This window comes from Staphylococcus sp. GDX8P114P-2, assembly GCF_017892945.1.
Taxonomy (GTDB): domain Bacteria; phylum Bacillota; class Bacilli; order Staphylococcales; family Staphylococcaceae; genus Staphylococcus; species Staphylococcus arlettae.
The window spans coordinates 230,687-288,357 of the sequence record NZ_JAESMB010000008.1 but is presented as its reverse complement, the minus strand read 5'-3'; the positions used below and the strand labels follow the sequence as shown (position 1 = coordinate 288,357).

The 57,671-nt window shown below is 33.2% G+C and carries 59 protein-coding genes (2 of these 59 running past the window's edge); 41 read left to right on the top strand and 18 right to left on the bottom strand.

Annotated features, from left to right (window positions below; all coding sequences use genetic code 11):
• A protein-coding gene (locus tag KA845_RS04495; protein ID WP_002508947.1) for a YebC/PmpR family DNA-binding transcriptional regulator crosses the window boundary here: on the top strand, positions 1 to 190 show its end. The gene continues 524 nt to the left of window position 1, outside the view; 190 of the gene's 714 nt are visible here — the last part of the coding sequence; its start codon lies off the left edge, out of view; its stop codon occupies positions 188 to 190.
• A 3-nt stretch (positions 191 to 193) separates the two neighbouring features.
• Positions 194 to 688: a cupin domain-containing protein gene (locus tag KA845_RS04490; RefSeq protein WP_103388046.1), complete on the top strand. Its 495-nt coding sequence runs from the start codon at positions 194 to 196 to the stop codon at positions 686 to 688.
• A gap of 257 nt (positions 689 to 945) precedes the next feature.
• On the opposite strand, the gene KA845_RS04485 is transcribed toward KA845_RS04490, so the two are convergent.
• Positions 946 to 2,055: a 5-methyltetrahydropteroyltriglutamate--homocysteine S-methyltransferase gene (locus tag KA845_RS04485; RefSeq protein ID WP_107380524.1), complete on the bottom strand. Its 1,110-nt coding sequence runs from the start codon at positions 2,053 to 2,055 to the stop codon at positions 946 to 948.
• Between the two features lie 194 nt (positions 2,056 to 2,249).
• On the opposite strand from KA845_RS04485, the gene KA845_RS04480 reads away from it, so the two are divergent.
• The 5 genes from KA845_RS04480 (at position 2,250) to KA845_RS04460 (ending at position 7,040) form a co-directional block, all read left to right on the top strand.
• Positions 2,250 to 2,900, top strand: a complete 651-nt coding sequence (locus KA845_RS04480) for a ribonuclease FAU-1 family protein (protein WP_021459167.1) — start codon at positions 2,250 to 2,252, stop codon at positions 2,898 to 2,900.
• Between the two features lie 119 nt (positions 2,901 to 3,019).
• Complete coding sequence (locus tag KA845_RS04475; protein WP_002508942.1) at positions 3,020 to 3,874, top strand: LysR family transcriptional regulator; 855 nt, start codon at positions 3,020 to 3,022, stop codon at positions 3,872 to 3,874.
• A gap of 26 nt (positions 3,875 to 3,900) precedes the next feature.
• The gene (locus KA845_RS04470) at positions 3,901 to 5,109 is read left to right on the top strand and encodes a sugar efflux transporter (protein WP_002508941.1); all 1,209 of its coding nucleotides are present in this window, start codon (positions 3,901 to 3,903) and stop codon (positions 5,107 to 5,109) included.
• 5 nt (positions 5,110 to 5,114) lie between these two features.
• On the top strand, positions 5,115 to 5,603 hold the full coding sequence (locus tag KA845_RS04465; protein WP_002508940.1) for a DUF456 domain-containing protein: 489 nt from the start codon (positions 5,115 to 5,117) through the stop codon (positions 5,601 to 5,603).
• Positions 5,604 to 5,879: 276 nt separating this feature from the next.
• On the top strand, positions 5,880 to 7,040 hold the full coding sequence (locus tag KA845_RS04460) for an MFS transporter (RefSeq protein ID WP_021459166.1): 1,161 nt from the start codon (positions 5,880 to 5,882) through the stop codon (positions 7,038 to 7,040).
• Positions 7,041 to 7,111: 71 nt separating this feature from the next.
• On the opposite strand, the gene KA845_RS04455 is transcribed toward KA845_RS04460, so the two are convergent.
• Complete coding sequence (locus tag KA845_RS04455) at positions 7,112 to 7,795, bottom strand: DUF1129 family protein (protein ID WP_210127804.1); 684 nt, start codon at positions 7,793 to 7,795, stop codon at positions 7,112 to 7,114.
• Between the two features lie 96 nt (positions 7,796 to 7,891).
• Here KA845_RS04455 and KA845_RS04450 point away from each other — a divergent pair, with 96 nt between their 5' ends.
• The 4 genes from KA845_RS04450 to KA845_RS04435 all read left to right on the top strand — a co-directional run bounded on the left by KA845_RS04450 (position 7,892) and on the right by KA845_RS04435 (position 9,917).
• Entirely contained in the window at positions 7,892 to 8,359 is a 468-nt protein-coding gene (locus KA845_RS04450; protein WP_002508938.1) for a GNAT family N-acetyltransferase, read from the top strand.
• A 40-nt stretch (positions 8,360 to 8,399) separates the two neighbouring features.
• The gene (locus tag KA845_RS04445; RefSeq protein ID WP_225975808.1) at positions 8,400 to 8,633 is read left to right on the top strand and encodes an SA0632 family lipoprotein; all 234 of its coding nucleotides are present in this window, start codon (positions 8,400 to 8,402) and stop codon (positions 8,631 to 8,633) included.
• 325 nt (positions 8,634 to 8,958) lie between these two features.
• Complete coding sequence (locus KA845_RS04440; RefSeq protein WP_002508936.1) at positions 8,959 to 9,255, top strand: hypothetical protein; 297 nt, start codon at positions 8,959 to 8,961, stop codon at positions 9,253 to 9,255.
• Between the two features lie 107 nt (positions 9,256 to 9,362).
• Positions 9,363 to 9,917: a GNAT family N-acetyltransferase gene (locus tag KA845_RS04435; RefSeq protein WP_002508935.1), complete on the top strand. Its 555-nt coding sequence runs from the start codon at positions 9,363 to 9,365 to the stop codon at positions 9,915 to 9,917.
• A gap of 54 nt (positions 9,918 to 9,971) precedes the next feature.
• Here the strand turns inward: KA845_RS04435 and KA845_RS04430 are convergent, their stop codons facing one another.
• From KA845_RS04430 to KA845_RS04415, 4 genes are all read right to left on the bottom strand, one after another.
• A complete protein-coding gene (locus tag KA845_RS04430; protein ID WP_002508934.1) occupies positions 9,972 to 10,538 on the bottom strand; it encodes an LOG family protein in 567 nt (188 codons plus the stop codon).
• 14 nt (positions 10,539 to 10,552) lie between these two features.
• Positions 10,553 to 11,002, bottom strand: a complete 450-nt coding sequence (locus KA845_RS04425; RefSeq protein WP_002508933.1) for a YaiI/YqxD family protein — start codon at positions 11,000 to 11,002, stop codon at positions 10,553 to 10,555.
• A 3-nt stretch (positions 11,003 to 11,005) separates the two neighbouring features.
• Positions 11,006 to 11,707 (bottom strand): hypothetical protein, encoded by a 702-nt coding sequence (locus KA845_RS04420; protein ID WP_210127803.1) that lies wholly within the window; start codon positions 11,705 to 11,707, stop codon positions 11,006 to 11,008.
• Positions 11,708 to 11,989: 282 nt separating this feature from the next.
• Positions 11,990 to 12,865, bottom strand: a complete 876-nt coding sequence (locus KA845_RS04415; protein WP_107373899.1) for an undecaprenyl-diphosphate phosphatase — start codon at positions 12,863 to 12,865, stop codon at positions 11,990 to 11,992.
• 312 nt (positions 12,866 to 13,177) lie between these two features.
• Here KA845_RS04415 and KA845_RS04410 point away from each other — a divergent pair, with 312 nt between their 5' ends.
• Both KA845_RS04410 and KA845_RS04405 read left to right on the top strand, forming a co-directional pair.
• Positions 13,178 to 14,815 carry an ABC transporter ATP-binding protein/permease gene (locus KA845_RS04410; protein WP_103388049.1) on the top strand — a complete coding sequence of 546 codons (1,638 nt, stop codon included), beginning with the start codon at positions 13,178 to 13,180 and terminating at the stop codon, positions 14,813 to 14,815.
• Positions 14,812 to 16,488, top strand: coding sequence for an amino acid ABC transporter ATP-binding/permease protein (locus tag KA845_RS04405; RefSeq protein WP_210127802.1), 1,677 nt, complete (start codon positions 14,812 to 14,814; stop codon positions 16,486 to 16,488). Before KA845_RS04410 ends, KA845_RS04405 begins: the two co-directional genes overlap by 4 nt.
• A 106-nt stretch (positions 16,489 to 16,594) precedes the next feature.
• Here the strand turns inward: KA845_RS04405 and mgrA are convergent, their stop codons facing one another.
• Positions 16,595 to 17,038 carry a global transcriptional regulator MgrA gene (gene mgrA, locus KA845_RS04400; protein ID WP_002508928.1) on the bottom strand — a complete coding sequence of 148 codons (444 nt, stop codon included), beginning with the start codon at positions 17,036 to 17,038 and terminating at the stop codon, positions 16,595 to 16,597.
• 227 nt (positions 17,039 to 17,265) lie between these two features.
• Between mgrA and KA845_RS04395 the strand changes: the two genes are divergently transcribed.
• The 5 genes from KA845_RS04395 (at position 17,266) to mdh (ending at position 21,254) form a co-directional block, all read left to right on the top strand.
• Positions 17,266 to 18,192, top strand: coding sequence for a CobW family GTP-binding protein (locus KA845_RS04395; RefSeq protein WP_210127801.1), 927 nt, complete (start codon positions 17,266 to 17,268; stop codon positions 18,190 to 18,192).
• Positions 18,193 to 18,225: 33 nt separating this feature from the next.
• Positions 18,226 to 19,134 carry an aldo/keto reductase gene (locus tag KA845_RS04390; RefSeq protein ID WP_210127800.1) on the top strand — a complete coding sequence of 303 codons (909 nt, stop codon included), beginning with the start codon at positions 18,226 to 18,228 and terminating at the stop codon, positions 19,132 to 19,134.
• Between the two features lie 16 nt (positions 19,135 to 19,150).
• Positions 19,151 to 19,453 (top strand): hypothetical protein, encoded by a 303-nt coding sequence (locus KA845_RS04385; protein WP_021459159.1) that lies wholly within the window; start codon positions 19,151 to 19,153, stop codon positions 19,451 to 19,453.
• 126 nt (positions 19,454 to 19,579) lie between these two features.
• Positions 19,580 to 20,197, top strand: a complete 618-nt coding sequence (locus tag KA845_RS04380; RefSeq protein WP_021459158.1) for a DedA family protein — start codon at positions 19,580 to 19,582, stop codon at positions 20,195 to 20,197.
• A gap of 118 nt (positions 20,198 to 20,315) precedes the next feature.
• Complete coding sequence (gene mdh, locus KA845_RS04375) at positions 20,316 to 21,254, top strand: malate dehydrogenase (RefSeq protein WP_103388052.1); 939 nt, start codon at positions 20,316 to 20,318, stop codon at positions 21,252 to 21,254.
• Positions 21,255 to 21,397: 143 nt separating this feature from the next.
• Here mdh and KA845_RS04370 read toward each other — a convergent pair whose 3' ends face one another.
• From KA845_RS04370 to KA845_RS04360, 3 genes are all read right to left on the bottom strand, one after another.
• Positions 21,398 to 21,676: a hypothetical protein gene (locus KA845_RS04370; protein ID WP_002508922.1), complete on the bottom strand. Its 279-nt coding sequence runs from the start codon at positions 21,674 to 21,676 to the stop codon at positions 21,398 to 21,400.
• Positions 21,673 to 22,290 (bottom strand): DUF1361 domain-containing protein, encoded by a 618-nt coding sequence (locus tag KA845_RS04365; protein ID WP_002508921.1) that lies wholly within the window; start codon positions 22,288 to 22,290, stop codon positions 21,673 to 21,675. Before KA845_RS04365 ends, KA845_RS04370 begins: the two co-directional genes overlap by 4 nt.
• A gap of 257 nt (positions 22,291 to 22,547) precedes the next feature.
• Entirely contained in the window at positions 22,548 to 22,967 is a 420-nt protein-coding gene (locus tag KA845_RS04360; protein ID WP_002508920.1) for a PPC domain-containing DNA-binding protein, read from the bottom strand.
• Positions 22,968 to 23,169: 202 nt separating this feature from the next.
• Between KA845_RS04360 and norA the strand changes: the two genes are divergently transcribed.
• The 10 genes from norA to KA845_RS04310 all read left to right on the top strand — a co-directional run bounded on the left by norA (position 23,170) and on the right by KA845_RS04310 (position 35,627).
• On the top strand, positions 23,170 to 24,336 hold the full coding sequence (norA, locus tag KA845_RS04355) for a multidrug efflux MFS transporter NorA (protein WP_107377706.1): 1,167 nt from the start codon (positions 23,170 to 23,172) through the stop codon (positions 24,334 to 24,336).
• Between the two features lie 304 nt (positions 24,337 to 24,640).
• Complete coding sequence (locus KA845_RS04350) at positions 24,641 to 25,384, top strand: hypothetical protein (protein ID WP_107377707.1); 744 nt, start codon at positions 24,641 to 24,643, stop codon at positions 25,382 to 25,384.
• Between the two features lie 148 nt (positions 25,385 to 25,532).
• The gene (galU, locus tag KA845_RS04345) at positions 25,533 to 26,405 is read left to right on the top strand and encodes a UTP--glucose-1-phosphate uridylyltransferase GalU (protein ID WP_002508917.1); all 873 of its coding nucleotides are present in this window, start codon (positions 25,533 to 25,535) and stop codon (positions 26,403 to 26,405) included.
• A 255-nt stretch (positions 26,406 to 26,660) separates the two neighbouring features.
• Complete coding sequence (locus KA845_RS04340; RefSeq protein WP_107377708.1) at positions 26,661 to 27,419, top strand: DeoR/GlpR family DNA-binding transcription regulator; 759 nt, start codon at positions 26,661 to 26,663, stop codon at positions 27,417 to 27,419.
• Positions 27,416 to 28,345 carry a 1-phosphofructokinase gene (pfkB, locus tag KA845_RS04335; RefSeq protein ID WP_210127799.1) on the top strand — a complete coding sequence of 310 codons (930 nt, stop codon included), beginning with the start codon at positions 27,416 to 27,418 and terminating at the stop codon, positions 28,343 to 28,345. The genes KA845_RS04340 and pfkB overlap by 4 nt, the downstream gene beginning before the upstream one ends.
• Positions 28,342 to 30,291, top strand: a complete 1,950-nt coding sequence (locus KA845_RS04330) for a PTS fructose transporter subunit IIABC (protein WP_002508914.1) — start codon at positions 28,342 to 28,344, stop codon at positions 30,289 to 30,291. Before pfkB ends, KA845_RS04330 begins: the two co-directional genes overlap by 4 nt.
• Before the next feature lie 228 nt (positions 30,292 to 30,519).
• Positions 30,520 to 31,680 carry an N-acetylglucosamine-6-phosphate deacetylase gene (nagA, locus tag KA845_RS04325; RefSeq protein WP_210127816.1) on the top strand — a complete coding sequence of 387 codons (1,161 nt, stop codon included), beginning with the start codon at positions 30,520 to 30,522 and terminating at the stop codon, positions 31,678 to 31,680.
• Between the two features lie 242 nt (positions 31,681 to 31,922).
• Positions 31,923 to 33,269, top strand: a complete 1,347-nt coding sequence (locus tag KA845_RS04320; protein ID WP_193325096.1) for a hemolysin family protein — start codon at positions 31,923 to 31,925, stop codon at positions 33,267 to 33,269.
• Between the two features lie 152 nt (positions 33,270 to 33,421).
• Positions 33,422 to 34,261: an aldo/keto reductase gene (locus tag KA845_RS04315; protein ID WP_002508911.1), complete on the top strand. Its 840-nt coding sequence runs from the start codon at positions 33,422 to 33,424 to the stop codon at positions 34,259 to 34,261.
• A gap of 319 nt (positions 34,262 to 34,580) precedes the next feature.
• Positions 34,581 to 35,627 (top strand): glycosyltransferase family 2 protein, encoded by a 1,047-nt coding sequence (locus KA845_RS04310; protein ID WP_021459152.1) that lies wholly within the window; start codon positions 34,581 to 34,583, stop codon positions 35,625 to 35,627.
• Between the two features lie 141 nt (positions 35,628 to 35,768).
• On the opposite strand, the gene KA845_RS04305 is transcribed toward KA845_RS04310, so the two are convergent.
• The 5 genes from KA845_RS04305 to queC form a co-directional block, all read right to left on the bottom strand.
• Positions 35,769 to 36,020 carry a GlsB/YeaQ/YmgE family stress response membrane protein gene (locus KA845_RS04305; protein WP_002508909.1) on the bottom strand — a complete coding sequence of 84 codons (252 nt, stop codon included), beginning with the start codon at positions 36,018 to 36,020 and terminating at the stop codon, positions 35,769 to 35,771.
• A gap of 60 nt (positions 36,021 to 36,080) precedes the next feature.
• On the bottom strand, positions 36,081 to 36,677 hold the full coding sequence (locus KA845_RS04300) for a hypothetical protein (protein ID WP_002508908.1): 597 nt from the start codon (positions 36,675 to 36,677) through the stop codon (positions 36,081 to 36,083).
• A 465-nt stretch (positions 36,678 to 37,142) separates the two neighbouring features.
• Positions 37,143 to 37,859, bottom strand: coding sequence for a 7-carboxy-7-deazaguanine synthase QueE (gene queE / locus KA845_RS04295; RefSeq protein ID WP_021459151.1), 717 nt, complete (start codon positions 37,857 to 37,859; stop codon positions 37,143 to 37,145).
• Positions 37,852 to 38,277: a 6-carboxytetrahydropterin synthase QueD gene (gene queD, locus KA845_RS04290; RefSeq protein WP_021459150.1), complete on the bottom strand. Its 426-nt coding sequence runs from the start codon at positions 38,275 to 38,277 to the stop codon at positions 37,852 to 37,854. Before queD ends, queE begins: the two co-directional genes overlap by 8 nt.
• Positions 38,277 to 38,951 carry a 7-cyano-7-deazaguanine synthase QueC gene (gene queC, locus KA845_RS04285; protein WP_193325097.1) on the bottom strand — a complete coding sequence of 225 codons (675 nt, stop codon included), beginning with the start codon at positions 38,949 to 38,951 and terminating at the stop codon, positions 38,277 to 38,279. The genes queD and queC overlap by 1 nt, the downstream gene beginning before the upstream one ends.
• 254 nt (positions 38,952 to 39,205) lie before the next feature.
• Between queC and KA845_RS04280 the strand changes: the two genes are divergently transcribed.
• The 7 genes from KA845_RS04280 (at position 39,206) to ltaS (ending at position 46,215) form a co-directional block, all read left to right on the top strand.
• Positions 39,206 to 39,799, top strand: coding sequence for an anthranilate synthase component II (locus KA845_RS04280; protein WP_021459148.1), 594 nt, complete (start codon positions 39,206 to 39,208; stop codon positions 39,797 to 39,799).
• On the top strand, positions 39,783 to 40,925 hold the full coding sequence (locus KA845_RS04275; protein WP_193325098.1) for a chorismate-binding protein: 1,143 nt from the start codon (positions 39,783 to 39,785) through the stop codon (positions 40,923 to 40,925). Before KA845_RS04280 ends, KA845_RS04275 begins: the two co-directional genes overlap by 17 nt.
• Positions 40,925 to 41,533: an aminotransferase class IV gene (locus KA845_RS04270; protein ID WP_021459146.1), complete on the top strand. Its 609-nt coding sequence runs from the start codon at positions 40,925 to 40,927 to the stop codon at positions 41,531 to 41,533. The genes KA845_RS04275 and KA845_RS04270 overlap by 1 nt, the downstream gene beginning before the upstream one ends.
• A gap of 125 nt (positions 41,534 to 41,658) precedes the next feature.
• A complete protein-coding gene (locus tag KA845_RS04265; protein ID WP_002508901.1) occupies positions 41,659 to 41,862 on the top strand; it encodes a hypothetical protein in 204 nt (67 codons plus the stop codon).
• Positions 41,863 to 41,884: 22 nt separating this feature from the next.
• The gene (locus KA845_RS04260; protein WP_002508900.1) at positions 41,885 to 42,592 is read left to right on the top strand and encodes a 5-oxoprolinase subunit B family protein; all 708 of its coding nucleotides are present in this window, start codon (positions 41,885 to 41,887) and stop codon (positions 42,590 to 42,592) included.
• Positions 42,580 to 43,584 carry a 5-oxoprolinase subunit C family protein gene (locus tag KA845_RS04255; RefSeq protein ID WP_002508899.1) on the top strand — a complete coding sequence of 335 codons (1,005 nt, stop codon included), beginning with the start codon at positions 42,580 to 42,582 and terminating at the stop codon, positions 43,582 to 43,584. Before KA845_RS04260 ends, KA845_RS04255 begins: the two co-directional genes overlap by 13 nt.
• Before the next feature lie 690 nt (positions 43,585 to 44,274).
• Positions 44,275 to 46,215 carry a polyglycerol-phosphate lipoteichoic acid synthase LtaS gene (gene ltaS / locus KA845_RS04250; protein WP_002508898.1) on the top strand — a complete coding sequence of 647 codons (1,941 nt, stop codon included), beginning with the start codon at positions 44,275 to 44,277 and terminating at the stop codon, positions 46,213 to 46,215.
• 209 nt (positions 46,216 to 46,424) lie between these two features.
• On the opposite strand, the gene KA845_RS04245 is transcribed toward ltaS, so the two are convergent.
• A complete protein-coding gene (locus KA845_RS04245; RefSeq protein WP_002508897.1) occupies positions 46,425 to 47,243 on the bottom strand; it encodes a ZIP family metal transporter in 819 nt (272 codons plus the stop codon).
• Between the two features lie 104 nt (positions 47,244 to 47,347).
• Between KA845_RS04245 and KA845_RS04240 the strand changes: the two genes are divergently transcribed.
• The 6 genes from KA845_RS04240 to KA845_RS04215 all read left to right on the top strand — a co-directional run bounded on the left by KA845_RS04240 (position 47,348) and on the right by KA845_RS04215 (position 55,590).
• Positions 47,348 to 49,237, top strand: a complete 1,890-nt coding sequence (locus KA845_RS04240) for an ABC-F family ATP-binding cassette domain-containing protein (RefSeq protein WP_210127815.1) — start codon at positions 47,348 to 47,350, stop codon at positions 49,235 to 49,237.
• A gap of 13 nt (positions 49,238 to 49,250) precedes the next feature.
• Positions 49,251 to 51,029, top strand: coding sequence for a DNA helicase RecQ (gene recQ, locus KA845_RS04235; protein WP_002508895.1), 1,779 nt, complete (start codon positions 49,251 to 49,253; stop codon positions 51,027 to 51,029).
• Between the two features lie 232 nt (positions 51,030 to 51,261).
• A complete protein-coding gene (locus KA845_RS04230) occupies positions 51,262 to 52,218 on the top strand; it encodes an ABC transporter ATP-binding protein (protein ID WP_021459145.1) in 957 nt (318 codons plus the stop codon).
• Complete coding sequence (locus KA845_RS04225; RefSeq protein WP_002508893.1) at positions 52,215 to 53,729, top strand: ABC transporter permease/substrate-binding protein; 1,515 nt, start codon at positions 52,215 to 52,217, stop codon at positions 53,727 to 53,729. Before KA845_RS04230 ends, KA845_RS04225 begins: the two co-directional genes overlap by 4 nt.
• A gap of 188 nt (positions 53,730 to 53,917) precedes the next feature.
• The gene (gene hisC, locus KA845_RS04220; protein WP_002508892.1) at positions 53,918 to 54,973 is read left to right on the top strand and encodes a histidinol-phosphate transaminase; all 1,056 of its coding nucleotides are present in this window, start codon (positions 53,918 to 53,920) and stop codon (positions 54,971 to 54,973) included.
• A gap of 80 nt (positions 54,974 to 55,053) precedes the next feature.
• The gene (locus tag KA845_RS04215; RefSeq protein WP_002508891.1) at positions 55,054 to 55,590 is read left to right on the top strand and encodes a 5' nucleotidase, NT5C type; all 537 of its coding nucleotides are present in this window, start codon (positions 55,054 to 55,056) and stop codon (positions 55,588 to 55,590) included.
• 49 nt (positions 55,591 to 55,639) lie between these two features.
• Here the strand turns inward: KA845_RS04215 and KA845_RS04210 are convergent, their stop codons facing one another.
• The gene (locus tag KA845_RS04210; RefSeq protein ID WP_002508890.1) at positions 55,640 to 56,578 is read right to left on the bottom strand and encodes a diacylglycerol/lipid kinase family protein; all 939 of its coding nucleotides are present in this window, start codon (positions 56,576 to 56,578) and stop codon (positions 55,640 to 55,642) included.
• A gap of 138 nt (positions 56,579 to 56,716) precedes the next feature.
• A protein-coding gene (locus KA845_RS04205) for a peptide MFS transporter (protein ID WP_002508889.1) crosses the window boundary here: on the bottom strand, positions 56,717 to 57,671 show its 3' portion. 548 nt of this gene lie beyond the right edge of the window; 955 of the gene's 1,503 nt are visible here — the last part of the coding sequence; its start codon lies off the right edge, out of view — the gene reads right to left on this strand; it ends in the stop codon at positions 56,717 to 56,719.

The following is a 57,671-nucleotide window of genomic DNA, read 5'->3' as shown; positions in this document are numbered from 1 at the left end:
TCAATTTGCACAAGTGCAAGATGCATTAAAGGCTTTAGGTGTAACAACTTTTACTATTGCTGAGTTTGAAATGTTACCACAAAGTGATATTGCGTTATCTTCAGATGATCAAGTTGAGTTTGAAAAATTAGTAGAAGCACTTGAAGATTTAGAAGATGTTCAGAATGTGTTTCACAATGTGGATTTGTAATAAATGAACAATATTATTAAACAATGGATTGAACAATTACAGTTGCAACCACATCCTGAAGGTGGATTTTATAAGGAAATTATTACAGGTCAGCAAGAGTCAGCAGATTCACGAAATGCTTACTCCAGTATCTATTTCTTATTAACACATGACAATATTTCACATTTTCATCGTATTGATGCTGACGAAATATGGTATCACCATGCTGGACAAACATTGTTAATTCATATGATTTATCCTAGTGGTACATACGAGTGCATACGATTAGGCAAAGATGTTGCAAAGGGAGAAGTATTACAATATGTAGTACCCAAAGGGACAATATTTGCTTCATCGTTAGCAGAAGATACAGGTTATGCATTAGTAGGTTGTATGTGTCAGCCAGGATTTGATTTTAATCATTTCGAGTTGTTTTCAACACAACAATTAAATCAATTATATCCGCACTTACAACAAATAAATGAACGTTATGCTTTATCAGTAAACGACAAAAACTAATTACTAGTGCCAACATAAGGTGAAAAGTTTGATAATATGATATACCTATCACTTTTATAATTGAAGAGTAGAAAATCAGCTACAGTAGACATATCACTATGTCATTGTAGCTGATTTTTTACGTAGCTATATTAATGTGGAAAATGAAGCGGTTGTTTATGTTGCGAACTAAAAATACACCCCGCTAGCAATATGTACATTATTAAAGTGCATACTGCTAAATGGAGTGTATTAGTAATTAATTTATGTTTTATTTATTATTTTGCAGTGTCGAAAACTTCATTTGCAACTTCAACGACAAATGCCAGTTTTTGCCATTGTTCTTCTTCAGTTAATTTGTTGCCTTCTTCTGTTGATGCAAAACCACATTGAGGACTCAAACAAATTTGGTCTTCATTAATATATTGCTTTGCTTCTTCAATACGTTGTTTAATAGAAGCTTTATCTTCAAGTTCACCAGTTTTAGAAGTGAAAATACCAAGTACTGCTGAACTATTTTCTGGGAAATAACGTAAAGGCTCGAAATCACCTGAACGATGATCGTCATATTCTAAGAAAAAGCCGCCTAGGTTTTCTTTGAATAAATAAGGAGCGATTGGTTCATAGCCACCAGAAATTGCCCATGTTGATTGATAATTACCACGGCAAATGTGCGTTGTAATTAGTAAATCATCTGGTAAGCCTTGTATAGCTTCATTCACAACAACATATGCTAATTGACGAGCACGTTCTTTTTCCTCTTCGGAACGATCACGACCACGTGTTTTTTGCGTTCCGGAAGTTAAGTTAGCCCAATACACATCATCCAATTGGATGTAGCGTGCTCCTAAGTCATAAAAATGTTGTAACGTGTCATGATATGCTTTGGATACATCTTTTGCAAAGTCATTAATATCTGGATAAAGTGTTTCGTTTAAAATATTAGGATGGAACAATTGGTTTGGACTTGGAATTGACACTTTAGCAATTGCTCTATCGTCTACTTTATCGACTAAGAATTTGAAATGATCAAAATGTGGGTGGTTAGGATTAAATGCTACCTTATCACTTATCCGTACATTGTGACTACGTGTTTCAACGCCTTCAAAAGTTAAGCCATGCTCTGGCGTATAGCCTTCAACACCTTCTAAATTTTCTAAGAAGTCAAAATGCCACCAACTTCTGCGGAATTCGCCATCTGTAATACTATGTAAGCCTAATTCAAGTTGCTTTTCGATAATACGTTCAATCTCTGCATCTTCTACTTTTTTAAGTTCATCTGCATCAATTTCATTTTGTTCAAAAGCAGCTCTGGCTTCTTTTAGCTTTTGAGGGCGTAATAAACTCCCTACATGATCTGCTCTAAATGGTCTTGTTAATTTTGCCATTTTGCTACCTCCGTTATGTTTAGAATTTTCAGAAAATATATCTAAATATAACAAATTAAGTCGGAATTGTCAAAAAAGGCTTAAAAGTAAAAAATATAGTACAATGGGAATAAATTAAACTGGAATTATTACAAATTGGATAGATGACATTAAGCCACCATTTTTATATAATAAAAAGCAAGGAGTTGGTGACAGTGAAAGTAAAATATATCGATAAACGTCACTGGCGTCGAATCGTAGAAAGAGAATATGCTGAAGTAAAAGTAAACAATAACAAATTTAAAGGCATAATTGGCTTAGTTACTATGAAAAAAGTAAAAGAGCCATTAGAAGTTACGGTAGTTGGCAAAAATATAATAGTTGCAGACGATAATTACCAATGGCTACAAATATTACCTGAAAAGAAACGCTATAGTATTACGGTTATGATAGATGATAAAGGTAATCCATTGGAATATTATTTTGACGTCAATATTAAAAACATTACACAAAAAGGTAATGCACGCACGCTAGATTTGTGTTTGGATGTTCTAGTATTGCCAAATGGTGAATATGAATTGGTAGATGAAGATGATTTAAAGCGTGCATTAGATCAAAAGCAGATTTCTCGTAAACAATATCATGAGGCATATGTTATTGCACATCAACTTATGTTGAAAATTGATGCAGATTTTCCCAAAATGCAGGAAAAAATTATGTATTGTTACCACAAAATCAAAAATAAGCCTAAATATAATAAAGGGCATAAGCAAGGGAAGCATCATGTTAAACAGCAACATACTAAGCAAAAAGTGCAGCGTGTATCACAGCAAAAGTCTGAATCTAATCACGACTTAAAAAAATGATTCAATAATATCCAGTTCGAATATAATAAATTGCGTGTAAACTAATGCATGATAAGTAGTAATGGCGTACAATTACACCTGTAGTTAAAAGTAATTGCATATATCAATAGGGGGATAAAATGAAGATCGAAGATTATCGCTTAATAACAACGTTAGACGAAACCAAAACGTTACGCAAAGCTGCAGAAATGTTATACATTTCACAACCAGCAGTGACACAACGACTAAAAGCGATAGAAAATGCTTTTGGTGTAGATATTTTTATACGGACAAAAAAGCAACTTATTACGACAACTGAAGGATCAATGATTATCGAACATGCCAAAGACATGTTAAATAGGGAACGATTGTTTTTAGATAAAATGCAAGCGCACATTGGCGAAGTAAACGGTACAATTTCAATCGGATGTTCTTCACTCATTGGTCAAACATTATTACCGGAAGTGTTGAATTTATATACTAGACAATTTCCTAATGTTGAAATACAAGTTCAAGTAGGATCAAGTGAACAAATTAAAGCAAATCATAGAGACTATCATGTCATGATTATTCGTGGCAATAAAATTATGAATTTAAGCAATACTCATTTATTCAACGATGAACATTATTTTATTCAGCCTCAAAATCGACGTGAGGAATCTAGTAAATTACCTTTTATCGAATTTCAAGCAGACCCAATTTATATTAATCAAATTAAAGAATGGTACAGTAATCAACTCGGTGAAGATTATCATGCAATGATTACCGTCGATCAAGTAGCGACGTGTAAAGAAATGTTGATGAACGGTGTTGGTGTAACTATTTTACCTGAGATAATGATGAGACACATTGATCGAGATCAGTTTGACTTTACACGAGTGAATATTGAAGACCAACCTTTAATTAGGTCTACTTATTTGAGTTACGATTCAAGTATGGTACAACTACCTCAAGTAGAGTCATTTATACAATTAGTGATGGAATATGTAAAATAGATTTTAAATAGGATAGAGGGATTTTCATGTTTGCAGAATTGTTGCATATTAAAAATTATAAATTATTTGTCACTAATATGATGCTACTTGGTATGGGTATATCTATCACAGTACCGTTTTTAGTGCTATTTGCTACAAATGAATTAGGAATGTCAACTGTGCAATTTGGCCTTTTGTTAGCACTAGCAGCTATTAGTCAATTTACAGTTAATACAATTGTGGCGAGGTTTTCAGACACACGTAATATAAATAGAAAATTTCTAATTATCACCGCCTTATTCATGGGTGCTATTAGTTTTTCTATTTATTTTTTTGTTAAGGAAATATGGATCTTTATGGCTATGTATGCCATATTCCAAGGTTTATTTGCTCCGGCAATGCCTCAAATGTATGCTTCAGCTAGAGAATCAATCAATGCTTCCACGTCACGTGATAGAGCTAAATTTGCCAATGCAGTGTTAAGGTCGATGTTTTCTTTTGGTTTTTTATTCGGCCCATTAATAGGTACAGGATTGTTAGCGCTAAACGGATATGCTGGGTTATTTGGAGGAACGATAGCAGTTATTTTATTTACTCTAACGTTACAGCTCGTATTCTTCAAAGATATTAAGACTGCTCCTAAAGCGTCAGATGTTACCCATGTCGAAAAATCGGCACCTAATATGTTAAAAGATTTAACGTTATTTATTCCGTTTATTGCATTTATTTTATTACATATCGGGCAATGGATGTACACATTGAATATGCCTCTATTTGTTACTAATTACTTACAAGAAGATGAAAAATATGTGGGCTATTTAGCGAGTTTGTGTGCTGGCTTAGAGGTTCCATTTATGGTTATATTAGGAATGCTTTCTGCTAAAATGCAAACACGCACGTTACTGATTTTAGGTGGACTATTTGGTGGCCTGTTTTACTTTAGTATTGGCGTTTTTGATAATGTTATTATGATGCTTATAGGACAAGTATTTTTGGCTATCTTCCTAGCTATTTTACTCGGTTTAGGTATTAGCTATTTCCAAGATATTTTACCTGACTATCCAGGATATGCATCGACATTGTTTGCTAACGCTATGGTTATTGGACAACTTTGTGGTAACTTACTTGGAGGCTGGATGAGTAATGTTGTAGGATTAGGGAATGTGTTTTTTGTATCGGCAATAGCGATTTTTCTCGGTATGTTGCTGATTGCAATAACGAAAGAACATAAATATACGGACGAAGTACTGGAGTAGATAACATGACTTTAATTTTATGGTTACTAATAATTGCGTCATTTGTATTAGCATTTATAGGATTGATTAAACCAATTATCCCATCGGTACTTGTATTGTGGGTAGGATTTTTAATTTATCAGTTTGGATTTCATAATGGCAATTTATCATGGGTATTTTATGTCTCAATGGTATTGCTAACTATATTTATTTTATTAGCAGATTTTATAATGAATCAATATTTTGTGAATAAGTTTGGTGGATCCAAATTAAGTGAGTATGCAGCATTTATTGGTGTGATTATTGGTTGTTTTGTCTTTCCACCATTTGGTATTTTAATTATTCCTTTTTTAGCAGTTCTTATTGTAGAACTTATTCAAGAACCTAACTTTAAAAAAGCGCTACGTGCAAGCTATGGTTCTATCGTGGCATTTTTAGCGAGCTCACTTGCTCAAGCGTTAATTATGTTATTGATGGTTATTTGGTTCTTTGTAGATGCTTTACTTATCAATTAAAGTAGATAAGCGCATAAAGAATTTCAAGCAAACAGTTTACTGTTGCATGTAGAGAATTAGCACATAAGTGAACAAATTAGATTACCCTTTTAGGGTGAATCTAATTTGTTCTTTTTTTTATTATTATGTAAACGCTAACGACTAACAGGGCGTTACAATTATGATATTTTTGCAATGAAAAGAATATGAAAAGATGTGAGCACGCCTCTTGTATGACTTTCGTTGATTTAGTATAATCGCACTCATGTGTAAAAAAAGAAATTGGAGGGATTATAGATGAAATATCCTGTAGCGATATGGATGCTGGCGATAGGTGCTTTCGCAATTGGCATGACCGAATTTGTTATTATGGGTTTGTTACCAAATATAGCTAGAGATTTTGATGTAACAGTGAGCCAAGCGGGACAACTTATTACAGGTTATGCATTAGGCGTAGCAATTGGTGGCCCAATTCTTGTGATGTTAACTATAAAATGGAACAGAAAATATTTATTACTTGTGCTGATGGGCATTTTTATTTTAGGTAATATTGCAGCCTCATTGAGTCCGACTTATGGATTTATGATGACAAGTCGTATTATTACTTCATTAGCGCACGGTTCATTTTTTGGTATTGGCTCAATATTAGCAGCTAGTATGGTAAAACCAGCATATAAAGCTAGTGCTATGGCGTTAATGTTTATGGGACTAAGCCTTAGTAATATTTTAGGAGTACCATTTGGTACATTAATTGGTCAAAACTTTGGATGGCCGATGACGTTTATTATCATATCCATAATTGGTGCAATGGCGTTGATCGGTATTATTTTCTTTGTGCCAATGACTAAAAAACAAGAGGCAACTTCTGTTAAAACAGAATTGAAAATCTTAAAAGAAAAACGTCTGTGGTTAACGTTAGCAGTAACGTTATTTGGTTTCAGTAGTGTTTTTGCATACTTTACTTACATTTCCTCGGTTCTTATCGAAGTGTCTCATATTCAAGAAAATTTAATTTCATATTTATTAATCATTTTTGGTGTGGGCGTTACGTTAGGTAATATTGTAGGTGGTAAACTTGCTGATTGGAATTTAAATAAAGCATTAAAAATTATTTTTATTATGTTTATTTTATACTTCATTTTATTATACTTCATTCAAATGAATGGAATTTTAATGGTTGCAGGTGTGTTCTTCTTTGGATTAATAGGATTTAGTATGAGTCCTTCATTACAATACAAGAGTACATTAATTTCACAAGAAGCACCGACCTTGGCAAGTACATTAAACCAATCCGCATTTAATTTAGGAAATGCTTTAGGCGCATTTCTTGGTGGTGTGGTAGTAACGAATCTACCAATAGCATCATTGAGTTTAATAGCACCAATATTAACATTGATTGGTCTAATTTTCTTAGTTATTAGTATTCGTGTAGAGAAAAAAGAGGGGACACTTGTTTAATTGAAAACAGCCTGAGTTAAGAAAGTTATAGTCTTTTTAACGACTATGCTAATACTTAACTCAGGCTATTTTTATAGGGAAGTATTTGAGTCTTTGTTCACTCGTCGATAATCGAAATAGGCAGCTATTGGTGTGATAACGAGTGAAATAATAATAAATGTCCAATTACTAATTAATAAATATGGGCCAAATGTCATATAAGATTGTGGCAGAAAAAATACATAAAAAATTGCACAGATTAATACAATAATACCACTGTAGTTTGCTAACCAAATCCAATTTGATTTGGTAAAACATTGGATTTGTACAGTTTTAAAAACCATCCATATAAATAAAAAGATAATAATAAAACCAATAATTAATGTAATTGGAAATGAATACAAATAAAATTTTTTAGCGCCGATAAAAAACCCAATAAACCCTTTTAAAAAGCAAAACAAACCAAAAAATAAGAAGAAATGTTCAACGATATATTTGAAAATATTTTTAACTGTTTCATTTGGCAGCTTTTTTAGCTCTTTTTTAGCATGTGCTTTCGGGTCGTGATCAAAGAAATCCAATGCATGTTCACCGTTATCTTCAGCCTTCAGCAACTCTTTTAAAATGCGATTAAGCATTTTTTCAGAATCATGAGGATTAACGCTCAAATCAGCTCGAACAAAAGAGGTATAATTGTCGAAAATATCTCTGTCAGTATTATTTAAACGCAGTGCCTTAACATTATTTTCACGCATCAATTTTTCAGTAGATTTCATTTGATTTTAACTATCCTTTTTATAAAATATTATAGTAAACACATTATGACTAATATTGAACAATAAATCAATATGAAGCGTAAAGAAAGGAATGACATGAAACAACTTACTACTAAAGATAAAAGTTTGATTAATCAAATGGCCAAAATTCAAGAAAGTGAACTTGCACAAGCTGCGAAACAACCAAGTCCATCAGCTTTTAAAATTGCACTCCGAGAAGAAATGATTATACATAGATTAAAATATTCTCGAGATATGATTTTATGTATAGCACATGAAGAACAAATGGCTGCATTTATATGGGGGCATTTTGATGAAGCAACAACGAGCGTGACGATAGAAATGATATACGTTGTCGAAACATATAGACACCAAGGCATTGCCACTAAATTAAAACAACAAATTGAACAATGGGCCATCTCAATGGGGGCACTTAGCATTCAAGGAACAGTAGATATAACAAATGAAGCGATGCAAAAGCTTAACGAACATTTGGGATATCATACACAAAAAGTTATCATGACCAAATCTTTACAATCCAAACATGAAGACAAGAAAGAATAATGATAAAATAACCTTAAGACAATAAGAACGAAGGAGCAATATGATGAAAAAATGGTTAGCGCTAATACTTGCTGCTACAATTACTTTATCAGCATGTGGCAAAAGTGACGAAAAAGTATCTTTAGAAAAAGATATTGATAAACTTGAAAAAGAACAAAAAAAGCTTAAAAAACAAAAAGAAGAAGTAACTAAAGAGCGTGATAAATTGAAAAAAGAAGCTGCTGATATTGAAAAAGAAATAGATGCAAAAGCTGACAGTGATAGTGAAGATTAAACGGCTAACACAGAAATCATGAAGATATTGCATCCTAAGTGAGCGAACGTAAATATCATTTTTGTATGATACATATGCGTAATTAATAGAAAAGTTATTTAATAATGATAACAAATTGTGTTACAATATTTTCATATTATGAATACACCACGTTTAATGAAGATAATAAAGGGTATTCAAGAGCATATATTAAAATATTTATGACACAAGACAGTTAATAATAACGATTATTTGGAAATTTATACTCTAAATTTTTCAAATCTATTAATAATGAATCAAATATAATGAAAACACAATTGAAATGCTATAGAAAGAAGGGAAAATCATGCATGAACAAGATTTTGATTTGTTAGAAGGTCGTGCGATTACTTTACCTGAATTGGGTAGAGAATTAGAAAATATTACTGGACGACAAATTAAAGATTCGACTGGAGAAATTAAACGTGTAATCGCGCATTTACCTAATTTTGAGTCAGATACGGATACTTTTGTAGCGACTTATCAGTTAAATCACCAAAATGATTTTATTGATGCTACGTTTACAGCACCAAAATCAGATAGAAATCGTTTGAAAGAGATTGCAGTTAATGTAGAATTAATTAGCTATATTACAAAAGCTTAAAATAAATGAGGACAATTTCACAACATTAGTAGCGCGATATGAATAAATCATAACGCGTTACTTTTATATAAACAGGAATAATTTAGACAAGTTTCGAGGTGTGAATGATGACAGTTTATATTGAGACAGAACGATTAATTTTAAGAGACTGGCGTGAGGCAGATGTTTTACCATTTCAACAAATGAATGCCAATCAACAAGTTAGAAGATTTTTCCCTAGCCTATTGAGTTATCGACGTTCAGAACTAGACCTAAAGAAAATGGATGATATCATTAAAGAAACTGGTGTAGGGTTGTTTGCGGTTGAGTTAAAAGAAACAAATGGATGGCTAGGATTTATAGGATTAAACTATGTTCCTAAAAATAGTAAATACAAGTTTACTGAGCTACCATTTTATGAAATAGGATGGCGATTAATTCCGGAAGTTTGGGATAATGGTATTGCGACAGAGGGTGCACAAGCAGTATTAAGTTATGCCAAGGAGCGAGGATTTGAGCATATATATGCGTTGGCAGCTGAGCAAAACGAGGCTTCTATTCGAGTGATGAAAAAAATTGGTATGGAGCAATTCGATTTCTTTGAGTATCCCGACTTAAGTAATTATCATCCGTTAAAGAGACATGTGAGATATCATATTCAACTTAAAGATATAACTAAATAAAACAAGGTACATGCACACATAGCGCGCGCTTGTACCTTGTTTTGTGCGCATTGATTAATCATACGTACGTACACCAAGAGCTTGATATTGATTGAGACATGTTAATAATTCTTCTTTTGTAGCACAAAGTGGTGCCAATGATTGATATTTTTGATCGATAAAACCTTCATCAATCATGTGTTGAATTAACTGTTGTAATGGATTGAAAAAACCATTGATGTTAAAAATTGCTATTGGTTTTTGATGGATGCCTATTTGAGACCAACTATATGTTTCAAAGAACTCTTCCAATGAACCAGCACCACCTGGAGCCATAATAAAAGCATCGGCTAACTCTGACATTTTAGCCTTACGTTCATGTAAAGAATCTACTAAAATGAGTTGGCTTACTTTTTGACTAGTAATTTCTTTCTCATCTAACGATTTAGGCATAACACCAATGGCTTTACCGCCTTGATCTAAAACACCTTGTTCAATAGCACCCATAATACCTACTGAACCAGCACCAAAAATTAGTTCGTAACCTTGTTTAGCCATATATTTTCCTAGGGCATAGGCTTCTTTAACATAAATATCGTCATTACCTTTACTGGCCCCACAATATACTGCAATTCTTTTCATGCATTTACCTCCTGCTAATCAAATTGAGTTAACACAGCTTGGAAGGCTGCATTAAAATCAGCTTTATCTTGGGCTGTAAACTTAGATGGCCCTTTAGTTCTACCACCACTGCGGCGATATTGAGCATGTGCATGACGCGTAGCTAATAATCTATCGATGTTGTCATAAGTAAATTGTTTTCCACTATGATGTAAGACGACGGCGACTTTATCGAGCAATAAACTAGCAAGACCATAATCTTGAGTTATAACAATAGCATCCGAGTTAGCTAACTGCACAATTTTATAATCCACTGCTTCAGGTCCATCATCAACATAAACTATTTTTACATGTTGTGGCTGGATAACTGTAGAATAATGACTAAAGCTGCGGACAATTGTAACAAAAATGCCTGTCCCCTTAGTCAATTCAATTACTGAATCGGTAACAGGACAAGCATCTCCGTCGATAATGATTTGTATCATGCGTTATTGTTTCTCGCTATCGTTGCGTTGTTTAATAACGCTTTTAGCATCGTAATTTTTATACTTTTCGAACTCTGCTAAACGATCTTTTTTGTTGTTATCCAGCGCTTTTGCTTCGGCTTTATGACGTTTATCGATATTCTTTTGCAAACGTTTATCCAATTTTGAAATATCTTTGCTGTTGTCTTTTGCTAGTTTTTCACCTTTTTTCTCTGTTTTATCATCAAGTTTTCCAGGTGTTAACCCAACTTTTTCCATATGCTTATTGGATTTTTTCATATTTTTAATACGTTCTTTCTTATTATCTTCACGTGCTTTGGCTTCTTCTTTATGACGTTTGTCTATTTGTTTTTGTAAGATCTTATCTAGCTTTTCTGCTTCTTTATAATCTGATTTAACAGCTTTATCTTCTTGTTTTTGGATATAAGCAGGATCATGTTCTTTTGCGATTTGTCTTAACTGACGCTTTTCATCCATATTATGTTTTTTGGTAACCACGTAGTCTTTAGCGTTACCAGATTTATCAACAACAACATCTTTAAATTGAATTGATTTTGTTGCGACATTTTTTGAAGCTTTAGCTGTTGCTTCAGAAGCCTTTTTCACATCTGGATGTGATTTAATACGCTTACGCTCTAAAATTAGCGGAACTATTATAATTGGTACTACATTGATTAGTGTTTTCACTAATTGCTTTTTGTCCATACACGTTGCCTCCATATAAATATACTAAGTTATTATTACCCTATGATACCGTAAATTAAACGACATTTGTATTGAAAGCTATCTAAAATATAAATAGAAGAAATTTAAGGTTAACTGCAAGAGGGACAGGACGAGAGTGTTGTGTAATGCATGTATATAGGAGAGGGGACATAACGTAAAATAAGGTGGTCTATTGCCAATATGAAAAGAGGCTGGGACAATATTGATTGTCCCAGCCTCTGTCACACAATTTTTAATTAAAGGTATAATTTTGTAAAATAGTTATGCACCAGTAATGTTATGACCAATACCAAAACCAAAATACAAGATAGCAATAATAATTACTAAGATGATTCTATAAATTGCAAAAGGTAATAACTTAACTTTACTAATTAAGTGTAGGAATAATTTGATTGAAATTAAACCAAAAATAAATGCTGCTAAAAATCCTAAAATATAGAATGGAATTTGATTTGCATGAATAAATTCTATATTTTTAACTAGCGATAGACCACTAGCACCAAGCATGACAGGTACAGCCATCATAAATGTAAAGTCTGAAGCTGCTTTATGGTTCATTTTCATTAGCACACCTGTAGAAATTGTAGAACCAGATCTACTAAATCCTGGCCACATAGCAATAGCTTGGGACAAACCAATAATAAATGCTTGAACATAAGTGATTTGATCTACTGTTTTCGGATTTTTGACTTTTTTACTATACATGTCTGCTACAATCATATAAATTGCACCAACGAAAAGGCCAATCATAACTGTAGGTACGCTAAATAAGTATTTTTCAATGACATCATCAAATAGAAGACCTAAGATACCAGCAGGTATCATACCTACGACAATATGAATTAAATTTAGTCGTTTAGGCTTTTGGTCAACGCCGTCCAATGGTTCGGCTTTGTATTTACCAATATGTAACATTTCAAAATAGCGCTCACGGAAAACCCAAGCCGCGGCAAAAACGGAACCAAGTTGAATGACCACTTTGAAGGTGAAAGCAGATTCAGAACCTAAAAAATCTGTGGATTTCAACCACATATCGTCAATTAAAATCATGTGACCTGTAGAAGATACAGGCGCAAACTCTGTTAAACCTTCAACAATACCTAGAATGATACCTTTAATCAATTCAAGTATTACCATAATTTACCTACTTTCATCGTACTTATTAAATTTTATATACATTTTCCTTTTTCATAATAGCATAATGAATTTTAAAAATGTATTAGAATTATGCAATTTGGGACCAAAGTATGAGCAGTATACTATACCATGTATCAAAGTTCCGTGATAGATAAACTAAGTACAGCTCAACTTTGTATTGACGTTGTTATCATAACATGTGCTTTGTATTGTGACAAAAATATGTATAGCAGTTACTTTTTTTGTGTAAATATAAAACGAATTAATTTAAAAATCGCTAAAACCATTTATAATATATTAAAGGTGATATTTGTGAAAAGATTAACAAAATTAGCGTTAGAATATAAAATTTTTCCGATTTTGATGTTTTTAGTCAGTATTTTACTCGCATTGACTGTAGTATTTCAAAATATAACGATAGGCGTAATTTTGGATAAAGTGCTGATTCAACAACAGTTTCAATTGACATCATTATTGATAATTATCTTTTTTGTATTAATTGCTCGAGCAGTGTTTAATATGTTGAATTTAGCAATTGGAGATACGATGGCTAATCGAATTAAAAATAGTTTAAGGCAACAAGTTATTGAAAAAGCGTCTAAATCGCCTATAGGCAAGCAAATAAATGTGGTTACGGAAGGCATTGATGGCATAGCTCCATTTTTTAGTAATTTCTTTCCGCAAGTATTTAAATCAATGATGATTCCAGTTTTTATTATTGGTGCTATGTTTTTTATACATCTTAACACAGCACTTATAATGTTAGTGACTGCACCTTTTATCCCGTTGTTTTATATCATTTTTGGGTTGGAAACACGTGATGAATCTAAAGATAAAATGACTTACTTAAATCAATTTAGCCAACAGTTTCTAAACAAAGTTAAAGGGCTAATTACATTAAAACTCTTTAATCAAACAGCTAGAACTGAGCAAGAATTGTATGAAGAAAGTACACATTTTAGAACTTTGACAATGCGTATTTTAAAAAGTGCATTCTTATCAGGCCTTATGCTGGAATTTATTACGATGCTAGGCATAGGTTTAGTAGCTTTAGAAGCAGGATTAGGACTTATATTATTTAATAATATCGATTTTAAAACTGCAGCAATAGCTATTATTTTAGCTCCAGAATTTTACAATGCAATTAAGGATTTAGGACAATCGTTCCACAGCGGAAAACAAAGTGAGGGCTCAAGTGATGTAGTATTCGATTTTTTAGAAGAGCCGACGATAAATCCAGTTGCAAGACCACAACAACATGACATGTCAACATCATCGATTGTTAAACTGCATGATGTAAGTTTTAAGTATGAAGGTGCGCAATCGTATGCATTACAGCATATTAATTTGGAAATAACGAAAGGTGAAAAAATCGCGTTAGTTGGTCCTAGTGGCGCTGGAAAATCAACACTTGCGCAGATTATTACTCAGCAATTACCAGTTACTAATGGTGAGCTAACTGTGGCTTCTAGACAATTGCGTTTCGGCATATTGAGCCAAACACCTTATATTTTTAATACTTCAATTAAAAATAATATAACAATGTTTAATGATGAAATCACTGAGGCACAGGTTTATAAAATGTTGAATTTAGTAGGCTTGAAAGAGAAAGTTGCTGCTTTTAAACATGGTATTGATACACATATCGGTGAAGGTGGAGAAATGCTCTCAGGTGGAGAAATGAGACGTATTGAACTATCACGAGTTTTATTGTTACAGCCTGATATTGTCTTGTTTGATGAACCAACAACAGGGTTGGACTTACAGACTGAAACAATTATACAGGATGTCATTCATCGACAATTTCAAGCAGCAACGATAATTTATATTGCTCACCGTGATAGCACAATTCAATATGCAGACAGACGTGTTTATATTGAAAATGGTAGTGTGAAATTTATAGATCAGGTCATGTCAGTAGAAAATAAAAAGGGTGGTGAACCAGAGTGAAGCCACGAATTCATTTTAAAGCAGATAAAGATTTAATAAGTGCAATAGCAGTAGGCGTGTTAGGTAGTGTCGTTGCATTAGCTATGTTCTTTTTAAGTGGATACATGGTGACACAAAGTGCTTTAGGAGCACCATTATTTGCATTAATGATATTGATTGTATCAGTGAAATTATTTGGTTTTCTAAGAGCGATTTTTAGGTATGCTGAGAGACTGTTGTCACATCGTACAACATTTACCATGTTACGAGATGTGCGCGTGCAGTTTTTTAAAGGTTTAATTCCTGTGATACCAGATGTTTATAGAAGATTTAAATCGACTGAACTTTTATCTAATATGGTGAGTAGAATTGAAGCCCTACAAAATATTTATCTACGTGTATATTATCCTCCTGTAGTGATTGGGATAACGACGATTATATCTATAATTGTTATGTTTGCATTTTCATATATACATGCATTGATTATTTTTGTGAGTATGTTTATTACGTTAGGCATCGTTCCATGGTTAAGTGCTAAACGCGCAACCAAGATTAAAGCGTATAAAAATAAAAAGCAAAATGAATTTTTAAATCACTTTTATGACTATAAGGCAGGATATGCTGAATTACAACGTTTTGAACAACAGCATAATTATAAAATGATGTTAGATAACTCGCTAACAGCATATAGTAAGGCGCAATTGAAAGAACAACGTTTTTTAACACTATACGACTTTATCTTAAATATTATTTCAATGCTTGCATTATTTTTCACATTGTATCTTGGAGTGGTGCAAGTACAAGAGCAACAATTTGATGTCGTTTATTTAACAAGTATTGTGTTAATGATGCTAACGTTGTTTGAACAAGCAGTACCTATGAGCAATGTAGCATATTATAAAGCAGATACCGATGATGCACTGTCGAAAGTCAATGAAGTAATGGCGCATCCAATAACACAAGGTACAGAACGTTTTTCATATGATGCTTCTCACCCTATAAAACTATCTGTACAAAATGTAGATTTTAAATATTGGAATCAATCCGTACCTGTATTACGTAATATTAATTTAGAAGTGGCTGAAGGTGAACATGTAGCACTCATTGGTCCTTCTGGTTCGGGGAAAAGTACAATATTACAATTGATGTTAGGCTTATATCAAGCCGAAGCAGGAGAAATTAAACTTAATAATCAACAGTTGCATAACATCACAAATGAGGACAAATATAAGCTGCTCAACGGTATGTTACAAACGCAACAAGTGTTTGATGGTACATTAAAAGAAAATCTCTTTACGTCTCAACCTGATAGTGTAATAAAAGAAACATTAGTAAAACTTGGCTTGGATCATTTTGCATTAAATACACCACTAACTTTAGTTGGTGATACTGTTTCAGGAGGAGAATTACAACGTATCGGCATCGCTAGATTATTATTAAACAACAAACCAATCTGGATATTAGATGAGCCAACAACAGCTTTAGACATTTATCATACAGAACGTGTAATGGATTTAATTCATAAATATGCGCAAACTCTAGTAATAGCAACTCATGATTTAAGACTGTTACCACAGTTTGATAAAATTGTAGTCGTAGTTGATGGAGAGATTATAGAAGCAGGCTCTTACGAAGATTTACTAGCACAACGCGGTTATTTGTATCAAATAATGACCTTAAATAAGTCAGTATAAATATATAGAGAGATCAAACAAGATTGTTTGACCTCTCTATATAAATAACTATATTTAATGATTTAATTTACATATCTTCCACTTTTAAATTTAACATGGGCAAAAATTATTTTGTTTTAACGTCAGTAAATGCAGTTATAACTTTATCAAGTAATCTGTTGAGTTCAGCAGATTCTGTTTCGTCTAATGAAGACGCAACTGCAACATCTTGACAAGCTGTATCCAATTCAGGACGAATGGACTCACTCTTTTCAGTTAAATGAATAAAGACTTCACGTTGATCAATTTCAGATCGCTCACGTTTGATTAGATCAACTTGCTCCATTCTTTTTAGTAACGGTGATACTGTGCCAGTATCTAATGCTAATTCAGTAACGACTTTCTTAACATTTACAGGTGATTCATTCCACAATATTGTTAAAACTAAAAATTGTGGATATGTTAGTTTATATTTTTTAAAGACATTATTTGAGTAGTAGCGATTTACTTGTCTTTGTGCATTGTATAAACTAAAACAAAGTTGCTCCTTTAAATTAAGTTGCTCAGACATTAAGTTCTCCTCCAGACATTCTATCCGTAATTTTTCTCTGTGTATCGGATTGGATCCGTCTATGTTGTATAGAATTCATTTGCAAACATACTTTTGTACTGTGCCATGCTAAAATAAAAAGTATAATTAAAGTTTAGAAGATATCTAATATTTTATCAAGTAAAAGGTCAATTATATGTTTAATTTAACTTTTGTGCAAACATTTGTATAAGAAATGAGTGGATAGTTTGAAAAATAATATAAATCATAAAATATCATTATCGATTGTAACAGGATTTCTCGGAAGTGGCAAAACTACATTACTTTATAATTATACAAAAAGATTATTAAATAGTAATGAGAATGTTAAAATTATTATTAATGAATATGGCAATACTGACTTTAATAGCCGGCTTGAGCAATCTAATGTGAATATATATTCTATTTTGAACGGTTGTGTATGTTGCGATTTAAAACAGGAATTATTAGCGAAACTAAAATATTTGATAAATCAAAATGATACGCAACATATTATTATTGAAGCAACAGGTATTGCCCATCCGATTGACATTATAGTAGCATGCCAAGATCCAGACATTGTAGATTATATTAAGCAACCAATGGTTATCGGTGTTGCTGATGCACCTAGATTTATACAACGAGCACAATATACTAATGAAACAATGGAACTTATGGAGGCGCAGTTATCTGTTTGTGATGTCATATTATTGAATAAAATGGATTTGGTCAATGAAGATAAAGCACAGCTCACAACGGCATTAAGCAGTATAAATGCTACAGCAAGTGTACATTTTACAGAGTATGCCAATATCGAGGAGTTAACGTTTGAATCAGTTGGACAACACTCGAATATGCACACATCATATCATGGTCATCATCATGGCATAGAAAGATTACATTATAAGTTTACATCACCTATAGATAGGCAATTGTTTTATCAATATATTTTACGGCTACCCGATAATGTTCTAAGATTAAAGGGTTACGTGAAGTTTCGTGATGAGCCTGAAGTTACTTATGAATTTCAATATGCATATGGTTTGCCTGATTTTTTTGTTATTGAGGAAGATAAACCGTTAAATGTAGTCCTTATAGGAGAACAGTTGGATAAAGTAAGGCTGAGGAACGATTTGGAAATGCTACAATTTACGTAAAATATAAAATGTGAGATAAGGATGTGTCAAACGATGGATAAAGTCGAAATTAATCAATATGTTTCTTTTTCTAAAGTTATTCAAGGTTTTTGGCGAGCGCACGATTGGCAATGGACGCCGCAAGAGCTAAATCGTTATTTACACGAATTAGTAGAACGCGGTATAACGACGATTGACCATGCGGATATTTATGGAGATTATCGTTGCGAAGGTATTTTTGGTGAAGCATTGAAGTTGTCACCTGAATTACGAGATTCAATTGAAATTGTGTCGAAATGTGGTATTGTATTGCCTTCTGAACGGTTATCGTGGACGACAGGTCATCGATATGATCACAGTAGACAACATATAAAACAGTCTGTTGACCGTTCATTGCAAGAACTAAATGTAGATTATTTGGATTCATTATTGATACACAGACCTTCTCCATTAATGGACCCGAATGAAATCACTGACGCTTTAATGGATTTGGTAAAAGCGGGTAAAGTGAAATCTTTTGGTGTATCTAACTTTAATAAATCACAATACGATTTATTAAATCAATGTTTAGTGTGCGATAAATTGCATATAACTGTGAATCAATTAGAAGTTTCACCATATACATTAGACATTATGACAGACGGGACATTAAATTATATGCAACAAGATAATGTTAAGGTTATGGCTTGGAGTCCTTTAGCGGGTGGGAAGCTATTTGATTTAGCAGATGACAAAGCAAAACGAATTATGGCAATTATTGGACCGTTAGCTCAAAAATATCAAACATCTACTTCAAGTATCATAATGGCATGGTTAAATAAACATCCCGCAGCAATTTTACCTGTTATAGGTACACATCAAATCTCTCGAGTTGATGAGGCTTTGGCAGGTTTTGATATTAAACTGTCAGATCAAGAATGGTTTGATATTTATACTGCATCGTTAGGTCACGATATACCGTAAAAAAGGAGTAAGTATTATGGCTAATAATCAAGAACAACATTGGCAAAAGCAAAAGCAATTTGAACGAAATTTTATTCATTTCCCATTTCTGGGGTTTGCAGTAGTCATATTATTATTAAATATTGTTTATCCCGATATTAATATTATGATGGCGTTTTTTGGCTTGTTTTTCATATATAATGTTGGATTGTTATTTGTTTCATTTATTCGTCATTTTAAGCGCACTATGATTTTAACACTCATATTATCAATTATGGCTGGTAGTATATTTGGTTTGCTTATGTATTTATATGCAGCTACTAATAATTTATTAGGTTAGTTAAATATCATATTATTGCTGAGACATCGCTGTGCAACCTTTTATGTGAGCAACTAATGCTTTACTAAATGCTTTAGAGCACAGTATTTTTGAATTACAACAAAATTGGAGAAGTGAGGTTAATACATGGAACAGTGGATTACACAGTTCATGGAACAATTTGGCTATTTTGGAATAGCATTGCTGATATTTTTAGAGAATATTTTTCCACCAATACCATCTGAGATCATATTAACATTTGGTGGCTTTATGACGACTAAATCATCGTTAGGTTTTATAGGAGTGACAGTGGCATCTACACTGGGATCAATCATCGGTGCAATCGTTCTATACGGCATCGGTTTATGGATTGGCGAAGACAAGTTATATCGACTTGTAAATCGCTATGGCAAAATTTTACGTGTAAAATCAACGGATTTAACTAAGACATTTGATTGGTTTGAAAAATATGGATACTGGACAATCTTTTTCTGTAGATTTGTACCACTTATTCGTAGTTTAATTTCTATTCCTGCTGGTATTACCAAGATGAATTTTTCTGTGTTTGTTATTTTTAGTACACTCGGAACAATTATTTGGAATATGGTATTGATTTATTTAGGAATGAAAGTAGGTGGCAATTGGCATCAAATCGTCTATTATATGGATATTTACTCTAAAGTTATCTATGTTATTTTGCTACTCATTGTTATTTACTTTATATGGAAATGGCTAAAACGTGTTCGTAAAAATAAGCAAAAGTAATCATTTAAATTAATATATTTGAATAGATACAACTACTAATTGTCCTCTGAATGTTACGACGCCAGTGTTATAATGAAGTGAATGAAGAGCAGAGTTATACACTGGAGGAGAGCATGGCATGACAAAACAGAAAGTTTCGATTATAGGTGCAGGTAATACAGGCGCAACATTAGCATTTATTACAGCACAACAAGGACTAGCGGACGTAGTACTTATTGATCGACCAAAATCAGAAGGTCCGGTACAAGGAAAAGCATTAGATATTTTGGAAAGTAGCCCTATTTTTGGTTTTGATAGTAACGTCGAGGGAGCAGTTGACTATCAAGCTACGAAAGATTCAGATGTCGTAGTTATTACAGCAGGTGTTCCAAGGAAACCGGGGATGAGCAGAGATGATCTTGTTCAAACAAATGAAGCGGTTATGCGTGAGGTGACAGAGCAAATCGTCCAGTACTCACCACAATGTAAAATTATTGTCTTAACTAATCCAGTAGATGCTATGACATACACAGTTTATAAAGCATCAGGCCTACCGAAAAGTCATGTGATAGGGCAATCAGGTATTTTAGATACTGCACGTTATCAAACGTTTATTGCTGATGCATTAAATGTTTCCGTAAAAGATGTCAAAGGATTGGTATTAGGTGGACATGGAGATGACATGGTGCCATTAGTGCGTTCGACAAATGTGAATGGTGTGCCACTAGCTGAGTTGCTGGCACAAGACAAGATCGAAGCGATTGTTGAGCGTACGCGTAAAGGCGGAGCAGAAATTGTGGGATTATTGGGCACTGGCTCAGCATATTACGCACCTGCAGCTGCAATTTATAGTATGTTAGAAGCTATTATTAAAGATCAAAAAAGATTGTTGCCTAGTATTGCTTTATTAAAAGGTGAATACGGCTATCATGATATATGTTTAGGTGTACCAACAATTTTGGGTGCACAAGGTATAGAAAAAATTGTCACTTTATCACTGTCAGCAGATGAACAAGCTCAATTAGATACGTCTGCAAAAGCAGTAACAGACGTTAAAGCAGCATTACAACAATTTTAAATATGACATAAACGAGGCTGGTGCATTGATATGCACCAGCCTCGTTTAATATTGTACTGTATATACTTGTGTTTACACTTAGTACTCAAATGTACCAGAATTTTTTATTAAATTATAACAGTCGAGATAATGTAATATCTTAGTTATGTGATAACAACAATGCATACGTATAAAGCTACATATTCAAAGAAAGTTAGAATATACATATATTTTAATCTTAATTTAACGTTAAATGGTACAGCCCATTTAGAATAACGGTGTTCATAATACCATAATTGTAAGGCAAACAAGCCGATACCTAATGGAAATAACATCAAAATAATGCTGTGAAGTAATGAAAAACCAACATCATGTAGTAAATGCCCAATAATTAATTGTAGCACCACAATAACAGCGATTAAGATAATTATATTCAATGTCATTTCGCTAATCGTACTCCTTTCATAAACACAATGATAAGTAATTGCAATACCATCATGAGTACAATAAAAGCAAGTGTGCTTGGGTTTATTGCTTGTGCGACATCTTGTAACACACTTAGAGGCTCGTTAATTAAATAAACAGAATGAAATCTTAAAAAGCGCCCCATATATACACCTAGACCATTTAAAAACATCATTAATACAATGATTGTGTTATTTAACCATCGATATTGAGTGAAGTGATTGATTTCGATATAGATGAGCGTTAAACAATAAGTAGCTAAAGCAACTCCAGCTAACAAATACGTAAAATAAATCCATTCAATAATAGTTAAACCAGCGTAAAAATTAAAGCGGAATTGATTTAAATGAATTAAGTCAGTGACCATATAAAAGGTATTAGGAACCATAAAAATAAAGATTAGACTAAATATAATGAATAATGGCCATTCGAAAACTTTTTTAGGTTTAAATAAGTTCAGCAAATAGCATAATTCAAGTGGAATATAAGCTAATATTAAATTTAACGTCATAAAACTATAAACATCATTACTAAACAAAGAAATCGTCAACAGTGCAATAAAAGCAATGCGGGCAATATAGCGGGATTTCATAGTACCACCTTTCTTTTATTTGAGCTGAACTCAAATTTCTATATTATATATTTAAAGTAATTAACTAATTTATAAATACGAGATTCAATAATACTAGTTTTACGACGTGGAATCAATAAAAAAACAAAGAGGTACATTTTGAAGTATTATAATATATTAGTACTTGTGTTAATGAAAATGCATAAGTAAGGTGACCGATTTCACTACGTAGTTGGTTGTAACTGTATGGAAATCAAGTCACCTAATTAACTGAGTTATTATGCATCTAATAGATTTAATCCAATGTTATCATTATGTTTACGGTTAATATCTAAATTAGTCATCGTGATCACAATTTCAGCAGTTGCAGATACAATTGCTTTTGACAGGTGACCACTTAAAGTTTGGTATTGGTTCGTACCAAAAGTAGCATGTAAATGTGCAAAAGGTGTATCATCGATGTGAGAAATATTACCTAATAAACTAATTAGTTCTAATGGTTCGTTAAATGTTTGTTTTTCATATGTTTTCGTGTCTAAATTGTAAAAATTTAATTCGACCCCTTCGCAAGCTCCAATACCGCTAACTGTACCAAATTTACCATTTTGTTCACGTGCAACATCTGTAACGGCTGAGATGATATCTTCGCCTTGTTCTAAAATTAAAACGATTGTATTTCCATCAACTTGATATACCATATTGACCCTCCATAAAAATGATTTCATTACTATTATACATATAGATAACTATCAATTGTAATTTTATGTTTTAAAGTTTAAATTAACTATTGTATTAGTTATGTTAGATGTAATAAAATATTGTAATATTATGTAATATTGAGTTGAATTTGGATACAATAAAAAGTGAGTTGCATTTCATATGTAAAAAGGAGGGTGAATAATGAATAGACAGTTTTATGTTTTATATTTTAATATCTTTTTAGTTTTCTTAGGTATAGGTTTAGTAGTCCCTGTTTTACCTGTATATTTAAAAGATTTAGGTTTAAAAGGTAGTGACTTAGGTATTTTAGTCGCTGTATTCGCGTTAGCACAAATGATTATTTCACCTTTTGGTGGTACATTAGCAGATAAGTTAGGAAAGAAACTTATAATTTGTATTGGGTTATTCTTATTTGCAATTTCTGAGTTTTTATTTGCAGTAAGTCATACATTTGAGTTGCTTATTATTTCAAGAGTGTTAGGTGGATTTAGTGCTGGTATGGTAATGCCAGGTGTTACAGGTATGATTGCGGATATCTCACCTTCTTCAGATAAAGCGAAAAACTTTGGTTACATGTCTGCGATTATCAATTCAGGTTTTATTTTAGGTCCAGGTATTGGTGGATTTTTGGCAGAATTTTCACATCGCTTACCGTTTTATGTAGCAGGTGTGAGCGGTTTAGTAGCTTTAATACTTTCTATAGTATTTATTCACAATCCGAAAAAAGCAACCACAGATGGTTTTACAAAATATCAGCCGGAGCTGTTGTCGAAAATTAATTGGAAAGTGTTCTTAACACCGATAATTCTTACTCTAGTATTGGCATTTGGGCTTTCATCTTTTGAAACGTTATTCCCATTATATACTGCAGATAAAGCACATTATTCGCCTTTAGATATTTCAATAGCTATTACTGGTGGTGGGATATTTGGTGCAGTATTCCAAGTCTTTTTCTTCGATAAATTTATGAAATACTTTAGTGAGTTAACTTTTATCACATATGCACTCATTTATTCAGCAATTATATTAGCTGCGCTAACACTAACAAATAGTTATTGGGCAATTATGGTAGTCAGCTTTGTAGTGTTTATTGGTTTTGATATGATACGACCTGCCATAACTAATTATTTTTCAAACATTGCAGGTGATCGGCAAGGTTTCGCTGGAGGATTGAACTCCACATTTACTAGTATGGGGAACTTTATCGGTCCATTAGTTGCAGGAACTTTGTATGATATTAATTTTGAATTTCCAATTTACATGGCTGTTTTAGTTATGATTATAGGCATTATTGTAATTCGAATAGAAAAAGTATTGAGAGTTAGACGTAATAGGAAAGCTAGTTAGAAAAGTAATATTATAAAAGGAACTAACAGATAAGGGATGCATTCTTAACTGTTAGCAAATTATATAGTAAAAACACTGTAGCAAATCGCTACAGTGTTTTTTTGATGTAGATAGCTGTGCTGTGAATTATCAGAATATTGGCCATTATAACTACTATGTGACAAAGATGTTAATCATAGCCAGTGAATTTATTAATATTGTTACAGAGATTACATTTATTTTAAGTTGCATTCTATATAACTTTTTAAATATCATTTTATGCTAATATAAATATAAATAAAACATACTAAAGAAAGGAGCGTTTATGAAAAATTTAATATTAAGCATTGTAGCTGTTATGCTTGCCTGTTTTCTAGCGTTCCTTCTTTTTATAGCTACTAACCAACAAGCGTTAGTAAAAGTTCACGAAACGATTTCGAACTTTTCAACATTTGATAGTGTAGCGAAAGGTAAAACATTGATAAATACAGATGAAAACCATTCTGCGAAGGCTGCAATTACAGGTGACAAAGCTGAAGAAAACCCCTATAATGCTAAAGATTATGTACCTATTGCCGAAGAAAGTTCTCATGATGCTAGTAATAAAAAAGTGGCACAAGCTAACTTGCCGTCGTTTAATGTAGCATTAAAAGCTGCTCAAGAAAAAGTGAATAATAATAATAACTCACAAAACGAATACAATGATTACGCTATCGACAACACTTGTCAGGGGGCGTATTATTATATTTTTACATTCAAAAATGCTAAGAAACCACATAGTTTTTATAGAGTAACAGTTGATAAGCATGAAAATGCTGTAATATTTGATGATGCATATAAACCAGTGCCACAAGATGAAGCTCGAAAACCAAATGTGTCAGCACAAGAATCTGAGGTCATCGCGCAAAAATATGCAACAGATCATTTTACCCAAACACCACGATTAGAAAAAGTTAAAGAAGCTAAACAAGGAATGCTATATGTTTTTGTTGATGTACAAACTAAAAAAGAGCTGAAATTAGTAATTACTAAGTCTGGAAAAATTATTACACAACCAGCGCTAAAATAGTATAAACAAAATAAAAATGTTATGATTCACATAAGTTGTGTTAACGACTTATGTGAATTTTTTTGTTTTGTTTATAAATAACTAAAGCAGGTTATCATTATTATAATAATAGATGTAAATGAGTACTTTGATGAAAAGGATGAACGTTGTGAAACAGATAAAGAAAGCAATTATACCAGCAGCAGGTCTAGGCACTCGATTTTTGCCTGCAACTAAAGCAATGCCTAAAGAAATGTTACCTATATTAGATAAACCAACAATCCAATACATAGTTGAAGAAGCGGCACGTGCCGGCATTGAAGATATTATTATTGTTACCGGTAAACATAAACGTGCAATAGAAGATCATTTTGATAATCAAAAAGAACTAGAGATGATATTAGAATCAAAAGGAAAAAATGAATTGTTAGAGAAAGTTAAATATTCAACTGAACTTGCTAATATTTTCTATGTAAGACAAAAAGAACAAAAAGGACTTGGTCATGCCATATACTCCGCACGTCAATTTATTGGTGATGAACCCTTCGCAGTCTTATTAGGTGATGATATTGTTGAATCTGATACACCAGCAATAAAACAATTGATGGATATTTATGATGCTACAGGTAATTCTGTTATTGGAGTTCAAGAAGTGCCAGAAGATGAAACACATCGTTATGGTATTGTAAAACCATGCGCGCAACAACAACGTAGATATGAAGTTGAACAATTCGTTGAAAAGCCGAAAGCTGGCTCAGCACCTTCCAATTTAGCTATAATGGGACGTTATGTCTTAACAGCTGATATCTTTAGTTATTTAGAAACTCAAGGTGAAGGTGCCGGTGGTGAAATACAATTGACGGATGCGATTGAGCGTTTAAACAAAGATACACAAGTTTATGCTTATGATTTTGAGGGTGATCGTTACGATGTTGGTGAAAAACTAGGTTTTGTCAAAACGACAATCGAATTCGCGTTAAAAGATGCATCAATGCAAGATGATTTAAAGGCATTTTTAAAAACTTTAGAGCTTGAAAATTGAAAATGTGCTACATCGTAATTCTAGAAAAGTGACATTACTTACAATGTCAGACTTAATTACAAAAGAGGCGATACAATCAACGATATAGGTTGATTGTATCGCCTCTTTTTTAGTTAATAACATTCGTAAACGGCACATATGACTGAAAACGTTCAAAATTAAAGTTAAATTTGATTGTTTTTGAATGAAAATGATAAAAAATGATTGATTTAAGAAACCGTATACATTATAATATAGCGAAGATGAGGTGAACCGATGATTACAGAAAAGCGTCATGAATTAATTTTACGTGAACTTTCTAAACGAGAGTTTTTGTCATTACAAGAATTAGTCGAAAGAATTGGTTGTAGTACATCTACAATCCGCCGAGATTTATCAAAACTCCAAGCTATTGGTAAATTAACAAGGGTTCATGGAGGAGCAAAACTGAATCAATCCGTTGTATTAGAGCCGAATTTAACAGACAAAAGACGACAAAATTTGGAAGAAAAAAAAGAAATTGGCAGATTTGCTGCTACTTTCATTCAAGATAACGATTGCGTGTTTTTAGATGCTGGATCGACAACGCTCGAAATGATTCCTTACATTGAAGCGTCTGATATAACAGTGGTGACTAATGGGTTAACACATATAGAAGAATTATTAAAACATGGAATTAAGACATTGACACTAGGTGGTGAGGTGAAACCTACCACTTTTGCCACAGTAGGTCCTAATGCGTTAGCGTCTTTACAACGTTACCGTTTTGACAAAGCTTTTATAGGCATGAATGGTATTGATTTAAAGTATGGACTGACAACACCAGATGAGCAAGAAGGTTTGATCAAACGAGAAGCTATGAATTATGCCTTGAATACATTTATTGTGGCCGATACTTCGAAATTCCATAAAGTGTACTTTGCACATGTTCCAATGGTAAATGAGGCAACAATTTTAACCTCACATGCAGTTTTACAATTAGAAACATACGAAATATTTTCACAACATTACCGAATTTTAGGAGGCACAAGATGATTTATACAGTGACATTCAATCCTTCCATTGATTACATAATGTTTGCTGATGATTTTAATCTTAATCAATTGAATCGGACATCAGCGACTTATAAATTTGCGGGAGGTAAAGGTATTAATGTATCTAGAGTATTGAAAACACTAGATGTGCAATCAACAGCTCTAGGATTTGTTGGTGGGTTTCCTGGTGCCTTTATTACAAATACCTTACATCAGCAAAACATTGCTACAGACTTTGTTGAAATTGCTGATGATACACGTATTAACGTGAAATTAAAAACAGGTACTGAGACAGAAATTAATGCGCCTGGTCCCAATATTACGCAACAACAATTTCAAGATTTACTGACTAAAATAGGACAAACTACACCGCAAGATATAGTTGTAGTAGCAGGTAGTATACCTAAAAGTGTTCCTGCAGATGCATATCAACAAATCGCTGCATTGACACGAAAAACAGGAGCACAATTAGTGGTGGACGCTGAAAAAGATTTGGTGGAGTCAGTGTTATCTTATGAACCATTATTCATTAAACCGAACAAAGATGAATTAGAAGTGATGTTTAATACTACGATTAATTCAGATGAAGAAGTAGTGAAATATGGTAAAGAAATTTTAGCGCGTGGGGCACAATCAGTAATCATTTCACTTGGTGGTGCAGGAGCTATATACATTGATAAGTCACAAAGTTTAAAAGCAACTGTACCAAACGGTAATGTTATTAATACTGTTGGCTCGGGAGACAGCACAGTAGCAGGTATGGTTGCAGGATTAAATCAAGGATTGGCTATTGAATCGGCATTCAAACAAGCAGTTTCAGCAGGTACTGCAACAGCATTTACTGAGGATTTAGCACAACAACAAGCAATATTAGATATTAAGCAACAAGTCGTCATTAGTAAGATAGATGGGAGTGAATATTTATGAGAATCACCGAGTTATTAACATTAGATACAATAGCGATGGATGTCGAAGCAACAAATAAAAATGGGGTTATCGATGAACTAGTAAACCAATTAAATCAAGCAGGTAAATTGAATGATGTCGAAGCATATAAAGAAGCTATTCATCAACGTGAAGGTCAAAGTACAACAGGAATTGGTGAAGGGATAGCTATTCCGCACGCAAAGGTTGCGGCTGTTGAGACACCAGCAATCGCTTTTGGTAAATCTAAAGCAGGTATAGACTACCAAAGTTTAGATATGCAACCGGCACATCTCTTCTTTATGATTGCAGCACCAGAAGGTGGCGCGCAAACACATTTGGATGCTTTAGCTAAATTGTCTGGTATTTTAATGGATGAACAAGTTCGAGCAGATTTATTAGCTGCTGAAACACCCGAAGAAGTACAAGCAATTATTAATAAAGCTGATGATGAAGCTGTAGAAGATGAAGAAGAGAATGATAGTGCTGCAACAACTACCGATGAGGAAGTGGCTGAAGATACTCCATATATTTTGGCAGTAACAGCTTGTCCTACAGGTATAGCACATACTTATATGGCACGCGATGCTCTGAAAAAGCAAGCGAACCAAATGGGTGTGAAAATGAAAGTAGAAACGAATGGTTCTGGAGGTATCAAGAATCATTTAACAGATGAAGATATTAACAAAGCTACTGGTATTATTGTAGCAGCCGATGTTCATGTTGAAACAGATCGTTTTGCAGGCAAAAATGTAGTTGAAGTACCTGTAGCAGATGGTATAAAACGACCAGAAGAATTGATTAATATGGCACAAGATGATTCACGCCAACCATTTGTGGCTAAAAACACTAACAGTCAACAATCAACAGAGAAATCAACTGAAAAGCAAGGCGTTGGGAAAACAATTTATAAACACTTAATGAATGGTGTTTCTAATATGTTGCCATTAGTTATTTCTGGTGGTATTTTGATGGCAATTGTATTCCTATTTGGTGCGAATTCGTTTGACCCGAAAAGTGGAGATCATAACGCTTTTGCAGAACAATTATGGAATATAGGTAAAAACAGTGCTTTTGCCTTAATTATCCCTATTTTATCTGGTTATATTGCACGTAGTATTGCTGATAAACCTGGTTTTGCGGCTGGTTTAGTAGGTGGTATGCTTGCTATTTCTGGTGATTCAGGGTTTATCGGTGGTATTTTAGCAGGTTTCTTAGCAGGTTATTTAACACAAGGTGTGAAAAAATTAGTAAGTGGTTTACCACAAGCATTAGAAGGTTTGAAACCGACATTAATTTATCCATTACTTTCAGTGACAGCTACAGGATTACTAATGATTTATGTTATTAATCCACCTGCATCTGGATTGAATAACTTATTGTTAAATGGATTAAACAGTCTTTCAGGAGCGAATATTGTATTACTTGGTTTAGTTATTGGTGCAATGATGGCCATTGATATGGGTGGACCATTCAATAAAGCAGCATATGTATTTGCAACTGCTGCATTAACAGAAGGTAATACTGCTCCAATAACTGCAGCTATGATTGGTGGAATGGTACCTCCTATGGCTATCGCAACAGCTATGCTCTTATTTAGAAAGAAATTTACGAAAGAACAAAAAGCTTCTATTGCGCCTAACTATATTATGGGCTTATCTTTTATTACTGAAGGTGCAATCCCATTTGCAGCTGCAGATCCGCTACGTGTAATACCTTCAATGATGGTAGGTTCTGGTGTTGCAGGAGCCATTTCACTTGGTCTAGGATCAGCAATTCAAGCGCCTCATGGAGGTATTATTGTTATGTTAGCTACAGACTTTGGTCATGTAGTGCAATCATTAATAGCTCTAATTATAGGTGCGCTTATAGGGGCAATAATGTATGGCTTGTTGAAAGCAAAACCAACTGAAAATGAATTAAATGCTTTACAAGAGACAAATGACTAATTGGCAGACGTAAGCTATTAAACTATTTTGTTCGAAGTAGCTCTGTTATATAAATAAGTTAAGTAAGAAATTAAAGAAGTAGGGAAATCAGGTAAGTTATTCTTGATTTTTAACCTACTTCTTTTTTATGCTTTAATAAATGTATATATTATTCACGGTGAACGATTTCATGTAGAATATAAGTGATAGTGAAAAAACAATAATAAACAAATAAAGAAGGTTTGAATGTTGGAAAATTACGTTATTACAAATGGGACAATTTATACAGAGACTGGTGTTATTGAACACGGACATATTGAAGTAGCACACGGCAAAATTAAGCATGTAAGTAAAGGGGACTATCAAGGACAACTACCGACTATTGATGCCCAATTTAATCATATATTACCAGGTTTTATTGATATTCATATTCATGGTGGATATGGAGAAGACGCAATGGATGCATCTGCAAAAGGTTTAACACATTTAGCAACTTCGTTATTAGCAGAAGGCACAACAAGCTTTCTAGCTACGACTATGACTCAGTCTGATGACAACGTGACTCAGGCTTTGAAAGTTATTGCACAATATATCGATAATCAAGACGATAACAGTGCTGCAGAGATTGTAGGTATCCATTTAGAAGGGCCATTTATTTCAGAAGATAAAGTGGGAGCACAAAATCCTAAATATGTACAACGACCATCAATCGACAAAATTAAATATTTTCAACAACTAGCACAACAAAATATAAAGATTATTACTTTTGCTCCAGAAGTTGCAGGTGCAAGTGACACACTTAGTGCATTACATGATGATATTATCTTCTCTATTGGACATACGACTGCGACATTTGATGAAGTCAATGAGGCACAACAACTAGGAGCACGACATGTGACACATCTTTATAATGCAGGGACGCCGTTTGAACATCGTCAACCGGGGCTGTTTGGGGCTGCTTGGACTAATGATCAGTTGCGTACTGAACTCATTGTAGATGGTATTCATGCACACCCTGCAGCTGTGAATATTGCGCTTAGACAAAAAAGAATAGAGCGTTTTTATCTTATTACTGACGCGATGCGAGCTAAAGGAATGCCTGACGGAACTTATGATCTCGGTGGTCAAGATGTCATCGTCCGAGGTTCAGAAGCACGTTTAGCTTCAGGAGCGTTGGCAGGAAGTATTTTAAAAATGAATGAAGGACTCAAAAATTTAATGTCATTCACACAGCGTACATTAAATGAATTATGGCGTGTTACGAGTTTAAATCAAGCGCTAGCTTTAAATCTTGCACACCGTAAAGGTAGTATTCAACATGGCAAGGACGCAGATTTAGTTATTGTAAATTCTAACATCGAAGTGCTTACAACTATTAAAAAAGGTACCGTCCACGAATTTAATAAGTAACTTACAATGTTAGATTGAATATGAATAAACTTAAATTGAAAATATATTGAATTCTAAGCTCATGATTACAATTGACACTTACCTTGTGATAAAATGTAGACTATACGTCAATTTTTAGGGAGGTGTCACAATGGGAAGGATCTAAAGTTATCTAAGAATGCATTACAACTATATTTAACATACACGGCCACCTATTGTGGCACGTAAAATTTGGAGGTGAATCCCTAGAAATAGGGAATTAATTGGAAACAGTACCCATAATGAACTTAATTATATTCTTTCTACTAATCGCATTAACTACAGTCTTCGTAGGTTCGGAGTTTGCATTGGTGAAAGTAAGAGCCACTCGAATAGAACAACTTGCATCAAAAGGTAATGGTGGCGCTAAAGTTGTTAAAAAAATGATTGAAAAACTAGATTATTATTTATCAGCTTGTCAACTTGGTATCACGGTAACTTCATTAGGACTTGGTTGGTTAGGTGAACCTACTTTTGATAAATTGTTACATCCGTTATTCGAACTAATGCAATTACCGGAAGCATTGACGACGACAATTTCATTTATCGTAGCATTTATTATTGTTACTTATTTACACGTAGTATTAGGGGAGTTAGCTCCAAAAACATTAGCAATCCAACACACTGAAAAAATTGCATTAATTTATGCACGCCCATTATATTATTTTGGCGTTATCATGAAACCATTAATTTGGTTAATGAATGGTTCAGCTCGTGTCATTATTCGTATGTTTGGTGTAGATCCAGATGCGAACAATGATGCTATGTCAGAAGATGAAATTAAAATCATCATTAATAATTCTTATAATGGTGGTGAAATTAACCAGACTGAATTAGCATATATGCAAAATATTTTTTCTTTTGATGAAAGACACGCTAAAGATATTATGGTTCCACGTACACAGATGGTAACGCTAAATGAACCATTTAATTTGGATGAATTGTTAGAAACATTAAAAGAACATCAATTTACACGTTATCCAATAACTGAAGATGGTGATAAAGACCACGTTAAAGGCTTTATTAATGTTAAAGAGTTATTAACCGAATACGCATCAGGAAAAGCAATAAACGCAAGTGACTTTGTACATGAACTGCCTATGATTTCGGAAACAACACGCATTAGTGATGCATTGGTTCGTATGCAAAGAGAACATGTGCATATTAGTTTGATTATTGATGAATATGGTGGAACTGCTGGTATTTTAACAATGGAAGATATCTTGGAAGAAATTGTGGGTGAAATTCGCGACGAATTTGATGATGATGAAGTTAACGATATTGTGAAGAAAAATGACGAAACTTACCAAATCAATGGCCGCGTATTACTAGATGATTTAAACGAACAGTTCGATATTGAATTTGAAGATTCGGAAGATATAGATACAATAGGCGGTTGGCTACAAGCACACAATACTAACTTGCAACAAAATGATTATGTCGATACTGAATATGATCGATGGATTATCTCAGAAATTGAAAATCATCAAATTATTTCTGTAATTTTAAAAATAGAATATAATCAAGAGCGAAAAACACCTGAAGAATTAGAAGAAGAAACCGACGATTAATAGTTAACGTTTATTAAATCACATATTTAAGTGATTTAATAAACGTTTTTTTATTTGTAATTTATAGAAGATGGTTAAAATTTTAAAAAAAAGGCAATAGAGAATTATTAACACTATTAATATAGCAACATAACCATGAGAGGAGTTATACAATGGAGAATGATGTTTATTATTTAAACAATGGTTACCCAATGCCTAAAATTGGACTAGGTGTATATAAAATTACTGACAATGAAATGGCAACAGCAATTGAAAGTGCCTTAGAAGTTGGTTATCGTGCATTTGACACTGCTTACCTGTATGACAATGAAGTAGCGTTAGGACGCGTATTAAAGCAGTCAGAAATAGCAAGAGATTCCTTATTTATTACATCGAAACTATGGAATGATTATCAAGGTTTTGAAAGTACGTTAAAACAATTTAATCAATCATTAGAACGATTAGGTACAGATTATTTGGACTTATATTTAATTCATTGGCCATGTGCTGAAGATGATTTATTTATAGAGAGCTATAAAGCTTTAGAGCAATTATATGAAGAAGGTAAGGTACGTGCCATTGGTGTTTGTAATTTTACTAAAGAACATTTGGAGAAATTAATGGATGCAACTGACATTGTGCCAGCAGTGAATCAAGTAGAAGTGCACCCGTATTTTAATCAACAACAATTACAAGATTTTTGTGATGACAACGACATTGCTGTTACTGCATGGATGCCACTAATGCGTAATAGAGGGTTATTGGATGATCCAGTTATTGTAGAGATAGCGAAACGTTATAATAAAACCCCAGCACAAGTTGTTTTGCGTTGGCATTTAGCCCACAATAGATTGATTATCCCAAAATCTAAAACACCTGAACGTATTGAAGAAAATTTCAATATTTTTGATTTTAATTTAGAAGTTACTGATATTGCGGAAATTGACGCATTAAATCGCAATGATCGCCAAGGTCATGATCCTGATTCAGTTAAAATAGGTACATTACGTTAACTTAATGTCGCATCATACATTACTTGGAAGTGTGATATAAAGGTTTTTAGTTCATTTATTTAAGAATACTTGGTAATATAAAGTTACAAATTATATTTTAAAGAAAAGTATATATCCCACTACTTAAAATAGTATTTTAAGCAGATACTAATTGCTTAATTATCCCCGTTATTAGCAATTAAATTAAATAACAAGTAATTTATAAGCACTTTATTAACTAGGCATTAAGATTGTGTAAATTTAATTGTTTGTTATGGAATCATGCGATTTATTATTGATAAAGTGGAAGAGAAGTAAATGGAATGAAGGTGTTGATGAGATGAATATTAGAGTTATAGTACCTTGTTATAATGAAGGTGAAGTTATACTAAAAACATATCAACGATTAACTGAAGTGTTATTAAATGACAGTATACGTCATGATTATGAATATGATATTTTATTTGTCGATGATGGAAGTAAAGATGCAACAATCAATTATATTCAAGATGCCGCACAAAAAGATAATCATGTAAAATTTATTTCTTTTAGTAGAAATTTTGGTAAAGAATCTGCGATGATAGCAGGTTTTCAACATAGTAAATCGTGTGATGCAGTCATTATGATTGATGCAGATTTGCAACATCCACCAGAGCTTATCCCTCAAATGGTTGACGGTTATATGGATGGTTATGATCAAGTAGTTGCTAAGCGTAACAGAGAGGGTGAAAAGGAATCACGTAAGTTACTCACGCGCTGTTATTATAAAATGATCAACTACTTTGTTGAGGATATCAAATTAGAAGATGGTATTGGCGATTTTCGTTTGTTAAGCCAACGCGCAGTTAACTCCATGGCTTCATTGGAAGAATATAACCGTTTCTCTAAAGGTTTATATGAATGGATTGGTTATAATACTAAAGTCTTCACTTATGACAATGTAGAGCGTGAAGACGGTGAATCTAAGTGGTCTTTCAGTAAGTTACTCAATTATGGAATTGATGGCTTGATTTCGTTTAATAATAAGCCATTGCGTGCCATGATTTATTTAGGGCTGTTTATTTCTTTTGTGAGTGTATTATATATTCTATTTGTCTTCGCAGGTATTGTTTTAAATGGTATCGAAACACCAGGTTATTTCTCAACGATTGCAGCCATCTTATTATTAGGAGGTATCCAATTAATATCAATTGGCATTATTGGGGAGTATATAGGGCGCATCTATTATGAAGTTAAACAACGTCCGAAATATATTGTATTAGCGACGAATATTGAAAGTGATGAAGCTGATAAAGCTGATGTCAAACATGCTAACCAAATGCATCATGAGGAATTGAACCAAAGCATAGAAGAAAAAACACAGCGGTCGTTACTAAAAAATAGATAATTAGTTTTCAGTGAGTAGATAAGATCTAGTATTTTAACTCAACACAAAAGCAGCTAACTCATAGTAAAACTATGGGCTAGCTGCTTTATCATGTTACAAACATAAAAAGATGATGTTAGGTGTTATCATCTTCCTATTAATTTATTTTTTACGTAGTTTACCAACGACAAATGATACGATTGCTACTAAAATGATTGTACCAATCAATGCAGGGAAAATGGCAATGCCGCCTAAATGCCAACCCCAGTCACCAAGTAACCAAGAACCAAGTGCTGAACCTACGATACCTGCAATGATATTACCTAAAATACCACCGGGTATATCTTTACCTACAATGCCACCAGCTATCCAGCCGATTAAACCACCGACGATTAACATTAGTATAAATCCCATGACTAAGAGCCTCCTTCTAACAAAATTTAACAGTCTATCTATACCACAAAAATAAATCAATTAATCATTTTGTTTAGAAAAAATATTTTGCCAAAATATAAATGCAATAAATACAATGTAAATAATTAAAAATGCATACCAGTATGGTGTTAATAAAGTCATTAAGATAAAGGACATTATGAGCATAAGGTTACCAATTAAAATTGGACGTTTAATTTTATTAATAAGTTTAAAGTGCATTTGTTCTTCTGGTTGAAATGTACTGTAAAATAAAAATATTGCACCTATAAGGGCTATGGCTGGTGCTAAATAAGGAATAGACATGTAGTAAGAATCATGACTAGTGCTATATGTAAGAATAGTTGATGTACTTAAAATAATAGTAAGTACCACCGCAATAAACTTTTGTTCTTTGATTACAAACACATCTACTACGCGATTAATATAAAGTTGCAATAATGTCCATGCTAAAAATAACAAAATTGTAAAAAAGGAAATATAATCATATTCGCCTACTATAAATAAATTAATAAGACCATTAATAGTGAGTGCAATGAGAACAGAGCTATACTTTAGTTGTTTGAAATTCTGGCGATAGAGGTCAATACCAAGAATGACAACTGTCGCAATAATGTTGATGATAATAGATATTAGCATTTTGGTCTCCTTACATTTTACTTCATTGCAACATTATACCAATTAATAATGTGTTAAGCATTTAATAACATTTGATATGTTAAAATTTTGTAAATTTCAGTGGCATTGAAGAAATAGGCAATAGCAAAGTTTCTGACATTATTGGCAGTTTTTGGTGCACGCTTTCCGCGGGCACTGCCTCAGCCTATAGTCTTCGACAAGTGTTATTCCCACAGGAGTCGGCCCAAAGCACTGCCAATATTATAGAAATTGCTTAGGAGAATTAATATCTAAAGTTTATTTATTGCCAATACGCCAAGAGCTATCGGCAAAGTCTCCAATTTTGTTGGCAGTTTTTGTTAACGTTTACCGTGAGCATGGAGACTATTGTTTTTTAGATAAAGTAGTTCATTTTGCACTTTTCTTTAAAAACGATACAACTTGATGTCTTAGTCATCTGAATATATTGAATTTGTACTAAAGTATTTAAACGCCTTTTTTATTACTCCAAAGTAACGTATGAAGTTGAGGTAAGACATAGACGTTATTCATATCAGCACTGCCCATTACACGATTGACCAGTGATTCATATAAAGATAATAGTTTGGAGGTGTGATCAGCTACCTGTTCACCGTCTAAATAAGGATTTCCAACTTGTAAATAGAAGGGAATGTTAGGATATCTGTGATGAATCATTTTTGCAAAGTCGTAATCTTCATCGGTAAAAATAACGACTTTAAGACTTAATGCCTCGTCGTGACATTGTTCAATAACATTGTCTAAGATGGGTAAATTTGGTTTCATTAGTGAACTTGGTGGCTTAGGGCTAATAGTTAAATCATCAATTTGTAGCATCCAAGGTTGGAATTTGCTGCCTTGAGTTTCTAAAGCACTTTGGATGTTTTTGCTATCAAATAGGTCTACTAGGTCTTGAATACCTTTGATTAAAGCTGGATTGCCCCCTGAAATAGTTACATGATTAAATAATTCGCCGCCGATTGCATACAATTCCTCGTAGATTTCTGCTGCAGTCATCATGCGAATGTCTTCTTTTGCACTACCATCCCATGTGAAGCTAGAGTCACACCAACTGCATCGATAATCGCAGCCAGCTGTTCTGACAAACATAGTTTTACGACCAATAACACTACCTTCACCTTGAATAGTAGGTCCAAATATTTCTAACACTGGAATTTTAGCCATTGCGATGCTCCTTTGGACGAAATACTACATAACTCGTTGGAGTTTCACGGACATACACTTGTAAACATTGTGGCTGATTAGTACGTTGGTTAAGGGCATTTTGTATTAATTCATAGATTGTATGTGCTACAACTTCAGTCGAAGGGCTTTTTCCTTGAAATTCAGGTAGCTCATTGAGTAACTGATGGTCAAATTTGCCATGTACTAATTGTTTTAAATCGCTAAAATTAACGAGAAATCCGTTATGATCCAATGTATCACCTGCAATAGTCAAATTCACAAAGTAAGTATGACCATGCGTTCGCATACATTTTCCAGCATCTTCACTAGGTATATAATGAGCGGCAGAAAAGTTAAAGTCTTTATTTAATTCATACATATAATCATGTGCTACATTCGGATAATTTTGTTGAAACATTAAAGATTCTCTCCTTTAGTCGCTAAATATTGCGTGAGGCCACGTGTTCTCAAATGACAAGCTGGACATTCACCACAACCTTGACCAATAATACCATTATAGCAAGTAAGTGTTTGGTCTTTAATGTAATCTAAGACACCAAGTTGGTCACTGAGTTTCCAAGTTTGTTTTTTATCTAACCACATTAATGGAGTATGTAAGACGAAATTTTTGTCCATTGCTAAATTCAATGTTACATTCATTGATTTTACAAAGCTATCGCGACAATCAGGATAACCTGAAAAGTCTGTTTCGCAGACACCAGTAATGATATTTTTAATATTTAATTGATAAGCTAAAGCACCAGCGAAAGATAAGAAAAGTAAGTTTCGTGCAGGTACAAAGGTGTTAGGGACACCATCCTCAGCTGTATCGATTGCGAGCTCATGATTAGTTAAAGCGTTTGGAGTGAGTTGTGATAACAACGACATATCTAATACATGATGTTGTAAATTTTGTTCATGTGCAATACGTTTTGCAACGTCAATTTCCGTCTGATGTCGCTGACCATAATCAAATGTTACTAAAGTCACCTCATCAAAGCGTGCCTTTGCCCAAAAAAGACAAGTCGTACTATCTTGTCCGCCACTGAAAACGACTAGCGCTTTACTGTGGTCTAATATATCTTGTGTCATAATTAAGTTTGCTCTCCTTTAAAAGGTAATAGCTAGCAATATTAGAAAAATAGACATAAAAAAACGTCTATCTCTATAAAAAGACAGACGAAAGTGTGTCTAGTTTTTTATAGAGGGTATCAGCTAGAAACCTCTGTTAATTAAATTATACGGAGAATAGAATAATATATTTAAGCTGTAAAAGCAAGTCGATATTTGGGATAATTAAAGTGTCTACAAACCAAAATGTTGTTATGAAAGAGGTAAAAGTTAACATGATAGTTATGATAGATAATAAAGATTCATTTACATATAATTTAGTAGACTATTTAAATAGTATGAGTCAGCAACCGATTACTGTTATCGACGTTGATGACTTAAATATAGCTCAATTACAAGCAAGTAAACCAAGTGCCATTGTTATTTCACCAGGTCCTGGTCGTCCAGAAGACTATCCAATGTTATATCAATTAATTCAAACATTTGAACAACAAATACCGATATTAGGCGTGTGTTTAGGTTTCCAATTACTTGTCTCGTATTATGGTGGAGAAATTATACCGAATGTGCGACCAGTACACGGACATGTGGCTGCACTAACGCATACTAATCAGGGCATATTTTATGGTATCCCACAACAATTTAGTGTGATGCGCTATCATTCACTCATGGTCAATAGGCAAACGTTGCCCAAATCTTTAATAATAACTGCAGAAACGAGTGACCATATTATCATGGGCGTGCAGCACCGAGAGCATCCCATCTTTGGTGTACAGTACCATCCAGAGTCCATTTTAAGTCAATATGGACATAAACAATTACGATTATTTCTTGAAAAGATAGGTGATACAAGTGCAAGTCCATTTTAATTATCGGTATTATTTAGATGATGTTGACTATCAAACTTATAATATGACATTGACTCAATATATTGATAAAGCTGTTGCTCGACAACTTTATCAAGTAGGAGATGTCGTGGCTTTTGCAGAACAGATGCAAGCAGCTGGCTATTACGTTGCGTTGTATTTACCTTACGAAGCGGCACCTTTTTATAATGAAGATATGGCTACTTGTACAGTGCCGTCTTCTTACATCTATGCGGCAGCATATGTATTTGCTGATACAGTTCAAGGACATCAAATTGAGTCAATACAGCAGACGGAAAATAAACATCAATTTCAATTTATATTGCCAGATGATACGTTAACAACTCATATTAAAACAGTGCAACAAGAAATTGTTAATGGTAATACGTATCAAGTAAATTATACGACACGACTAAAAGCTCCTATACAAGAGCATATTTCTACATTGTATTATCAATTACGATGTCACAATAATGGAAATTATGGAGTGCTACTAGATACAGATGAAATTAAAGTTGCCTCGGCATCACCTGAATTATTCTTTCAACAAGGTGATTTTCAAGGGCATTCGAATATGATTGTAAGTAAGCCAATGAAAGGAACGATTGCACGTGGTGTTACACCAGCAGCAGATGCAGCAAACTATGAGCGTTTACGAAACTCGTCAAAGGACCAAGCTGAAAATGTTATGATCGTTGATTTATTGCGTAATGATATCGCTCGAATTGCTCAAACAGATACGGTTAAAGTGTATAATTTATTTGCTATTGAAATGTATCATACAGTATATCAAATGACATCTATGGTTAGTGGCAAACTACGAACTGCGTTATCATTGAATAATATAATGGCGGCATTGTTTCCATGTGGCTCGATTACAGGTGCGCCGAAATTAAATACAATGAAATATATTAAACAATTAGAACAAGTGCCTAGAAATATATACTGTGGCACTATAGGTTTATTGTTGCCAGAACAGCGTGCGATTTTTAATGTTCCAATTAGGACATTACAGTATATTGAAAATGAAGCGGTCTATGGTGTGGGTGCAGGTATTACCATTGATTCTGATCCACAAGCAGAAATACAAGAATTTAAAGATAAATCCAAAATATTGGGGAGATTGTAATGATATTATTTGAAACTATGCAATTAGATGAAGGTCAAATAAAGCGTTTAGCCTATCACAAAGCACGTATTAAACAATCGAGTAAACAGTTTGCATACCCATTTAACGACAAGTTGTGGGATGACACGATTACATCAATCGAAAAGCAATATCCAACACAAATGAAACGCATTAAATTGACATTGGATGAAAGTGGGAAAATGGACTATCAAATATTCCCACTTACAACTAAAAATCACTTTACTGCAAAATTACAGTGTGTGTCTCAACATGTACCTAAAGCATATGTCATTAATAAAACATCACAACGCGAGCATTTACGACACAATCATGAAACGGATTTAATTTTATTATATAATGAAGAAGGTAAAATATTAGAATTTGATATTGGCAATATTGTTATAAAAGAAGATGGTCAATGGTATACACCGTCTTATAATGAGGACTTCTTGCGTGGGACAATGCGTCAATATTTATTAGAACAGGAAAAAGTGAAAGTTAAAGATTACGATATAGCGTCATTTAAATATAAGGTACAACATGATTTAATTGAAGTAATGTTAATAAATAGTTTACGCGAGGTTGCTGATGTTGAAATTTATCTATAGAATAGGTGAAGTATTGAAGCAATGCGTTTTATAAAGACGCATAGTTATTTTATTAGTTCTTAACGCGTAATTAAGAATACAATGAAAATATAAAGATGTGAATTAGTATAGACTGGAGTTAACAAATGTTAATAATATGGTTAGTACTTATTATAGTGACAACGCTGCTAGTTAAATGGTTACTCACTACAAAACATGAACAGTATACTTGGGGCCTTTCATTTAGTATTCTCGTATTACTTTGTATTTTAGAAATGGTGTTTGTCTATTTTTTTATAGGTACAGTTGTAGATAAAATAATCCAAGGTTTAGAAGTATTTTACAATTAGAAACAAATTATGAGGTGAAGTTATGAAGATTTATAGTCAAGGGGATCAAGCAATTGTCGTTTCTATTGAAAAAGAAGTATCTCAAGATTTAACGGAGGACTTGTTAGCATTAAAAGATTATTTTGTTGCCCACGATTATCCATTTATTACGGAAATTGTACCAACAGAATCCGACATTATGATTTGTTATGATGCACGAGATATGATTAAACATCATAATATTAATTCTCCATTTAAATATATGAAAGATTTAATAGAATCTATCCAATTAGAAATTCGACATGTACCTTCATCTGAAAATGTGACTGAAATCCCAGTTGTTTATGGTGGTGCATATGGTCCCGATTTAGATGCTTTATTAAACTTCTATGATATGGATTTATCTTCATTTATAAAGTTACATACACAAAATAACTATTTTGTGTCGATGATGGGTTATTCACCAGGCTTTCCGTATTTAACTGGAATGGACAAACGCTTATTCGTTAATCACACAGGAAAGGAAAAGACATTTATTCCTGCAGGTGCAGTAATCATTGAAGGTAAAAAAACAGGTATTAATACTACAGATACATATGGTGATTGGTTAGTTATTGGTTATACACCTATAAAATTATTTGATCCACAACAAGAAGATTTCACAAAACTTAAACTCGGTGATAATGTTCAGTTTAAAGCTTATCAACCACATGAGTTAGATTTAGGGGGCTTTAATCCATGTCAATCATAATTGAAAATGCAGGTTTGTTTTCAAGCTTTCAAGACTTTGGACGTCAAGGGTACGAGCATTTAGGTGTTATTAGAGGTGGCGCTTTAGACCCTCTATCTCATGAAATTGCTAATCGTCTTGTGGCAAATGATAAGAATGAAGCAACGCTTGAAATGACTAATAAAATGGCGAGCATTAGGTTCACGGAACCAACGTTAATAGCATTAAGCGGTGGCACGTTTAAAGCAGCAACAGCAAATTTAACTATTTTGCCGAACAAATTATACTTAATGGAAAAAGGTGATGTTTTAACTTTCATTGAAACTAACCGTACTTCAAGAGTGTATTTAGCAGTCGGTGGTGGTTTCGAATTGGACGATTGGTTAGGTTCTACTTCTACGGATTTTAAATCACACATTGGTGGCTTTGAAGGTAGACAATTACAAACAGGTGATGAAATTAATATGAAGCGTGAGTACACTGAACGCCATCACAAACTGTTTGAAAATTTAGAAGAAACGCATCAAACAAATTGGGGCATAGATGGTTACGCACTATCATTTAATTATATGTCAGATGTTTTTCACGTAATAAAAAATAAAGGTACAGATGATTTTGACACTATGGTGTTAGAACGTTTTACTACAGGTGAATATAAAGTTACGAGTAAAGCAAATCGAGTAGGAATGGTTGTAGAAGGACAATCTGTGAAAGCTTATTATGATGACATGCCTCCGCATCAATCTGTACAAAAAGGGACAATTCAAGTAAAACGTGATGGCACCCCAATCGTGCTGTTAAATGATCATTACACGTTAGGTAGTTATCCGCAAATTGGAACGATTGCTACGTATCATTTAACGAAGTTAGGGCAAAAACATCAAGGTGAAAAACTGAAGTTCCAATTTATCGATGTGGAAACAGCAGAAATGAATTTAGTAAAATATAGCAATTGGTTAAATCAACTGTTTCATGGTATTGAGTATAGAATGCAATTAGAAATGCTTAAATAGTAAATACGTAAGTTGTGGGCAGACTTTAATAAGTACTTGGCTTATTTGGACTTAAACACTACTTATTAAAATTAATGCGAGAATAATGAAAACACGAAGACATTGTTAGAATGTTGCTTCGTGTTTTTATTTGTTAATAAGACTATAGTCCGATTAATTAATAGTAAAACCTACGTATAATTAAATAGCGACTTCAATTTTTGCAATAAAAGCCGAATAAATAATGTTAAAACAAACGGAAACGTTATGCTTTCACTTGAAATTTTGCTGGAATTGCTTTATATTTATTAATTGAACTATATACGTTTTGTTACAAAAAGATTACAAAGCACTCTTGATTGTAAATTGTTTATATAAACTACAAAGAAGATTTTAAATCTAATTTACAGTTGATGTTTAAACTATAAAATTTAAATATTGTGTTAAAATAGTTCACAATAAAATCATGATAATGACATTAATGACAAAATAAAAATGACATATGAGTTATGTTCTTAAATCGACTTTAGAAAATTAATTCAGAAAATATGACAAACTCATGAAGTAACTTCAGCCAAACGCACTATGCGTTGTCTGCGTTATATATTTAATGCAAACAATACATATATTAAATAAAAGTATTTTATTAACTTTTAGGGAATGGAAGATACGATGTCCATCCTATTAAAAAAATTAACGGGGGAAACAATCATGAGTATACACAAGAAAAAATTGACGCTATTTGCGTTTTTTATACTAACAGTGATTACGGTTACGTTAAAAACGTATTTTTCGTATTATGTTGATTTTTCTTTAGGTGTAAAAGGGTTAGTACAAAATTTAATCCTTTTAATGAATCCATACAGTTTAATAGCATTAGTATTGAGTTTATTTTTATTCTTTAAAGGTAAAAAAGCATTTTGGTTTATCTTTATTGGTGGCTTTTTACTTAGTTTCTTATTATATGCGAATGTTGTTTATTTCAGATTCTTTTCTGACTTTTTAACATTCAGTACATTAAATCAAGTAGGTAATGTAGATTCTATGGGTGGTGCCGTAACGGCTTCATTTAAATGGTACGATTTTATTTACTTTGTTGACACAATAATCTATTTGTTTGTTTTAATATTTAAACAAAAATGGTTAGATAAACGTGTGTTTAGTAAGAAATTTGTACCAGTCGTGATGGCAGCATCAATTGCATTATTCTTCTTGAACTTAGCGTTTGCTGAGTCTGATCGTCCGGAGTTATTAACTCGTACATTTGATCATAAATATTTAGTGAAATATTTAGGACCATATAACTTCACAGTCTACGATGGTGTAAAAACAATTCAAAATAAACAACAAAAAGCTTTAGCAAATGAAGATGATTTAACTAAAGTGTTGAATTACACTAAACAAAAACGCGTAGAACCTAATAAAGAATATTATGGTGCTGCGAAGAAAAAGAATGTTATTAAAATTCATTTAGAAAGTTTCCAGACTTTCCTAATAAATAAAAAGGTTAATGGTGAAGAAGTGACACCATTCTTAAATAAATTATCTACTGGTAATCAAGACTTTAGATATTATCCAAACTTCTTCCATCAAACTGGGCAAGGTAAAACATCGGATTCAGAATTTACGTTGGATAATAGTTTGTATGGTTTACCACAAGGTTCTGCCTTTTCATTAAAAGGTGATAACACATTCCAATCGTTACCAGCGATTATGGATCAGAAACAAGGTTACACATCTAGTGTTATGCATGGTGACTACAAAACGTTCTGGAACCGAGATCAAATTTATAAACACTTTGGTATAGACAAGTTCTACGATGCGACTTATTATGATATGTCACAAGAGAACTTAGAAAATCTTGGGTTAAAAGATAGAGAATTCTTTAAGGAATCAGCAAATTATTTAGCCAAAGAAAAACAACCATTCTATAGTCACTTGATCACATTAACAAATCATTATCCATTTACGTTAGCTCCAGAGGATCAAACGATAGAATCACCACAAACGGGTGACTCTACAGTAGATGGTTATGTACAAACAGCGCGTTATTTAGATGAGTCTTTAGAAGCCTTTATTACAGATCTTAAGAAAAAAGGTATATATGACGATTCAGTAATTATGATTTATGGTGACCATTACGGTATATCAGAAAACCATAACAAAGCTATGGAAAAATTATTAGGTGAAGAGATTACGCCGGCTAAATTCACAGACCTTAACCGTACAGGATTCTGGCTTAAAATACCAGGTAAAGAAGGTACTGTAGATGAAACATACGCTGGACAAGCGGATGTTATGCCGACAATGTTACATTTATTAGGTATTGATACGAAAAATTATCTAATGATGGGAACTGATTTATTATCTAAAGAACATAATGATACAGTGCCATTTAGAAATGGTGACTTTATTACAGAAGATTATAAATATGTAAATGGTAAAATTTACTCCAATAAAGATAATGAATTAATCACCGAGAAACCTAAAGACTTTGAAAAACGTAAACAGCAAGTTGAAAAAGACTTAGAAATGAGTGACAGCGTGTTAAATGGTGACTTATTCAGATTCTATGATAATCCTGACTTTGATAAGATAAAACCATCTGAATATAGTTATGAACCAGGCCCTAAAGGGCAAGAAAAACATTAATCATGTAAAAAGCTAAGGCGATGAATATTCGCCTTAGCTTTTTTGTGAATATAGTAATTTTAATAAAAAAACTGAGTGTAGCAAGTAAATAATTGCTACGCTCAGTTTTTTAGTGCCATTATTCAATTAATAGTTGTTCATTATAGCTATTAGTGGAAAGAATGATACGATTATAATTTTCTAAATGTCAGTAATTAATATAGGGAAATTTAACCTAAAGCCACATCTAAAATCATCATAATGGTAAATCCTAACATAAGGCTAAGTGTGGCTAAATCAGTATTTTGACCAGATTGAGAGTCGGGTATCAATTCTTCTACTACAACGAATATCATTGCACCAGCAGCAAACGCTAATGCATAAGGTAACATTGGTGTAATGATTAATACCGTAGCGGCTCCAATAGTGGCAAAAATAGGTTCTACAATAGCAGAAGCCTGACCATAATTGAAAGCTTTCCAACGTGAGGCACCAGCGGCACGTATAGGCATAGATAATGCTGCGCCTTCAGGGATATTTTGAATTCCGATACCGATGGCTAAACCTAGTGCACCTAAGAATGTCGCTTCACCATTTCCTGAGACAATACCACCAAAAGCAACCCCAATAGACAAACCTTCGGGGATATTATGCAATGTAATAGCCAATACAAGAAGGGTATTTTTGTTTAGTTTGTTTGTTTTAGGACCTTCTTGGTATTGCTGGGCATCTACTGCATTTTGGTGTATGTGCGGAATGATAATATCTAAAGCTCGAATAAAAAAACCGCCTAATAAAAAGCCTATTGCAACCGGTAACCATGATAAATTTGAATCCTCATTATAAGAGATAGCAGGTTGCAATAATGACCAAAAACTAGCTGCTATCATGATACCAGCAGCAAAACCTTGCATAGAATTCAGTATTTTCTCGTTAACGTTTTTGAACACGAAAACGGATGAAGCTCCTAAAGCTGTTAAGAGCCAGGTAATAATACCTGCAATAAGTGCTTGCAGATATGGAGGTAAATCTTGAAAAAATTCAACCATAAGCTAATCTCCTTTGTATCATTTGAACTCAAAAAGGTGTATAATATATGGAACTGAAAATAAGTTTAACAGAGATACTCAGAATTTTCGATATTTAAAGGATGTTGAGCATGGAAGCATATAAAATTGAACATTTACATAAATCGTATGCGGACAAAACTATTTTTGACGATTTACATTTATCTGTTTCGGAAGGTGAAAAAATAGGTCTTGTTGGTATAAACGGTACAGGCAAAAGTACCTTACTTAAAGTCATTGCTAATTTAGATGAAGACTATGAGGCTGACATTAATCATCCTAATGCATATCGCATTCGTTATTCATCACAAAAGCAAGAATTTGATGATGATATGACTGTGTTTGAAGCAGTGTTGTCTTCGGAAACAGAAACATTAAAAACAATCCGAACGTATGAAAATGCAATTGCACAATACACTGAACAACAAACAGAAGCTAATTTTCAAATGATGATGCGTGCGCAAGAAGCAATGGACACGCAAGGCGCTTGGGATTATAGTGCAGAAATTAAAACTATTCTATCTAAGTTGGGTATTGTCGAGACGTCGAAAAATGTTAGCGAATTATCTGGTGGACAGCAAAAACGTGTTGGCTTGGCTAAAACTTTAATTGAGCAACCAGATTTATTATTATTAGATGAACCAACTAACCATCTAGATTTTGAATCTATCAATTGGTTAATTAACTTTGTGAAACAGTATCCACACACTGTCTTATTCGTAACTCATGATCGTTACTTTTTAAACGAAGTATCAACACGTATCATCGAACTGAACCAAGGCAAGTTAACTACGTATCCAGGTAACTATGAAAGTTACATTACAATGCGAGCAGAAAATGAAGTAATCGCTCAAAAACAACAACAAAAGCAACAGGCTTTGTATAAACAAGAACTTGCTTGGATGAGAGCAGGTGTGAAAGCACGTACAACGAAACAACAAGCACGTATCAACCGTTTTAATTCGTTGGAACAAGATGTGCAAAATCAACAACAGCAAGATAAAGGATCGCTAAACTTAGCTTATTCTCGCTTAGGTAAGCAAGTATTTGAATTAGACGAAGTGACAAAACAAATTAATAATAAAGTACTATTCGACAGTATTACTGAAGTTATTCAAAATGGTCAACAAATAGGTGTTGTAGGGCCGAATGGTGCAGGTAAAACAACGCTATTAAATATTTTAAGTGGTGAAGATGATAACTTTACTGGTGAGTTAAAAATAGGTCAAACTGTTAAAGTGGCATACTTTAAACAAACAGATGAACGCTTAGACAGAGATATACGTATGATTGATTATTTGAGAGAAGAAAGTGAGACTGCCAAAGAAAAAGATGGCACAACAGTTTCAGTAACACAATTATTGGAGCGGTTTTTATTTCCTAGTGCAACACACGGTAAAAAGTTATTCAAATTATCTGGGGGAGAACAAAAGCGACTTTATTTATTGAAATTGTTAGTACATCAACCTAATGTTTTATTACTAGATGAACCTACCAATGATTTAGATACTGAAACATTAACTATTTTAGAAGATTACATCGATTCATTTGGTGGAACAGTTATTACGGTAAGCCATGATCGCTACTTTTTAAACAAAGTTGCCCAAGAATATTGGTATATTCACGATGGTAAATTAGAACGTATTATAGGCTCTTTTGAAGATTATGAAGCAGTGAAACGAGAACAAGACAAAGCACAAGCAGCAACAGAAAAAGCTAATAATAAAACTCAGCAACAGAATGTAAAAAAGAAGAAAAAAGGGCTATCTTATAAAGAAAAACAAGAATTTGAAACAATACTAGCTAGAATTGATCAAACTGAGGACAGATTGACAACGATTGAGCAAGAAATGATAGAGGCAAGTTCTGATTATGCCAAAATCAAAGAATTAAATGAAGAGCAACAACAACTAGAAAATCAATATGAGAATGATATTGCACGATGGAGTGAACTAGAAGAATTAAATGAACAATGAGGGATTTTAAAACATGGAAACAACTTTATCACATTATTTTGGTTATGAGACTTTCCGTCCTGGCCAAAAGGAAATCATTAGTAAAATCATAGATCATCGCAATGTGTTGGGCGTTTTACCTACAGGTGGAGGTAAATCAATTTGTTATCAAGTTCCAGGTTTGATGCTTGGTGGGACAACAATTGTTATTAGTCCACTCATTTCTTTAATGAAAGACCAAGTAGATCAACTGAATGCTGCTGGGATTAATGCAGCTTATTTAAATAGTAGTATGACTCAAAAACAACAAAAAGCTGTAGAACAAGAGCTATTACGTGGTGAAGTACAATTTCTATATGTAGCACCTGAGCGTTTTGATAATGGGTATTTCGTCAACTTATTACAACAATTGACTATCCCTTTAGTTGCTTTTGATGAAGCACACTGTATTTCAAAATGGGGACACGATTTTAGACCAAGTTACCAAGAAGTTATTCATAAAGTCTTTGCGTTACCTCAAGATTTTGCGATTGTAGCTTTGACTGCTACTGCAACTACAGAAGTGCAAAAAGATATTATGCAACGTTTGAATATTAATAAAAATGATGAGATTAAAACAAGCACTAAACGTCGTAATTTGGTGTTTAAAGTTAATCCAACGTATCAACGGCAAAAATTTGTCCTAGATTATGTTAAAGAACACTCAGATGTTGCAGGGATCATTTATTGTTCGACACGTAAACAAGTGGAAGAGCTTCATGAAGCTTTTCAAGATCAAAATATTCAAAGTACGATTTATCATGCGGGTCTATCAAATAAAGAAAGAGAACAAGCACAAAATGACTTTGTATATGATCGTGTTCGTGTAGTCGTAGCTACAAATGCCTTTGGTATGGGAATTGATAAATCGAACGTGCGATATGTAATTCATTACAATATGCCAGGAGATCTAGAATCCTATTATCAAGAAGCAGGACGTGCAGGTCGTGATGGATTAAATAGTGATTGTATTCTCCTCTTCAGTGAACGAGATATTGGCTTACATCAATATTTTATTTCAGTGTCTAAAGCAGACGATGATTATAAAGATAAAATGGGTGAAAAGCTGACAAAAATGATTCAATACACAAAAACTAAAAAATGTTTAGAGGCCACACTCGTACATTATTTTGAACCTAATGAAAAACTAGAAGAATGTCAGCAATGTAGTAATTGTGTACATGAAAATAAAACTTACGATATGACAGATGAAGCTAAAATGATAATTAGTTGTATTGCCAGAATGAAACAACAAGAAAGTTACAGCGTGATTATTCAAGTATTAAGGGGCGAGACATCGGACTATATTAAATATTGTGATTATGATCAGTTATCAACTCATGGATTAATGAAAGATTATACAACATCAGACTTAAGTCATTTAATTGATGAACTTCGCTTTAAAGGCTATTTAAATGAGCATGATGAAATATTAACGTGCGATGCATCAGTGAAAAAATTATTAAATGCGAATGCAGCAGTCTTTACAACACCATTTAAACGTAAGTCTAAAGAGAAAGTTAGTATTAACACGGTAGAAGGTGTTGATAAAGCTTTATTTGATGAATTAAAATCAGTGCGACAACAACTAAGTGAACAATTAGAAATAGCGCCTGTAAGTATTTTTTCAGATTATACATTGGAAGAATTTGCCAAACGTAAACCTGAATCAAAACAAGATATGATTGCTATTGACGGTGTCGGAAGTTATAAATTAAAACATTATTGTCCTAAGTTTTTAGAAACAATTCAATCCTATAAAGCACAAATTTAGTGCATATATACCGTTAGTTGAAGTACTAAAGGTACAAACAGAAGTTTAAAGCAAAACAAGCAGTACATGATCGTCTGCCCATGTGGTTTTGTGATGTAAACTTCTTTTTTTGAAAGAAACTAATAACTTTGACTTGTGTAAATAATTATATTTAAGATGTAAATGAATAGGGAATAGAGCAAACAATGAGGTATAACTACTATATTTCGAAATGAAAATGAAGGTGACAGTTATGATAGAATTTAAAAACGTAACAAAGCGTTATGGTGAGAAAACAGCAGTTGATGATGTGTCGTTTAACATTGAACAAGGGGAGTTCTTTGTGTTGATCGGCCCTTCAGGTTGTGGGAAGACTACCACTTTGAAAATGATTAATAGATTAATATCATTGACGAATGGTTATATATATTTTAATAGTAAACCAATTAGTGATTATCCAATATATGAAATGCGTTGGGATATTGGCTATGTATTACAACAGATCGCTTTATTCCCGCATATGACCATAAAAGAAAATATTGCTCAAGTGCCACAAATGAAAAAATGGTCAGAACAAGACATAGAACAGCGTGTGGATACATTACTTGATATGGTTGGTTTAACGCCAGAGCAATTTAAATACCGAAAGCCTGATGAGTTATCAGGTGGGCAAAGGCAACGTGTAGGTGTTATTAGAGCATTAGCAGCAGATCCACCCGTTATCTTAATGGATGAACCATTTAGTGCATTGGATCCTATTAGTCGTGAAAAACTGCAAGATGATTTAATCGAATTACAACGTAAAATTAAGAAAACAATCGTCTTTGTGACGCATGACATTCAAGAGGCAATCAAATTAGGGGATCGTATTTGTTTATTAAATGAAGGACGGGTCGAGCAAATTGATACACCTGAAAACTTTATGAAACATCCTAAAAATGATTTTGTGAAACAATTTTTAGGTCAACATATACAGACATCACCTACAATAGCATCTATATTACCTTATTTAAGTGAAGCGGAAGTGTCATCAGTTACAAACACTCCAACGTTAAAGAGTACGGCTAAAATAGAAGAAGCGTTTCAGTTATTAGCACAATATGACATGATAACCATTATTGAGACAGAGTCTAAGAAGAATTACCAATTGCATCGTAAAGATATGTTTACTTACTTAAATAAGCAAAATAAAGGGGGAGTGTTACAATGAATGCTTTAATTGAGACACTCTCGGAACGTAAAGGCGAACTATTGACGACAATTGTCGAACATATACAGTTATCCTTTATTGCTTTGTTGATAGCAGCTTTAATAGGGGTACCATTAGGTATACTATTAACTAAAACGACTAAATTTGCAGAAGTGGTAATGAATATCGCAGCGATTTTACAAACGATACCGTCTTTAGCGTTGTTAGGATTAATGATCCCATTATTTGGTATCGGCAAAGTACCTGCTGTAATTGCGCTTGTTGTATATGCATTGTTACCTATTTTAAGAAATACATATACAGGAATAAATGAAGTAGATTCATCTCTCGTTGAAGCAGCAAAAGGGATTGGTATGAAACCGGGTAGAAGGTTAGCAAAGGTTGAATTGCCAATAGCAATGCCCGTGATTATGGCTGGTATTCGTACTGCTATGGTTTTAATTATCGGCACAGCGACCCTTGCCGCACTAATCGGCGCAGGTGGACTGGGTGATTTGATTTTACTAGGTATCGACCGCAATAATTCAGCATTGATTCTTATTGGTGCTATTCCAGCTGCATTATTAGCCATAATTTTTGATATTGTACTACGGTTTATGCAACATTTATCTTATAAAAAATTAGTGATGTCATTAGCTATTATCGCTGTTATTTTAATACTAGTAATTATTGCACCGTTACTTGCTAATAAGGGTGATAAGGTAACAATAGCAGGTAAATTAGGCTCAGAGCCATCTATAATTACAAATATGTACAAAATTTTAATTGAAGATAATACGGATGATACTGTCGAAATTAAAGATGGTATGGGCAAAACATCATTTTTATTTAATGCTTTAAAATCTGATGATATTGATGGATATTTAGAATTTACAGGTACAGTATTAGGTGAACTGACGAAAGAAGATTTACAATCTAAAGAAGAAAGTAAAGTTTATCAACAAGCAAAAACGAGTTTAGAGGACAAGTTTGATATGACGATGTTAAAGCCAATGTCATATAATAATACTTATGCGTTAGCAGTAAAACGTGATTTTGCTGAAAAGCATAACTTAAAATCAATTGCTGATCTTCAAAAAGTAGAAGACCAATTAAAACCTGGTTTTACGTTGGAATTTAATGACCGAAAAGATGGTTATCCAGCTGTTAAAAAAGCTTATGGTTTAAATTTAAATAATATTAAAACAATGGAACCTAAGTTAAGATATCAAGCCGTTGAAAACAATGATATTAATTTAATTGATGCGTATTCAACTGATGCTGAATTAAAACAATATGATATGGTTGTTTTAAAAGATACGAAAAAAGTATTCCCACCATATCAAGGTGCGCCAATGTTTAAAGAATCTTATTTGAAAGACCATCCAGAAATCAAAGACCCATTAAATAAACTAGCTGGTAAAATTACAGACGAAGAAATGCAAGAGATGAACTATCAAGTTACCGTTAAAAAGCAAGATCCTTATGAAGTGGCTAAAAACTATTTAGAAAAACATAACTTGGTTGACTAAAATTACAAGATTCAAATATTTTGCTGAGATTAGCTATATAAATTCTACTAGCAATGTTGCATGTAGAACGCTAGTCTCAGCATTTTTTAATTAATGAGAGTAGATTGCTTTTCAACAGATTAAAGCGTTATAATAGTGGATAAGTTTTGAAATTTTTGTAGTTAATATGAAGGAGGACCGATGCAACGATGAAAAAGCAAATCGAACAATTATCAGCGTATCAACCAGGTTTATCACCACGTGCATTGAAGGAAGAATATGGTATTGAAGGAGAATTGTATAAATTAGCATCTAATGAAAATTTATATGGTCCATCACCCAAAGCCAAAGAAGCAATTCAAGCCAATGTGGACGAATTATGTTATTATCCAGAAACTGGTTCTCCATTACTTAAAGAAGAAATCAGCAAAGCATTAGACGTAGCACCATCACGAATTTTATTTGGAGCAGGTTTGGATGAAGTTATTTTAATGATTTCACGAGCAGTATTAACACCAGGTGATAAAATTGTGACGAGTGAGATGACTTTTGGCCAATATTATCATAATGCTATTGTAGAATCGGCAAATGTAGTACAAGTACCATTACAAAATGGACACTTTGATTTAGACGGTATATTAGCACAAATTGATAATGAGACAAAATTAGTGTGGCTTTGTAATCCAAATAACCCTACAGGTACATACTTTACACATGAGGAATTAACACACTTTTTACAAAATGTACCAAGTCACGTTCCAGTTATTTTAGATGAAGCTTACGTTGAATTTGTTACGGCCAATGACTTTCCAGATGCCTTAGCGTTACAAAAAGAATTTGCTAATGCCTTTATCTTACGTACATTTTCTAAAGCATATGGACTCGCAGGTTTACGTGTAGGCTATGTTATTGCTTCAGAGGAAGCGATAGAACAATGGAATATTATTCGACCACCATTTAATGTAGGACGTTTATCAGAATATGCAGCTTTAGCAGCTTTTAAAGATCAAGCATATTTACAATCTATTCAAGAACGTAATGCAAATGAACGTGAGAAATTTTTTGAGCTACCACAAAGTAAACATTTTTATCCAAGTCAAACTAATTTTATCTTTGTTAAGACCGATAAACCGCATCAATTATATGAAGCGTTACTAAATGTAGGATGTATTACTCGTGAGTTTCCAAATGGTGTGAGAATTACTATTGGTTTCCCAGAACAAAATGAAAAAATGCGTGAAGTATTGCAACAGTTTGAGTTTTAAGAGAGTCTTAAGTATAGTTAAGGTAGTATAAAAGTTTGGTATTTTGAGTTAAATGAACGAAAAGGGAGAAGAAGAATAAGATGACGAGACAATCAATCGCTATTGATATGGATGAAGTGTTAGCAGACACTGTAGGAGCACTAATTAAACGTGTCAATGAACGTACAGATTTAGGTATCAGCTATGATATGTTAGACGGTAAAAAATTACGTCATGCTATGCCAGAACACGATGGTTTATTGACAGAAATTTTACGCGAACCAGGATTTTTTGGTCAGCTAGAGGTTATGGCTCAAGCACAAGAAGTAGTGAAGAAGCTAACTGCATATTATGATGTTTATATTGCAACAGCTGCGATGGACGTACCGACATCTTTCCATGATAAGTACGAATGGTTGCGAGAGTACTTTCCATTTTTAGATCCACAACATTTTGTGTTTTGTGGTAGAAAAAATATTGTGAATGCAGATTATTTAATTGATGATAATCCACGTCAACTTAGTATTTTCACTGGAGAACCAATAATGTACACTGCATCGCACAATATTAATGATGATAGATTTACTAGAGTAAATAACTGGCAAGATGTAGCAGATTATTTCCTTGGAAATAAATAAAAAGTAAGGACAGTGTAACTCGTAAAAGTTGCACTGTCCTTTTATGTTGTTAGTTGGCATCTGTATTAACTGTAGGTGAAGTTAATGTCAGTATACGTACTGCACTTGGGATAATTTCTATTTGTAGTGGTGTTGTTAAAGCAATCTCCCCATCAATATCTACTTGATGTGTATCGTCAGTACTGATAGTAATTTGTTTTGCTGGGATATGTTGGATACCCTGAGAAATATTATTCCAGTTCATACTATCGCGTTGTTTAAAAACATCAGTAAAGACGCTGAATTTTTGGTTATCAAAAATAAAAACATTTAAATAGCCATCATTAGGCGATAGATCCGTCATAGGTATTCGATTGCCTCCGATAAAGGGGCCATTTGCTACGAGAATCATTGAAGATTCATCTTCAAGCTTTTTGCCATCTACATTAAGCGTATAGTTGACATATTCAGGATTCACTAATGTTTTGACTGTAGACCCTACATAACTCAATTTACCGAAGACATCTTTGTTGCCTTGTTGCACATTTAAAGCATTTTGAACTATTAAACCGAGACCTGCAAAATTTAAAGCATAACGATCGTTCACTTTCATCACATCATATGGTTGTGGAGTTGCATTTTGAAGTTGTTGACTCGCTATTTTATACCGTGGATCCAAGTTAAGCGTTTTGGTGAAATCATTAAACGTACCTCCTGGGATAATGGCAAGTGGCACATCTAAATTATGTTGTAAAACTCCATTGATGAGCTCATTGACTGTTCCATCTCCGCCTAAAATAAATAATATATCGACATCTGTACTATAGTCTCCAGTTTTTATTTGTGCGCAATATTTAATAATATCACCTTCATGCTCACTTAGCTGAATTGATAGATGTTTACAAAGAGGTGTTAGTGATTTAACGACTTCACCTAAGCCTTCATGGATAGCTTTAAGACCGGAACCTTTGTGGTAAAATAGAACACCGTGATTATATTGAGTTGTCATGCATGAGCCTCCCTAGAAATCATAGTTATCGTTACTATTGTACAGTACATTGTGAATAACACAAAAATAAAACACTGCAAAGTATAGATACTTGCAGTGTTTTAATATATTACAATAATTTTATCAGTTATAAGAGCGTTATCTAATACCTCTCATCGCTTTTACAATTTTAGGCACAAAGGCTAAAACAATAAGGCTGATGATAATGGAAATAGCTCCTAAGAATAAAAAGTAATTTTTATAACCAAGTGGTTCAATTAACTTAACTAATGTTCCGTTTATGGCTTGAGCAGTAGCATTAGTTAATAACCATAAACTCATCATTTGTGAATTGAATGCTTTTGGTGCTAATTTCACAGCAGCACTATTACCTGTAGGTGATAGACATAGTTCACCAATAACACAAATGATATAAGATAAAATAATCCAGTTAACACTAAATGTAGCGCCGGCAGTATAACTTACTAAGGCAATCATTATGTAAGAAAGACCAGCTAATATAGTGCCTAATACAAATTTTGTTGCCAAACTAGGTTGATTTCTAGCCATTTTTCTCCAAATTAATGAAATCACAGGTGCTAGTAACACGATAAACAATGGATTAATTGATTGGAAAATGGCTGGTCCGAATCCAGTTTGCCAGCCAAAGATATTTAAAGTCATATCACTTTGTTTTAATGCGAAAATATTTAAAACATTCGCACCTTGTTCTTGAATAGACCAGAAAAGAACACCTAAAATGAACAATGGTATAAATGCTTTGACACGAGAACGTTCGTCATCTGTAACGTCTTTACTACGAATCATAATTGTGAAGTAACAAATTGGTAACACAATACCAAGAACTAACACTGCTGTACTAATAATGTTAAATGATAGTGTTCCTGTAAGTCCTGTGATAAGTAAGACTAGTGCAATAATAAGTCCAATTGCAACAAACAAGATTGTATATTTTTTCTTCTCACTCGCTGATAAAGGATTAGTAGCTTTAACACCAATATCACCTAAATTTTTACGGTTGAACAATACATACCATACTAAAGCTAAAGCCATACCAAATGCGGCGATTAAAAAGCCTGTGTGGAATTTCCCG

Coding starts and splice junctions, on each gene's coding strand:
- KA845_RS04470 (WP_002508941.1), top strand. CDS start 3,901: ATGTTTGCAGAATTGTTGCATATTAAAAATTATAAATTATTTGTCACT.
- recQ (WP_002508895.1), top strand. CDS start 49,251: ATGGAAACAACTTTATCACATTATTTTGGTTATGAGACTTTCCGTCCT.
- mgrA (WP_002508928.1), bottom strand. CDS start 17,038: ATGTCTGAGCAACTTAATTTAAAGGAGCAACTTTGTTTTAGTTTATAC.
- KA845_RS04425 (WP_002508933.1), bottom strand. CDS start 11,002: ATGATACAAATCATTATCGACGGAGATGCTTGTCCTGTTACCGATTCA.
- KA845_RS04280 (WP_021459148.1), top strand. CDS start 39,206: ATGATAGTTATGATAGATAATAAAGATTCATTTACATATAATTTAGTA.
- KA845_RS04490 (WP_103388046.1), top strand. CDS start 194: ATGAACAATATTATTAAACAATGGATTGAACAATTACAGTTGCAACCA.
- KA845_RS04420 (WP_210127803.1), bottom strand. CDS start 11,707: ATGGACAAAAAGCAATTAGTGAAAACACTAATCAATGTAGTACCAATT.
- queC (WP_193325097.1), bottom strand. CDS start 38,951: ATGACACAAGATATATTAGACCACAGTAAAGCGCTAGTCGTTTTCAGT.
- KA845_RS04315 (WP_002508911.1), top strand. CDS start 33,422: ATGGAGAATGATGTTTATTATTTAAACAATGGTTACCCAATGCCTAAA.
- KA845_RS04475 (WP_002508942.1), top strand. CDS start 3,020: ATGAAGATCGAAGATTATCGCTTAATAACAACGTTAGACGAAACCAAA.
- KA845_RS04455 (WP_210127804.1), bottom strand. CDS start 7,795: ATGAAATCTACTGAAAAATTGATGCGTGAAAATAATGTTAAGGCACTG.
- ltaS (WP_002508898.1), top strand. CDS start 44,275: ATGAGTATACACAAGAAAAAATTGACGCTATTTGCGTTTTTTATACTA.
- KA845_RS04330 (WP_002508914.1), top strand. CDS start 28,342: ATGAGAATCACCGAGTTATTAACATTAGATACAATAGCGATGGATGTC.
- KA845_RS04265 (WP_002508901.1), top strand. CDS start 41,659: ATGTTAATAATATGGTTAGTACTTATTATAGTGACAACGCTGCTAGTT.
- KA845_RS04445 (WP_225975808.1), top strand. CDS start 8,400: ATGATGAAAAAATGGTTAGCGCTAATACTTGCTGCTACAATTACTTTA.
- KA845_RS04390 (WP_210127800.1), top strand. CDS start 18,226: ATGGATAAAGTCGAAATTAATCAATATGTTTCTTTTTCTAAAGTTATT.
- KA845_RS04360 (WP_002508920.1), bottom strand. CDS start 22,967: ATGGTATATCAAGTTGATGGAAATACAATCGTTTTAATTTTAGAACAA.
- KA845_RS04230 (WP_021459145.1), top strand. CDS start 51,262: ATGATAGAATTTAAAAACGTAACAAAGCGTTATGGTGAGAAAACAGCA.
- KA845_RS04270 (WP_021459146.1), top strand. CDS start 40,925: ATGATATTATTTGAAACTATGCAATTAGATGAAGGTCAAATAAAGCGT.
- KA845_RS04365 (WP_002508921.1), bottom strand. CDS start 22,290: ATGAAATCCCGCTATATTGCCCGCATTGCTTTTATTGCACTGTTGACG.
- KA845_RS04450 (WP_002508938.1), top strand. CDS start 7,892: ATGAAACAACTTACTACTAAAGATAAAAGTTTGATTAATCAAATGGCC.
- KA845_RS04370 (WP_002508922.1), bottom strand. CDS start 21,676: ATGACATTGAATATAATTATCTTAATCGCTGTTATTGTGGTGCTACAA.
- KA845_RS04385 (WP_021459159.1), top strand. CDS start 19,151: ATGGCTAATAATCAAGAACAACATTGGCAAAAGCAAAAGCAATTTGAA.
- KA845_RS04305 (WP_002508909.1), bottom strand. CDS start 36,020: ATGGGATTTATACTAATGTTAATCGTCGGTGGTTTAATCGGCTGGATA.
- norA (WP_107377706.1), top strand. CDS start 23,170: ATGAATAGACAGTTTTATGTTTTATATTTTAATATCTTTTTAGTTTTC.
- KA845_RS04485 (WP_107380524.1), bottom strand. CDS start 2,055: ATGGCAAAATTAACAAGACCATTTAGAGCAGATCATGTAGGGAGTTTA.
- KA845_RS04380 (WP_021459158.1), top strand. CDS start 19,580: ATGGAACAGTGGATTACACAGTTCATGGAACAATTTGGCTATTTTGGA.
- KA845_RS04260 (WP_002508900.1), top strand. CDS start 41,885: ATGAAGATTTATAGTCAAGGGGATCAAGCAATTGTCGTTTCTATTGAA.
- hisC (WP_002508892.1), top strand. CDS start 53,918: ATGAAAAAGCAAATCGAACAATTATCAGCGTATCAACCAGGTTTATCA.
- KA845_RS04440 (WP_002508936.1), top strand. CDS start 8,959: ATGCATGAACAAGATTTTGATTTGTTAGAAGGTCGTGCGATTACTTTA.
- KA845_RS04415 (WP_107373899.1), bottom strand. CDS start 12,865: ATGGTAATACTTGAATTGATTAAAGGTATCATTCTAGGTATTGTTGAA.
- KA845_RS04215 (WP_002508891.1), top strand. CDS start 55,054: ATGACGAGACAATCAATCGCTATTGATATGGATGAAGTGTTAGCAGAC.
- pfkB (WP_210127799.1), top strand. CDS start 27,416: ATGATTTATACAGTGACATTCAATCCTTCCATTGATTACATAATGTTT.
- KA845_RS04435 (WP_002508935.1), top strand. CDS start 9,363: ATGACAGTTTATATTGAGACAGAACGATTAATTTTAAGAGACTGGCGT.
- KA845_RS04255 (WP_002508899.1), top strand. CDS start 42,580: ATGTCAATCATAATTGAAAATGCAGGTTTGTTTTCAAGCTTTCAAGAC.
- queD (WP_021459150.1), bottom strand. CDS start 38,277: ATGTTTCAACAAAATTATCCGAATGTAGCACATGATTATATGTATGAA.
- KA845_RS04300 (WP_002508908.1), bottom strand. CDS start 36,677: ATGCTAATATCTATTATCATCAACATTATTGCGACAGTTGTCATTCTT.
- KA845_RS04350 (WP_107377707.1), top strand. CDS start 24,641: ATGAAAAATTTAATATTAAGCATTGTAGCTGTTATGCTTGCCTGTTTT.
- queE (WP_021459151.1), bottom strand. CDS start 37,859: ATGGCTAAAATTCCAGTGTTAGAAATATTTGGACCTACTATTCAAGGT.
- mdh (WP_103388052.1), top strand. CDS start 20,316: ATGACAAAACAGAAAGTTTCGATTATAGGTGCAGGTAATACAGGCGCA.
- KA845_RS04460 (WP_021459166.1), top strand. CDS start 5,880: ATGAAATATCCTGTAGCGATATGGATGCTGGCGATAGGTGCTTTCGCA.
- KA845_RS04210 (WP_002508890.1), bottom strand. CDS start 56,578: ATGACAACTCAATATAATCACGGTGTTCTATTTTACCACAAAGGTTCC.
- KA845_RS04310 (WP_021459152.1), top strand. CDS start 34,581: ATGAATATTAGAGTTATAGTACCTTGTTATAATGAAGGTGAAGTTATA.
- KA845_RS04465 (WP_002508940.1), top strand. CDS start 5,115: ATGACTTTAATTTTATGGTTACTAATAATTGCGTCATTTGTATTAGCA.
- KA845_RS04430 (WP_002508934.1), bottom strand. CDS start 10,538: ATGAAAAGAATTGCAGTATATTGTGGGGCCAGTAAAGGTAATGACGAT.
- KA845_RS04245 (WP_002508897.1), bottom strand. CDS start 47,243: ATGGTTGAATTTTTTCAAGATTTACCTCCATATCTGCAAGCACTTATT.
- KA845_RS04340 (WP_107377708.1), top strand. CDS start 26,661: ATGATTACAGAAAAGCGTCATGAATTAATTTTACGTGAACTTTCTAAA.
- KA845_RS04225 (WP_002508893.1), top strand. CDS start 52,215: ATGAATGCTTTAATTGAGACACTCTCGGAACGTAAAGGCGAACTATTG.